Source organism: Paenibacillus maysiensis, assembly GCF_000520815.1.
GTDB classification, from domain to species: Bacteria; Bacillota; Bacilli; order Paenibacillales; family Paenibacillaceae; genus Paenibacillus; species Paenibacillus maysiensis.
Window position 1 is genome coordinate 1 of the sequence record NZ_ASRY01000025.1, and the last position, 57671, is coordinate 57671.

Here is a 57671-nt window from a genome sequence, read left to right on the forward strand (position 1 = left end):
GGCCGTTTCGCGGCTTCCGCTTTGGGAATCCGCGGCAACCGAATTCCCGGTGTCCGCCGCAGCAGCCAAGCCGAAATGCCCGCCCGCCGGCGCCTCCCCCGAAGCCGAAGCGCGCGGGGCCTCCAGCCATCTCCCGGCCCGCTCCAATGCGTCCCATAGCAGATCGTGGAGCAAATTGCCCTTATTGCTGTAATAATGGTATACCGTGCCATAGCCGAGTCCCGCCTGCACGGCCACATCGCGGATTTCCAGTAAAGGTCCTTTATTCAAAAACACATCGGCAGCGGCTTTCCGAATTTGCGCCAGACGCCGCAGCCGGATCTCTTCGTTTTGTTCCTTCGTACGTGGAGACATCTCGTCCGTTCACCTCTTTTATTTTTGACCTACTATTATGTCAATATAAAACATCGGCTTGCGAATAACAAGAGTCGGGCAAACAAAAGTCCCGGCAACACCTCATAAACGAATGAAGATCAGTTATATATCAACTCAATTTTAATGGTTTGATTGTACTGATATCATTTAGCTGGTCCCAGGTGAGCAGAAGTTATGCTATACTTGCGAAGTAAAAGGGGGTGCCTACTGATGGAGAATCTATTGGGATTGTCTGTGACTTCTTACACTCATGCAAAGCCAATTATTAGGAAAGCGTTACTTTGTATGGGGCGAAACAATTTTTAACGCTGAACAAGCTTTTTTAATATTTTTGGCTTTGCACCTTATTTTAAAGAATCAAAATAAGGGGCGAGCAAAATTGAGATATACGAATGCTACAGAAGTTTTACCTCAAAAACTAATTACGGAAATTCAAAAATATGTTCAAGGAGAGACTCTGTATATTCCTAAGCCAAAAACGGAATATATGAATTGGGGCAGTTTGAGTGGCGGGAGAAGGTTGCTTGAACAGCGAAATGCCGCAATCAGAAATGCTTTTCAAAATAGCAGCAGTATCGAGCAATTAGCTAAGGAGTTTTTCCTCTCTACCGAAACCATTAAGAAAATTGTGTATTCACATAAAAAGTAGATGGACATAACGTGATGAGCTTAGGGCGTGACCGGATGAACGCGGTGAAAAACCAATCCGGTCACGTCTTTTTGTTTAGCAAAAGATTTGATCCCACCGCCGATAGATACAGCCAACGTTCACCCAATCGGTAGTTTATCGTTTCCAGTTCTTCGTATTACCTCCCACATCCAGATTCCCAAATATTTTTATAGCATTTCATTTTCTATTCCAAAGGTTGTACTTCATTTTTTACATTATTGTTTTTATGTCAAAAATGATTCTAAATCGTTGTTTTCATTTATAAAGTTTATTTTAATCTTTAATATATGGATATTAACGACAGCAACAACGGATTTGGATCGGGGCCGTATCTGAATAAATGAAGGAAATATGTATTGATTCATTGTCATTAAAACAAGAAAGTGAGGAAACGATTACTATGGGAGAGCAAAAAAGTAGAAGTAGACATCTAATTGATCCAGAAATTATAAGTGCAGTTGATTTAATACCAACAACCGATCTTACCGAATCTACACTAATGGAAGCACGTAAAAATCAATCTCAAATGATGCAACAAATAGATGTAACGCAGATGTTCCCTATTACATTAGAAAAAAAGGTTGTGCCAAGTTATTTTAGTGGTCCAGATATTCAAATAGAAATCATTAAGCCCAAACAATCCAAGCATCATAAGATGCCTCTATATTATTCGATACACGGAGGCGGAATGGTCTTAGGAAGTCCAGTCGTGGATCGTCCTGCTAATGCATCTCTTGCTGCACAACATGGTTTTTGTTGTGTATCTGTGTACTATCGCCTAGCACCAGAGCATGTACAGCCAAGTCAGTTACAGGATTGTTATTCGGGCCTAAAATGGTGTATTGAACATGCAGAAGAGTTAGGAATAGATACTCAGAAAGTTGCCGTTGGGGGCAGCAGCGCTGGCGGCGGTTTGGCGGCTGGCCTAGCCTTGTACATTCGTGATCAGAAGGAATTCGAAATCCATCATCTAAGATTAATGAGGCCAATGCTAGATGATCGCACAAGTACCGCACCAGAGCATCCATACGCAGGAGAGTTTATTTGGACAAAACAAAGTAATTATTTTAGCTGGAAATCTGTATTGGGGGATGAACCGGGTCAGGAGGAGGTAAGTGAGTATTATGTGCCGGCCCGTGCTAAGTCATTGGCCGGGTTACCACCGACTTATATAAATATAGGTACCGTTGATTTATTCATTGATGAAGCCTTATTTTTTGCAAAACAACTGGCCTTTGATGGTGTCTTAGTGGAATTACATGTCTATCCCGGGTACCATCATATGTCTCCCGCGTTTCCGGATGCGCATTTTTCAAAAGAAGGGGCCAGAACAAGTGAATACGCCTTACTGAAAGCTCTGGATATGTTTAATATAAATTCTAATTATTGATAAATTAGGTTGAGAGTCCTCAGTTTAGCGGCAGCCAGCCTCAACGGTCAATGTCACCAAGGCGATTGCGTTAAAACCCAAGTTGATCGTGCTGGATGAGTCGGTGAGGGGGATGGATAATGGTGTACTACCTGATGTACTTGATACTTTTTAACAATGTATTAATTCTAATCTGATATTATCTTTTTTCATCCCTTCCGACTTTTACCACCCATTTAGGGTAAAATAGTACCAAGCATAAAATCTAACTACGGAAGTGGTGATGTCCCATGACAACGAGCAGCAAACCGAATAGACTTGCCCAGGAAAAATCACCGTATTTGCTACAGCATGCTCACAATCCAGTAAACTGGTTCCCTTGGTCAGATGAGGCTTTTGAAATTGCTAAGCGTGATAACAAGCCTATTTTCCTATCTGTCGGCTATTCCACTTGCCATTGGTGCCATGTAATGGGGAGAGAATCTTTCGAGGATGAAGAAGTAGCTGAGGTATTAAACCGGGATTACGTATCCATTAAGGTGGATCGTGAAGAACGGCCGGATGTGGATCATATCTATATGTCCATCTGTCAGACGATGACCGGGCATGGGGGCTGGCCGCTGACGATATTGATGACCCCGGATCAGAAGCCTTTTTTTGCGGGTACGTATTTGCCCAAGGAGCAGAAGTTTGGACGTGTCGGACTGTTGGAGCTGCTGGACAAAGTGGGTACCCGGTGGAAAGAACAGCCCGAAGAGCTGGTGGAGCTGAGTGAGCAGGTGCTTACTGAGCATGAGCGGCAGGACTTGCTTGCAGGTTATCGCGGTGAACTGGATGAAGAGAGCCTGAATAAAGCTTTCCATGAATACAGCCACACCTTCGATAAGGAATATGGCGGCTTCGGGGAAGCTCCTAAGTTTCCTTCTCCGCATAACCTGTCTTTTTTGCTGCGATATGCACAGCATACGGGGAATCAACAGGCACTGGAAATGGCAGAGAAGACGCTGGATGCGATGTCCCGGGGCGGAATCTACGACCATGTAGGCATGGGATTCTCACGGTACTCTGTGGACGAGAAGTGGTTGGTGCCGCATTTTGAAAAAATGCTGTATGACAATGCTCTGTTGGCCATTGCGTATACAGAGGCTTGGCAGGTGACAGGCAAGGAACTGTACCGACGGATTACAGAACAAATCTTTACATATATAACAAGGGACATGACGGATGCAGGTGGTGCCTTTTATTCGGCGGAGGATGCGGATTCCGAAGGAGAAGAGGGGAGATTCTACGTCTGGGACGACTCCGAGATAAGGGCTGTACTAGGCGATGAGGATGCCGCATTTTTCAACGATTTGTATGGGATTACATCTTACGGAAATTTTGAAGGCCACAACATTCCAAACCTGATTGATATCAACCTGGAAGCCTTCGGGATCAAGCATGACTTGACTGAGCAGGAACTGGAGCAGCGGGTTAGCGAGCTACGCGCCAAGCTGTTTGCTGCCAGAGAGCAGCGGGTTCATCCTCACAAGGATGACAAGATTTTGACCTCGTGGAACGGGTTGATGATTGCTGCTCTGGCGAAGGCGGGACAAGCTTTTGGAGACACAAGATATACAGAGCAAGCTCAGAAGGCTGAGACGTTTTTGTGGAACCATTTGAGACAGGAGAACGGACGGCTGTTGGCACGTTATCGGGACGGCGAGGCAGCTTATCCCGGCTATGTAGATGATTATGCATTTTATGTCTGGGGCTTGATCGAGCTATATCAGGCGACCTTCGATGTACAATATCTGCAGCGGGCACTGACGCTCAATCAGAATATGATCGACTTATTCTGGGATGAGGAACGGGACGGATTATTCTTTTACGGGTCAGATAGTGAGCAGCTAATTGCCAAGCCTAAAGAAATCTATGACGGAGCCATTCCGTCGGGTAACAGCATCGCGGCCTATAATTTTGTGCGGCTTGCACGACTAACGGGTGAATCTCGATTGGAGAGCTATGCAGCCAAGCAGTTTAAGGCTTTTGGCGGTATGGTTGCTCATTACCCGTCAGGCTATTCGGCGTTGCTCAGCTCGCTGCTGTATGCAACAGGAACGACAAAAGAGATTGTGATTGTAGGACATAGGGATGATCCGCAGACCGTACAGTTCATTCAGGCGGTTCGAGCTGGATTTCGGCCGAATACGGTCGTTATTTTGAAGGAAGAAGGACAGTCGGAGATGGCAGATACGGTTCCTTATATCCGTGATTACGAACTTGTGGATGGCAAACCAGCCGTATATGTGTGTGAGCATTTTGCCTGTCAGGCACCTGTTACCAGGCTTGACGATCTGAAGGCGTTGTTGGATTAAATTGAATAAAGCAAGCAACCCTAATCCCCTTGGGAGTAGCAAGCATATGGTGATTTTCGAAAAAGACCCTATGTTTGCTACCTTCAAGGGGATTATTTTCATGTTAATAGGTAGGTATAGTGAGATGAAACTAATATTTTCTTAACATGTGCTACGCATTTTTCTTAATATTTTTTAGGTATATTATATCAAAGAATCGGTTCCTATCAGCCTTTCTGTATTCAAAAATAAGTACATATACCTATTTAATTAGCGTGTTTATATCTTTTTATGTACAAGCGTTTTAGCGGCAGATGTGAAAAACGTGAAAGAGAGTCTGTCGGGTGATTGTCATCATAGGCAAGACAAAGAGGTTCACCATAGGTTAGGAATTCCAAGTGATGAAATGGAGATGTTCATGAATGAAGAAGTTTTCGGAAAAAAAGTGGCTAGTCGCAAGGATTTTCAGCAAGAATTTTAAAACGAAGCTCATAGTCGCCTTTATTGCATTTCTGATTTTACCGTCCATGATCGTGGGGGCTTTGTCGTTTGAGAGCGCCAGTCAGCAGATTCGAAACCAGATTGAAGAAAGCGCCGAGCAGGCGATCATCCGCACTAATTTTATTATTGATAGTACTATTGAACCCAAAGTACATGACGCAGAATATTTTGCGGAAACACTAAAAGGAAATCGGGTAGAGACGGAGGAACAAGCGGCCAAACTGGAAGAGTTTTTCAAGCAATATGTTACACTCCATCCTGATGCAGAATCCATCTATTATGGTACGAAGGACGGTAAATTTACAACCTATCCACAGAAGCAATTACCGGATAATTATGATCCACGAGTCAGACCTTGGTACGATGAAGCGATAAAGGAACAAGCAAAGACAGTGATTAGTTCTCCCTATCTTTCGGCAAGCTCGAAGCAAATGACGGTTACGGTGTCCAGGACAACGTCAGATGGGTCGGGTGTTATTGGCATTGACCTGAAAATTAGTGGTATTAAAAAGACGTTGCACAATATTAAAGTAGGTCATGGGGGTTATGCCATATTGCTGGACAGCAACCATACTTACATTGTTCATCCGACGAAGGAACCAGGCACCAAAATTGCAGATATTGAATCACGCATGTTTCAGAGCGATACTGGTGCATACGAGTATGAGTATGAAGGCCAGCCTAAATATATGAACTATGCGACTAACAAGCTGACTGGCTGGAAGATAGGTGGAACGCTGTATTTGTCTGAAGTCGATGAAGCAGCACGACCGATTTTGATCAGCACTTTACTAACCATCGTTGGTTGTCTTGTGACTGGTATTATCATCGTTTATTTCCTGATCCGTTCCATCATCAAACCGATTTTAAAGTTAAAAGAACAAGCGGTACATGTGAGCGCCGGGGATCTGACACAGGACATACAAGTAAAGAGCGAGGACGAGATCGGAGAATTAGGAGTGGCTTTTCAAAATATGCAGGATAACTTGCGATCTGTTATTCAGAACGTAGGGAACAGTGCAGAGCATGTCGCGATTTCTTCGAATGAACTGACAATAAGCGCGGAACAAACCAGTGCTGCAAGTGAGCAGGTGTCCCAGGCTGTGCAAGAAATTGCCAGCGGTGCTGAGAAGCAGACTACAGGGCTGGAAAATAATTCTGTGGCACTGGATGAAATTGCACAAGGGATCACCCAAATCGCTGAACGCTCGATTTTGGTAGCCGATTTGGCCAGACGATCTGCCTTGCAAGCCGAGGAAGGACGAAAGTCTGTGGAGCAGACAGGCGAGCAAATGAATTCCATTCATCAATCAGTAGAGCGTTCCAACCAGATGATTCAAACCTTGCAAGCCCGCTCTCATGAAATCGGTGAAATTACGAAGGTCATCGGCGATATCTCCAATCAGACAAACCTGCTGGCCTTGAATGCAGCTATTGAGGCAGCCAGAGCGGGTGATCATGGAAAAGGCTTTGCCGTCGTTGCTGATGAGGTGCGCAAGCTGGCAGAGCAGTCTCAGACATCCGCCACACAGATTGCCACCTTGATTGCCGAAATTCAGCATGAAACGAAAACAACAGTGAAGACGATGGACAGGGTTACGACTGAGGTGCAGGATGGACTGCAGATTTCCAAAGCAACCATTGTCAAGCTGGGTCATGCGATGGAAGGCATTCGAGAGACAACGCCTCAGGTAGAGGAGGTCGCTGCGATTGCACAGCAAATATCAGCCAGTGTACAAGAGATTGCGGCGACAGCCAACGAGCTGGCGACGATTGCAACCGGTAATGCCGCCACATCTGAGGAAGTTGCCGCCTCCTCACAAGAGCAGCTGGCTTCCATGGAGGAAATATCAGCTTCTGCACAGTTACTTTCAACGATGGCTGCTGATTTAAAGGTGATGATCAGTCGTTTCAAATATTAAAACGAGCTTGAACCCTATGGGATCTATAGTACAATGAATGCTCGGGACAGTTCTTTAAGCCTTAAGGCATAAGGAATCTGTCCTGAGTTTTTTTATATTTTGGATATATCTCACAAAACATAGAAGATTATAAGGGGGGGCGGACACTTGGTTCGAGAATTAGTGCAATATGTTATCTTGATATTATTGTTAGTTTTGATTTTTCAGCGGCAGCTTGTTCGTCAGGCGATTACAGGTGTTTTTTATGGAGTGGCAGGAATTCTGTTCTTATATTTTGGCATAAGTGATAAAACACTGCTGACCTGCATGCTGGAGCTGGGGATGGGTCTAATGTTCATGACTCTGTTTGTGCACGCTTTAACCACCGCTAAGTATTTATATGGACAACGTTTGTTAGACAAAGATCGTGATCTGCTGAATTTACTTCGGGTTCAACCTGGTTTTACCTTTAGGCTGGAGAAAAGTGGCGATGAATTTTATTATATGCTGCTTGAAGGTGAATTGCTGGAGCGCGTGGGTCTGAATCTGCAAGTCAACCACAATAAAAGGGAGCATGTGAAGCGTCTCGGGGACATTTTGGAGCTTTCCTCTGAAACGATGGAGCAGCTTAGTCAATACTACAAACAGGCCTGGTTCGGTGATCGGACCGTATTTGAATTGGAGTTTTGGGAATATTCGGCTCTCATTACCTTACATCCGGTTAGGGAGGACGGGAATACCAGGCATGTTATCGGTCACGTGTTGGATATTACGGAGTATAAAGCCTCTGAGCAGAAGAGAAAGGAAATGGACGAGGCTAACCATGCGAAAAGCGTTTTTTTGGCTCATATGAGTCACGAAATTCGCACCCCGCTGAATGGAATCATCGGTCTGTCAAAGCTGTTGAATAAGACTGAACTGACTGCCGTTCAAAGAGATTACCTCCACAAGCTTCTCTCCTCCTCGCGTACCCTTTCATCCATGCTCAGTAACGTATTGGATTTTTCCAAAATGGAAGCCGGCAGTCTGGAACTGGAAAAGGTAGAATTCGAGTCGGAAAAAATGCTTCGGCATCTCGCAGATACCGTTGGAACTTTGCTGGAACATAAGGAAATAGAGGTCGTATTTATAACGGATCCGGCATTACCAAAAAGGTTCAAGGGAGACCCGCTTCGCATGGAGCAGGTGCTTTTAAATCTTCTGACCAACGCCATCAAGTTCACGGATCAGGGACATGTATTGTTACAGGTAAAAATGCTAAGCCGGCAGGACGGACGGGTAGGCGTTTCTTTTATGGTAGAAGATACGGGCATAGGAATTTCCGAGACGTGTATGGACAAGCTATTCATTCCTTTTACCCAGGCGAGTACATCAACCAGCCGCAGATATGGGGGCTCTGGGCTGGGGTTGGCCATTAGCAAGCATTTGGCTGAAGCTATGGGCGGGAATGTAGAGGTGAAAAGCCGATTAGGAGAGTACAGTCAATTTTACTTTAATGTCGAGCTGGATACTAGGGAATTGAATGCGGGAAGCACACGAATAGAAAAACAAATAGCTGGCAAAGCCTTGATTGTTGCGCAGCATGAACTGGTGAGATACAGTTTGAACGAACTACTGCAAGATTTGGGGCTAAAAACATTCACTATTTCATCCTTTCAAGAAAGTGTGGATGCTCTTCAAAAGGGTGAGCATTTTGATTTTATTATGATTGATATGGGGATGGAAGGCTTTAGAGAACTGGCCCCCCGGAGGAAATGGCTTCAAATGCTGGATAGGCAGATAACTCAGGTCATTGGACTTACAACCGTATTTCAGATGGAAGCAATAGCTACTGGGGACATGGATCATGGGGTGGATGCCTTTTTGTCCAAGCCCGTTACCCGGAACGCTCTGCTGGAGGTTCTCCGCTGGAAGAAGGAACAGTCAGTGTCAGCAGATGATATTATTCTGGAGGCTCATGTGACGATGATTTCTCGTAATGAGGTGTCGGACATAACACAGAAGTATCAAATCCTCATAGCAGAGGACAACGAGATTAACCAGGTGGTGATTACCGAGTTTTTGACAGAGCGGAACTTTGAGGTGACGATGGTCACGAACGGAAAAGAACTAATAGAGTTACTGGAGCTGCGTCACTGGGATATGGTGCTGCTTGATCTGCATATGCCGGAGATGGATGGTTTTGAAACGGCCAGACATATTCGAAGAAACAAAGCTTTTAACAGGCTTCCCATTATCGCTTTTACCGCTGATGCTGTGCAGCATGAACAGGATTTTTTTCTTCGTGCCGGTATTAATGCCGTGCTGCTCAAGCCTGTCCATGAACTGACCGCTGCTAGAGTGTTAGCTAGCTGGATCAATTTAGCGTGGCTGCAAGAATTACATGGTATTCACGCTGAGCAGTCGATAGCCGCTATGGATGGCAAGGTGTATATCTTTCAATTTGCCCTTTACAAATGGATACAGGAATACCAGCATCTCGATAAAAGAGTTGTGAGAAAAATGGACAATGGGCAGTTATCTTCTGCTCTTCGATTAATCCACTCGCTTAAGGGAGGAACGGGGAACCTGTGCGCGCCTGAGTTGCTGACAAAGGTGATAGAGCTGGAAAAGGCATTGAAGCGCAGCAATGAAACCTCAACAGGAGAACTATATCCAGACTGGAAAAAGCATCTGAGCACGGTTCAGAAGGATATTAACCAAATCAAGTCATCACTTCCCTGGAGCTGACCGTGTTATTGCAGAAATTTGTAGCCGATTCCCCAAATGGTCTTGATCAATTGCGGTTTCTTAGGGTCTTTTTCGATTTTTCTGCGTAAATGGTTAATATGTACGTCCACAGCCCTCTCATTAATAAAGGAGTCTGTGCCACGGAGAGCCTGAATCAAGGCATATCTGCTGAATACAATTCCCCGATTCAAATAAAAAAGCTTCATGAGCTCAAATTCTGAATATGTTGTCTCCACATTCTGTCCGTTAACGGTAATCATTCTTCTCGCTAGATCCAAAGTAATGCCCGTTTCAGGTTCAGGTGCTGTGCCTCTTCCTTGCAAGCGCGTGATTTCAATACGACGGAAAAGAGCCTCCATCCGTGCTTTTAGCTCTTGCATACTAAAAGGCTTGCAAATATAATCATCTGCTCCCAACGTAAGTGTACGAATGCGCTCTGATATGTTGTTTTCTGTAGAAATCACGATGATGGGCACATCCGTATGCTTGCGTATCAGTGGGCAGGGATTCACGCCATCCAAATCCGGAAGCAACAGGTCCAGCAAAATAATATCAGGCTGTACGATCTCAAGCTGGGTAATGCCCTCAGACGCTTGTTCCACTCGAGTAACGTTGTAGTCTTCTCCTGTTAAATACAAGGAAAGGGTATCTCCCAGCATATTGTCATCTTCAATAATTAAAACATTAGACATATTGATGTTTCCTTATCTATTTTTAAATTTTCAACGTTCTTTCTGATAGAGTAACCCCCTTTGGACAGTCTGTCAAAAGATCAGGGGGACCGGGTCAAACCCATAGCCTAACAGAACGAATTCATATCTTTTTGATATGGAAATATACTATTTTTGATATTTTTAGCTCTATTCCGACATTTTTCGTGGAAAATTAACAAAATCCCTTAAGCCTTAGACCCTCGATTACAAAAATTTAACAAAACACATCAGAAGCATGCATTGACTTCAAAAATAATTATGGTATTTTATTACATAGGAGTGACATCTACTGATAGAGACCCCTTAGAAAACCCCACCACTTAATCTTATGGAGTTTAATTTACTCTCAATAGGCTACTCTGCATTTATTTATCTGTACTCTATTCGTTCCCGTGATCGTACTCATGATTCTTTGGTGTGGCTACCCCTTTGCGATTCAGTCTGTCTTCTCATTTTAGATTACATATTTACACTTTTTTTGCTTTCCATGCTTGTATTTTTTCAAATCAGGTCAGCGGGAGGACGAGAGATTATGAACACATTTGAAGCACTGGAGTCCAATGTAAGATCCTATTGCAGAAGTTTTCCGGTTATTTTCAACAAAGCGAAGAACGATGTGCTGTACACAGAGGCAGGAGAGGGATATATCGACTTTTTTGCCGGAGCAGGGGCTTTGAACTACGGGCACAATAATGATTTCATGAAAAACCGGCTTTTGGATTATTTAACCTCAGACCGGATTATGCATGGTTTGGATATGTTTACGACGGCCAAACAGGAGTTTATTGAATCTTTCTCCGAGCATATTCTCCAGCCCAAGGGCTTGAATTATAAGCTGCAATTTTGCGGTCCGACTGGTACTAATGCGGTGGAGGCGGCATTGAAGCTTGCGCGCAAGGTGAAGAAAAGAAATGGAATTTTTGCTTTTATGGGCGCGTTTCACGGCATGTCGCTAGGTGGTTTGTCTGTTACCAGTAACAACTCCATGCGAGAGAGCGCCGGTGTACCCTTGAATAACGTCACCTTCATCCCTTATAACAGTACGTTTAACGGCTTGGATACCATTTTATATATGGAGCAGCTTTTAACGGATACCCATTCCGGGGTGGAAAAGCCAGCGGCCATCATTCTGGAAACGGTACAGGCTGAGGGCGGTATTAACATCGCGGATACCGAATGGCTGCGTGATTTGCGGCAGCTGTGCGATGATCATGATATTTTGCTGATTATTGACGATATACAGGTTGGCTGCGGTCGGGTTGGTTCGTTCTTCTCGTTTGAGCGGGCGGGTATCGTTCCTGATATGGTTGTTTTGTCCAAGTCAATCAGTGGCTATGGTTTGCCGATGTCCCTGTTGCTGATCAAGCCGGAATTGGATATTTGGAGTCCTGGTGAGCACAATGGCACCTTCCGTGGAAATCAGCTTGCTTTTGTCGCTGCAAAGGCAGCGCTGGAGTTCAGGGATACGGTAGGGCTGGAAGCACAGGTGAAGGAAAAAGAGGCGTTTGTCCAGCAATTTTTGCGTGAACATATTCAAACCATCGATCCTCTCATTGAAATTCGCGGCTTGGGTCTGATCTGGGGAATTGATGTATCCCACCTGGGAGAAGCGTTCGCCAAGGAGGTTGCTACTCTCTGCTTTAGTAAGGGCCTCATCATTGAGCGGGCTGGACGTAACGATACGGTGATTAAAATTATGCCTGCGCTAACGATCAGCTTGGAAAACCTGCGTGAAGGCTGCAACATCATTAAAGAAAGCATGGTTCAGGTGTCCAGCACACTGGTTACTTTGTAAATCTTCATATTTTAACAGATCGACGGGAACCTCCATCGCTGCTATTTTCTAGCGGTAGGAGGTTCTTTGTCAAACCACCAACAATCCGGTATGATGAGAATAATTATCAATGAACAATACTGGAGTGAAACGCTATGCAGGAAGCTACTTTTCATCATAATTTTAATCTGTTTCTTGAAAAACTGGAGCTGAACGCTGACGTTACAGGTTATAAAGCTCCGATGGAACTTATACAAACCGTGGGGAAGGGCACTATTCGCCGTTGCTCCCCGCGCCTGGATATGGAGCTTGTGGTTTCAGACTATACCTTTCATCAAAGCCGAACGATTGATTTTGTGGCTACTGTGCCTATGGTGGAGCTTACTTGCTGTTTTCGCGGCGGACGGGAGGTTCAGGCGTCGGGAGTACGACATGAAATTGTGCCGGGGCATTTTTCGTTACAGCTCCTGAAGCCGGGTGAAGCTCGCTTTGAATTTACGGCGAATGAGCAATTTACGATGCTGGGCATCGGGATTCCGGTATCGACGTTTCATTATTTTATGGAAGAGGCGGACGGAAGAAGGAGTGTAGATTTTGCGGATTTACTCGGACCTCATTCGTTTCGCGCTTTTCAGGCTCGCATGAATCCAGTTGCCGTCTTCAAGTTGACTCAGTTGATGCAGGGCATCCAATCCGGTTCGATACGCAATATTGAAATGGAATGTGCCGTATTGGATTTGTGGATGCTCGCTTTACGCACCTTTTTCGAGGATGGGCATGATCCATCTGTCTCCTTGAACCGGGACGAAATCGCCAAAATTAAGAGGGCGCGTCAAATTATGCTGGAGCACATGGCGGAGCCGCCGTCTCTCTTGCAGCTTTCACGTATGATCGGCATGAATGACTACAAATTGAAAATGGGCTACAAGGAAATGTACGGAACAACCGTCTTTGGAGATCTGCGTGAACAACGGCTGGATCAGGCACTTCATTTGCTGCAAGTCGGAGGAAATAGTGTGACGGAAGTTTCTTGTGCGGTGGGTTATTCCAATCCAAGCTACTTTGCAGAGGCATTCCGAAAAAAATACGGCTGCAACCCGGGTACGCTCGTCCGAAATCGCTTATTCAGCTAAATAACCCATTCCCGCAAACCAGCAACGAATTCCGTTAGCTGGTAGATCAGAACCGAACCCCCGTGTAGGATGAATGACAAGGTTACTGTACCTGTTATTCATTCATAAGAAGGGGGAACTAGGGTATGAATTCCGTACCACATGTACAAAAAGCACCTAACCCAAAACATTTCTGGACACTCGTCCTGTGCGGAACTTTACTGGTCATTACAACCACAGGCTTGGCCCGTATGGGTTATGGTGCTGTGCTTCCGTATATGCAGAAGGGGCTGCATCTGACGATATCACAGACAGGGTTACTGGGAACGATCATGTTTCTGGGTTATTTGCTCACGGTAGGCTTGTCAGGTGTGCTGGCTGTACGCTGGGGAGCTAAATTGGTGCTTATAACGGGCAGTGCGGCTGTAGTGGTCAGTATGCTCGGATTGGCATGGTCGCCTTCATTTTGGGCTATCGAATTGTTCATGTTCGTTATTGGGGCTGGCAGCTCACTTGTATTTACTCCACTGATGTCCCTGATGATCGGCTGGTTTCCGCAGCAGCGGGGGAAGGTGTTAGGTATACTGTTGAGTGGCGCCGGTATCGGCATGTTATTAAGTGGTTTTCTGATCCCTGTGATCATACGGGTATTTCCCCATGACGGCTGGCGCGCTGTATGGTTGTGCTTCGGGATTATTTCGTTGGTGGTGCTTGTGTTGTCACTATTTGTTCTGAAAAATCCGGCATCTGCCCGTCAAACGGTAAGCGAGGAGGATAAGCCCCAGTGGCTGAAAAATAAGGAGCTTACCCGCATTGCTGTTTTATATTTTCTGATTGGCATGGCCTATCTAATACCTAATCTGTATCAAAGCAGCTATATGCTGGAGGCAGGTATTTCAAGCAGCACGACAGGGCTGATTTATGCGTTTGCAGGGGTATTCAGCATTATAGGCGGCCCTGTATGGGGAAGTATCTCGGACAAGGCAGGGGTGCAACGAACATTTATGCTGGCGTGGATTTTTGCTGTGCTTGGGGATCTCGTTCCCATTGTTATGGACAACGTGTGGGGCTTTGCGATTTCATCCATCATTTGGGGTTCGAGCATCGGAGGGCTAGTCACCTTGATCCAGGTTAAAGCTTCACAGCAGGTTCCGTCCAAATATGTTCCCTCTGCCATCGGGTTTATCTCTGTATTTTATGCAGTAGGGCAGATGCTGGGTCCGGCGCTGTCAGGCTGGATGATCGAGCATATGGGGGGCTTTGCCGCCGCTTACGGCTTGGGGGCTGTCGTCTATGCATTAGGCTTCGTGCTGAATAGCAGGGGGAAAGTCGTTTCCGTGCAATCAGAACGCAGTTCGTTATAATTCCTGATTTGAAAATTAAACTCAAAAAAAAGCCCCCTGGTCGATAGACTGCCACGTTCTGCGTCACAGCAGGTGGTAGCTCCAACCAAGGGGCATTTTCCAATAGAATTAAGAAGTAACGGTTTGCACGTATCTTTGCGCGGATTGCTCAAGCTCCTCATCGGTCAGAACCCCAGTGCCATATTGCACGAAATAAGGGAGCAATTTGACACCAACCAAGTGGCTTGTAGCTTCGAGGGGTCTCAGCAGTTCTTCGATTGTGTATCTGTTCCGTCCGTCATGTTGATAATTTTCCTCTACACTAGCGGCAGACAGAGCAATCAGTAACTCTTTGCCCTCCAATTTGCCACCTTCGCTTCCATAAGCCCAACCGTAAGTCAGAACCGCATCTTGCCATTTTTTCAGCAGGGAAGGGGTGCTATACCAGTAAAAAGGAAATTGCAGTACGATACGGTCATGCTGCTCCAGCAGTTCCTGCTCTTGAGCTACATTGATTTTCTCATCCGGGTATACTTCATACAGGTTATGAACGGTTACACCCGATTGCTTTTTGAGCTCCTGGACCCATCTTTTGTTAACGCGGGACTCCGCAAGATTAGGGTGGGCTACAATAACAAGTGTTGACATAAGAAAACATCTCCTTCAACTTATTTTATGTAAGTAAATTACGTTATTACTTGTAAGTATTATAGTTTCAGCTTATATTCTTGTCAAATGGCTTGTTTTTTTGAAAAAATCCCCGGCAAGTGAGTGCCGGAGAAGTCATCCTGTGAGTATTCTCTGTCGAATTAGGCAATATGATTGAGCGAAACTATCTTATTCTTACCAGAACGCTTGGCTTGATATAGATAGTCGTCCGCTTCCTGAAAGAACGCATCTTTGTTCATTTCTTCTGTATAGCTTTTCAGACCAATGCTTACGGTTACGGAAATGTTTTGCTTTTTTTCGTAAAAAGTCATCTTTTCCACTTCGTGCCGGATGTTTTCGGCGATTTGATAAGCTTCTTCAAAGGTATGCTCGAACATCAGGATGGCAAATTCCTCACCACCATAGCGGGCCGCAATATCATTTGCTGTAATCTGCTCTGTGATGATTTGCGAAATGCCCTCCAAAATTTTATCTCCGAACTGGTGCCCATAATTATCATTAATTTTCTTGAAATTGTCAATATCCACTAACGCGAGATGAATAATGGCGCCTTGTTCGGCATATTCGAGTGCTTTTTCATAGAAGTTCTGAAAAGACAAATGATTGTACAGCTTGGTTAACCCGTCGGTCATCGACATTTTGCTTATAATCGCGTTGCTGATCATCAACTCCTGTTGGGCGCGCTGTGTTTTGTACAAATCCACTAACAAATCGCGGCCGCTTGCCTGAATAATAAGAGCGATAAAGGTAGACATAATCAAAAATGTCGGAATGGCCACGATATCAAAGCTCGACAAATAGGTGCGGAATGATCTATCTACTGCCAGCAACAAAAAAAACACAACCACTTGTAATACAAAGGAAAGCCATATCAAGCGACGATTGAAAAACAGGATGGATGAGAAAATAGGCAACAAACACAACGCCGTAATAATTCGGATATCGTAGTTTAGTCGAATGATCGTCCAGCAAATGACCGTGCTCGCTATAAACAGAATCGCGAAAGAATACCTATTACATTTAAAATGAGCTATTTCTGCAAGCAAGTTGGAGCCGCTCATGATCAGCGTCGGAACAATAAGGGTTTCAATGTAAAATTCATAAGGAGAAGCGTGGTAATCAAGAAACAAATAGCAGCCCAACTGGGTGATAAAATGTACGGCAATAATCATCCAGTACAGTAATAACATTTTGCGTACCCAGCGGGCTTGCTTCATTTTGTAATCCATGGTTTGTGTAAGCCGTTTTGTCTTGGTCATGATGTCACCACACTTAATATATCTTTAGCCATTCTCGTATTATAAGATACTATGTGATGAAGTTGAAGCTAATTTTTTAGGGGTCGATTTAGGGGTCAATGTACTTGTCAGCCCAGTAGCACTTTAACCTGATGGATAGCACCATCTCCTGCAACCGGCAGAACATTGTCCGTGAGGACAGTTCCATCTATCGTGACTGTAGCTATACCTTTGGATATATGCTGTGGATTCGTGATTTGGATCACGTAGGTATCGCCACGGAAGACGCGAGTGATTGTAAATTCGTCCCAGGCGGCAGGAATGCACGGATCAATACGCAGACCATCCCATTCCGGCTGAATGCCAAGAATAGACTGGGTAATGGCTACAAAGTTCCACGCCGCTGTGCCGGTCAGCCAGGAATTTTTCGCTTCGCCTTCACGAACGGCATCCTTGCCCGCAATCATTTGCGCATATACATACGGCTCAGTGCGGTGGATCTCGCTGATGTCCTCCAGGTAGGCAGGAGCAATTTTGCTATACAGCTCAAAAGCGCGATCTCCACGGCCAATCACGGCCTCTGCCATCATAATCCACGGGTTATTGTGACAGAAGATGCCCGCATTTTCCTTGTACCCTGGAGGATAGGAGGATATTTCACCCAGATTGATGTAATAGCGCGAATAAGGCGGATTTTGCAGCACAATGCCATAGGGAGTCTCCAGTCGATCCCGTGTAGAGTCGAGCGCTTTTTGAGCCTGACCTTCCTCAACGCCGATTCCGGCCATCACGCAAAAACCCTGAGGCTCAATGAAAATTTGGCCTTCCTCACAATCCTTGCTACCGACTTTATTCCCATAGTGGTCGTAGGCTCGCAGAAACCAATCCCCATCAAAGCCATGCTCCAACGTGGCGGTCCGCATCCGATCCACATGGGCCTGGGCCGTGGCTGCTTCGTCATCTAATCCTCTACGCTTGCACAGCTCAATAAAATCTGGCCCTGTATACACGAATAGTCCGGCGATGAATACCGATTCCGCTATGCGACCCTCCAAATTTTGCGTGGTCTGATAGGACTCATCCGGTGTAGTAGAAAAACAATTCAGGTTCAAGCAGTCGTTCCAGTCTGCCCGGCCAATCAGTGGGAGACCATGCGGGCCGAGATTATTAACTACATGATAAAAGGATCGCTTCAAATGCTCAAACAGGGTAGCGGTATGCTCTTCATTCCCATCGAATGGCACCTGTTCGTCCAATATGGAAAAGTCTCCCGTTTCTTTGATATACGCAGCGGTGCCAACAATTAGCCACAGCGGATCATCGTTGAAGCCGCTACCGACCTCGTGGTTTCCTTTTTTGGTTAAAGGCTGGTACTGATGATAAGCCCCGCCGTTATCAAATTGAGTGGAGGCGATATCGATAATCCGTTCCCGCGCCCGCTCCGGTATCTGGTGGACGAAGCCGAGCAAATCCTGATTCGAATCCCGGAAGCCCATACCACGCCCGATGCCGGATTCGAAATACGAAGCGGAACGCGACATATTGAACGTAACCATACATTGATACGGGTTCCATATATTCACCATCCGGTTCAGCTTGTCGTCGTGGCTCTGAATGGTGTATTTAGAGAGCAGGTTGTTCCAATAGGCCCGCAGCTCACTCAAGGCTCGTTCAACATCGGCTTCATCCGCGAATTGAGCAATCATGGCATGAGCCTGCTTTTTGTTAATCACGCCAGGAGATTCCCATTTTTCATCCTCCGGATTTTCCACATAACCAAGTATAAAGTTAAGACTCGTTTCTTCACCTGGCTCCAGCGTGATTTCGATGCAATGCGATCCTACAGGCGACCACCCGCTGGCAATAGAGTTAGAGGCTTGCCCGGCGGTGACGGTTTGCGGCTGGTCCAGCCCGTTGTATAGTCCCAGAAAAGCTTCACGGTCTGTATCGAATCCTGCCATTGGACGATTGACAGAGAAGAAAGCATAGTGGTTGCGGCGCTCACGATATTCCGTTTTGTGATAGATGACGGAGTCCTGTATTTCGACCTCGCCCGTGTTCAGGTTGCGTTGAAAATTGGTCATATCGTCATAGGCGTTCCACAGACAAAATTCCACGAAAGAAAAGAGCTTGATCTTTTTAGTCTGTGCAGAGGTGTTCTGAAGCTTGACCTGATGTACTTCTCCATCAAAGGACAGCGGTACAAAAGCCAACTGCGTCGCCCGGATACCGTTACGTTCACCCATAATTGAAGTATAGCCAAGCCCATGTCGGCACTCATACAGATCCAGCTCCCGTTTGACCGGCATCCAGCCTGGTGTCCAGTAATCCCCGTCATCATGAATATAAAAATAGCGACCACCGTTATCGACAGGAATATTGTTGTATCGGTATCGTGTTAAGCGACGTAAGCGCGCATCCCGGTAAAATGCATAGCCGCCAGCTGTATTGGAGATCAGTCCAAAAAATCGTTCGTTGCCTAAATAATTGATCCAGGGATATGGGGTTTGAGGGGTGTGGATGACATATTCTTGGTTAGCATCATCGAAGAAACCGTACTTCATGGCGCAGAACTCCTCTCGAATTTTAAGAAATAAGGCCAAACACATTATTATATTCAAATATGAAGCTGTTCTTCCCAAAAGAATCGGTTTCCTGCCTAATGCAAAAGATGCTAGATTTCCCCGACCTTGTTTCTTGAATTTGCAAAATATTTGAAATGGGTAAATATACCTTTTTATGCTAAAATGAAAGAGTAAGGACTCAGCATGGCAGGAGGTTGCAAGGATGGCACCCATCACATTGTTTTTCATTCCATATGCGGGCGGATCGGCATCGGTCAGCTTCAAATGGAAAAAGCTGCTGCTTCCGCAGATTAAGCTTGTTCCGCTGGAGCTGGCGGGAAGAGGTATTCGTTCCGGAGAACCATTAAAGGACAGCATTGAGGAAATGAGCGAGGATTTATTGCTCAAGATCAGTCAAGAAATAGCCCCCGGCGATCCTTATGCCATTTATGGTCACAGTATGGGAACGATGATCGCATTCGAGCTGTATTACAAGCTGGTGGCTGGCGGTTATGGGAAACCTACTCATCTGTTCGTATCTGGTGGACGGGCACCGCATGTCCCGAGAGATTTCCCGTGGGCCCATGATCTTCCCGCAGAGCAGTTCAGAACGCATTTGCAGCGGTATGGTCAGCTTTCGGAGGCCATTTTTGACAATCGCGAATTGTACGACTATTTTATCCCGGTGCTAAGAGCGGACTTCAAAGCCGTTGAGACGTATGAGTACACGGCCCCAGCCGTACCTTTGAATTGTTCGGTCACAGCCTTGACAGGGCTGACCGATAACACAATGACCTTGCAGGATGCGGAGGCGTGGAGGCAGCATACGGATCAGAATTTTCGAATTTTCACCTTTGATGGAGGGCACTTTTTTATTCATGACGAGGTGGATAGGATTACGCAAATCATTAATGAGACCTTGGAACGAAGTGCTGTGACAAGCAGAAAGCAACATTAAAAAGAAGAGGTGATTTGAAGTGACTGTAGGCGTATTGGCGCATTTATTTGGCAAGTTGCCTTATCGCGAGTTGGCTGCAAAGGTAGGCGCAGCGGGCTTTACTCATGTTCAACTGGCTCCGTGGAGAGCGATCAGTGATGTAGACTTTAACAAACCGGGAAAGTTCAGTCCGGGATTGGCACTGTCTATCGCGGAGGCATTCCGTCAGCATGGAGTATCCATATCGGTGCTTGGCTGCTATTTGCATTTTTTTGAAAAGGATGAGGAACTTCTACGTGAAAATGTAGAGCGCTTTAAAGAGCTGATCCGATACGCAAGCCTGTTAGGGGCACCGATGGTGGCTGCCGAAGTCGGACGTAATGAGGATGGAAGCCCATATACAGAACGAGACTGGAAGGTTGTAAAAGAAGTTGTGCGCGAATTAGCGGACGAGGCGGGAAAATGGGGCGTGTTCGTCGGTTTGGAGGCCGCTAACGATCATTTGGTCGGAACGGCGGTAGAGCTGGCTACCTTGCTGGAGGAAGTACCGTCATCCCAGATCGGCGTAGTGATAGATCCGGGCAATCTGCTGAAAACGGAAAATCTGGCAAGACAGGATGAAGTCATCCGCGAAGCGTTTCAACTGCTGGGACCCCGGATTATCGCGGCGCATGCCAAAGACCGGCGTTTGTCATCGATAGGTGAGATCGAGACCGTACCGCCGGGCTTTGGTGACATGAACTATGGTCTATACATGGAGCTACTGGAGCAGTACAAGCCTGGGGTTCACATCATTATGGAAGCCGCGCAGGAGCACCAGATGGCTGAATCCAAACGTTACATCGAGGGCCATCGCTTAGCGGCTCAGAAGGAGCAAGAAGTACACACAAAGTAATATAATTCTTTCGTATTCGGGAATTGCTCAGGAGATTTGGAAGCGTCTACTTTTCCAAGTCTCTTTTCTTTAGCTTTGTTTAACCCTGCACTACCGCCACAATCACAAGTACCCAGCTTGCTAAAAAAGCCACCCCGCCAATCGGGGTAATCGCTCCGAGCTTCTTCACGCCGGATAAGCTAAGGGCATACAAACTGCCGGAGAACAGGAGAATGCCTGCTAGCATTACCCAGCCTGCGGTAACAATCAGAGACGAATGGACCAGATTTCCTGCAACGGCTCCGAGCAGAACCAAGCCCAAGCCGTGAGCAATATGATATTGGATACCTGTCTGGAATATGCTCATCATATCTGCGGAAAGTCTTTTTTTCAAAGCATGTGCTCCGAAAGCTCCCAGAGCTACGGCTAAAACCATCATTATACAACCAAGCACCAGTAAAATTTTCATATTATAACGCCTCCCTGTAAAATCGTACCGATTTCCTGTAATTTCGTCAATTTTCATTACTAAACCATAAACATATTGATTTTTTCGACTCTCATTTGGCGGTGGGTATGGTATATTTTTTCCAGGGCCAATGTGAAGCGTTTGGAGCTAATGGACAGCGTGTCCTCCACCTTTTTGACGGGAAAGTGAGGTGATGGTGCTGTCTTTTTGTGCTGTCTTTTTTCGGAACAAAAGCTTGTGTAAAGCCAAAATTGATATTGGAGAGGATGGATGGAAAAGTGATCAGCAAAAAATCCGTGTTCAGGAAATCTGTCTCTATGGTCATGTCAGCCATTTTGGTGCTTCCGCTAACTTTGGGCATATTTCAGGCTGAACCTGATCGTGCATCGGCTGCAACACCGGAATCGACACGCTTCCTACAAATGTATAAACAACTGAAGGACCCGGCCAGTGGATATTTTTCCAAGGAAGGTATACCTTACCATTCGGTTGAAACCCTGATGAGCGAGGCCCCGGACTACGGACACTTAACGACCTCGGAAGCGTATAGCTACTGGATGTGGCTGGAAGTGCTGTATGGCCATTATACCGGGGATTGGGGACATTTGGAATCGGCATGGGATAACATGGAGAAATACATCATTCCTGTTAATGAGGGTGACGGCAAGGAAGAGCAGCCTACCATGAGTAACTACAACCCGAACAGCCCCGCCACCTATGCAGCAGAATATCCGCAGCCAGATCAATATCCAAGCCGTCTGAGTGGTCAGTATAGTGGTGGCAAGGACCCACTGGATGCAGAGTTGAAGGCAACCTATGGCAATAATCAGACCTATCTGATGCACTGGCTGCTGGACGTGGATAATTGGTACGGTTTTGGCAATCTGCTGAATCCGTCTCATACAGCGACCTATGTGAACACCTTCCAACGCGGGGAGCAGGAATCGGTTTGGGAAGCCGTCCCGCATCCATCGCAGGATAATCAAAAATTTGGTAAAGCAAATGAAGGCTTTATGAGCCTGTTCACCAAGGAGAATAATGCTCCTGCACAGCAATGGCGCTACACGAATGCCACCGATGCGGACGCACGGGCGGTTCAAGCCATGTATTGGGCTAAAGAGCTGGGGTATGACAACTCCGTTTATTTGGATAAAGCAAAAAAGATGGGGGACTTCTTGCGGTACGGCATGTACGATAAATACTTTCAGAAAACCGGAAGCGCTTCCAATGGAACCCCGGTAGCTGGCACTGGCAAGGATGCAAGCCATTATCTGATGGCATGGTATACGGCGTGGGGCGGCGGACTGGGCCAAAGCGGTAACTGGGCTTGGCGGATAGGCGCCAGTCATGCGCATCAAGGCTACCAAAATGTAGTCGCAGCCTACGCCTTGTCCGATAAAGATGGCGGATTGATTCCGGCTTCGCCAACAGCAGGACAGGACTGGGCGACCTCGCTGAAGCGCCAACTGGAATTTTACACTTGGCTGCAATCCGATGAGGGAGCGATTGCAGGGGGAGCAACGAATAGCTGGGATGGTGCCTATAAGGCGTATCCGGCAGGCACGAGTACCTTTTATGGCTTGGCTTACACGGGGGCTCCGGTATATAACGATCCACCGTCCAACAACTGGTTTGGGATGCAGGCATGGCCAGTCGAACGGATTGCTGAGCTGTACTATATTTTAGCCAAGAAGGGGGATACTTCTTCCGAGCAGTTTAAGATGGCTAAACAAGTGACGGAAAACTGGATTGCATGGTCCAAGAGCTATGTATTTGCGAACGAACGTCCTGTGACGGATGCACAGGGCTATTATTTGGACGCACAAGGCAAACGTATTCTGGGTGGAAAAAATCCGAAAGTGGCCACAACTACAGCTAAAGGTGAGTTCTGGGTACCGAGCAAACTGGAATGGAGTGGAAAACCGGAAACGTGGAGCGGATTTGCCAATTACAAAGGGAATACCAATCTGCATGTGGTAACGAAGACTCCGGGGCAGGATGCGGGAGTGCTGGGCAGTTATGTTAAAGCGCTTACTTTTTTTGCTGCTGGAACGAAAGCCGAAAAAGGTGATTACACCGCACTGGGCAAGGAGGCCAAGGATCTGTCCAAAGCTTTGCTGGATGCTGCTTGGGGCTACAATGACGGTGTAGGCATTACAACGAAGGAAGACCGCGAGGATTATTATCGTTATTTTACGAAAGAAGTGTATATCCCGAACGGCTGGAGTGGTAAAACAGGACAAGGTAACACCATTCCTGGCGCAGATGCTACCGCTTCTGATCCGTCCAAGGGTGGTAATGGTACGTATTCCAGCTATACCGATATTCGACCTAACATCACCAAAGATCCGCAATGGTCTTATCTCAAGGACAAATACACGACCTCATGGAATAATCAGACGAAAAAATGGGACAAAGGCGCTCCAGAATTTACGTATCACCGTTTCTGGTCCCAAGTCGATATGGCGACAGCTTATGCTGAATATGATCGCCTCATCAACGGTGGTGGAACAACCGAACCGACGGCTCCCAAAGCTCCAGCCAATGTGAAGGCAAACGCCGGGGATGCTCAGGTAACACTGACCTGGAGCAAAGCGACGGGAGCAGACAGTTATACCGTCAAGCGCTCTACAACCAGTGGAGGACCTTATGCCACGGTAGCCACAGTAACTGACAGCACTTACAAGGACACAGGAGTGGTGAATGAAACCACCTATTATTATGTAGCAAGTGCGACCAATTCCCTGGGAACCAGCCCGGATTCTGCCGAGGTCAGCGCCAAGCCGACAGCAGCACCCGTTTCGGCTACGGGAGATGTGATTGCCCAATACCGCGTGGGCGACACGAACCCGGGAGATAATCAGATCCGCCCGCTTTTCCGTGTTGTAAACAAGGGGAAAGAGGCTGTTGATTTGAAGAATGTCAAGCTGCGGTATTATTATACAGTGGATGGCGACAAGCCGCAGGAATTTCATTGTGACCATGCACAGCTCGGTAGCGGCAACGTTCAGGGACGTATTGTGAAGCTGGATAAGGCCGTGACGGGGGCAGATTACTATCTGGAAATCTCCTTTGGAGCTAGTGCGGGAAGTCTGGCAGCAGGAGCCAACACAGGGGATATTCAGGTTCGCTTGAACAAAACGGACTGGAGCAATTATAACGAAAGTGATGATTTTTCCTATGATGCGACCAAAACGTCTTATACAGATTGGGACAAAACGCCTCTGTATGTGAACGACCAACTTGTATGGGGGCTGGAGCCTTGATTGTAAAATAAACTTAGTGTGAGGCGGGCGCAATGCGAGGATGTTAAAACTCATATTGCGCTCGTTTTTTTGTGCTCGTTTTTGTGATTGGTTTCGTGGTACACTAAGAGTGCTACATCAATACATACATGACTGAGGTGACCTGAGACATGAACGACAATTTGGCACAGGCTCTAAATGAGCAAATGAACTTTGAATTTTACTCCGCTCACGTATATCTGGCAATGGCTGCTTATTGCTCCAGCGAAAGTCTGGATGGGTTCGCAAACTTTTTTCTGGTACAAGCTGAAGAGGAACGGTTTCATGCCATGAAGCTGTACAAATATATTAATGATCGCAGAGGACGCGCCACACTGGCAGCATTACCTGAGCCTAAAAACAGCTATGATTCCATGCTGGATGTGTTTGAGCACGGCTATAAGCATGAGCAGCAAAATACGCAGAAATTTTATCGTTTGGCTGACTTGGCTCTGGACGGACGCGAGCATGCAACGATCCATTTCCTAAAATGGTTTATTGATGAGCAAGTCGAAGAGGAAGCTCTGTTCGACAGTGTGATCCAGAAGCTCAAACGGATTGAAAGAGACAGCAACGCTTTTTACATGCTGGACAGTGAGTTTGCCAAACGCAGCTTTACAGCTCCTGCCGAATAACAAAGCATACATGTTGCGTTTGAATGCCATGGATATGGGCAGCATTTTATTAGTCTAGAAAGTAAAGGAGCCCGGTTTTCGGGCTTTTTTGCGTTGACTTTGATCCCTGGATTTTCACTTTTCGAGGGGTTATTGTTATTTTAAATATACTTATAGAAAAAATTAATTTGTCGCTGGATGGTGAGCGAGCTACAGTTATGTTAACTTTTATATCTGATTAAGTTGATAGGATTAATCATTTAGTGATTCACGCGCATTATAATAGCACTATAGGGAGGCGAGTTAACATGAGCGAAATCTATCGTCTGGCACAACAGGAAGATGCAGAGAGATTGCAGTACGTAACTTATGAGGCGTACGAAACAATTCGGCAGTTGGAGCTTAAATGGCCTGCCGCTCAGGCAGACATTCCTCTCATTCAGGAGAATATTAAAAATAATGACTGCTGGTGTTGGAGCTCCGTTTATGGTTATCATAGACGAAGGTATGAATCTATCGTTTACATTCGGATACAAAAGGAGATACAAGATGGCTGAACCTTTAAAAAATATATACACAGAGGATTTTCTTCGCCTGTTCGGTGAAAGAGTACAAACGGCGTATAGCTCGTTTGATACCCAGGGATTTATCCATCAGGTCATGGACGAATCGTGGAATGAGTTGGAGCTAAAAGCCCGGATGCGGCGGATTTCACTAACATTGGGGACGTTCTTGCCCAGTCGTTATGAAGAAGCCTTGGCTGTCCTTTTTGCCATAGACGAGCATTGCAGCGGTTTCCCGTACTTATTCTTTCCGGATTTTGTGGAGGTGTATGGGCAGGGGGAGGAGCATTGGACGCTTTCCATGGAAGCGCTGGAGCGTTTCACACAGAAGTCATCTGCGGAGTTTGCCGTCAGACCCTTCCTGCTGCGCGAACCGGAACGGATGATGCGCCAGATGACGGTCTGGGCGGGGCATCCAAGCGAGCACGTTCGCCGTCTTGCCAGCGAAGGCTGTCGTCCGCGACTGCCGTGGGGGCAGGCGTTGCCCATATTTAAGCGCGATCCCGCTCCGGTATTAGCCGTGTTGGAACAGTTGAAAGCCGATCCCTCACTGTATGTACGTAAAAGTGTAGCCAACAACCTGAACGACATCGCCAAGGACCATCCCGAAGCAGTCATTGCAACAGCTAGGCGATGGAAAGGCACGCATCCCGACACCGACTGGATTGTACGCCACGGCTGCCGGACCCTGATTCGCAAATCCATCCCCGAAGTGATGGCAATGTTCGGCTATGCCGAAGAAACGAATGGGTCCCCGTTAGTCACGGAAGCGTCTTTTACTGCCGATCCGGCTGTGTTAAAGCTCGGTGATAGCTGTGAGCTAAGCTATACGCTTCAACTTCGGGAAGGTGACCCGGTGCGAGTACGCATCGAATACGGCATCGACTTTGTGAAGGCAAGAGGACAAGTCTCGCGTAAATTATTTTTGCTTTCCGACAAAAACGTACCCGGAGGAACCCTTCTTACAGGTACGCGAACATACCGTTTCGCAGACCTGACGACCCGCCGCCATTATCCAGGTGCACACCGTATTACACTGCTTGTGAACGGACAGGAAGCTGCATCTACGGAAGTGGAACTCCAGTTTTAAAAGCTTTATAGCAGCAGAGAAAAAGAGTCTGAACCCTGGCTCTTTCTTTTTGTCGTTCGCTTCTACGGACTTTATTTTTTTCAAAAAAATGAGTCTGGGTTTAGAACCTGGTACTAAGTCGTGTTATAATAAGATTAGATCGTGGCTCTCATCTTATGTATAAAGGGGAATGTACAATTTGACAGATCAACAGCAATGGCTTGCGCCTGAATATTACAATATGACTTCGGAAATGGAACACCATGACGCTAGCAAAACAGCACTCAAGTGGTTAAGCGAAACAGGAGACTACGAGGAAATCACCTACGGGGAGCTGCTGAAAAAAGCTAATCGACTGGCTGGAGGACTCGCAGGACTGGGATTTAACAAAGGAGACAGGGTTCTGGTCGTAGTACCACGTCGCATTATTGCGTATGTGATTTACCTAGCATGCTTAAAGCTGGGACTTGCCGTTATTCCTTCTTCCGAAATGCTTCGGGCCAAGGATATTGCCTATCGACTTCGCCATTCGGAAGCGCGCGGGGTGATTGCCTGGACCGGAGTAACAGGTGAAGTGGAAAAAGTAGACAGGGATTTGCCTTCCCTGGATTACCGTATCTCGGTTTCCAGCGACGACACCGTAGCTGAACCCGGCTGGCTGGAGCTGAATGAGCTGATGGTTGGACAGGAAGATACCTTTGAAGCTGTGAAAACGCACCGGGATGACATGGCAATTCTGGCCTATACCTCCGGTACCACGGGAAATCCTAAAGGTGTCGTACATAGCCACGGCTGGGGATTTGCCCATCTTCGGATTACATCCCCTTGGCTGGATATCCAGGCCTCGGATACGGTATGGGCTACAGCTGCGCCAGGATGGCAAAAATGGATTTGGAGTCCGTTTCTATCCGTATTGGGAAATGGAGCGACCGGATTCGTATATAATGGTTCTTTTCGTCCGGGTCGCTATCTGCAGTTCCTACAGCAATACCAGATTCAAGTGTTATGCTGTACCCCAACGGAATACCGGATTATGGCGAAGACGGATGGGTTGGATCAATATGATCTGTCCCAACTGCGCAGCGCAGTTTCTGCGGGAGAACCTCTTAATCAGGAGGTCATTAACAAGTTTCAGGAGCAGTTCAACATTACGATTCGTGACGGTTATGGCCAGACGGAAAGCACTTTGATTATCGGTAATTTGAAGGACGTGCCTTTGCGCACAGGTTCAATGGGGAAATCCATTGCGCCAGGACTGGTTGAGATCGTAGACGAGGACGGTGTTCCACTGGCTCCGGGCCAAGTTGGCGATATTGCAGTGCGTGCTGATCTGCCGGCATTATTCCATACATATTACCTTGATCCAGAGCGCAAAGCAGTCAGTGTCCATGGAGACTATTTTGTTACAGGAGACCGAGCGCGCAAGGACGAGGATGGATACTTCTGGTTTGAAGGACGCGGTGACGATATCATTATCAGCTCCGGTTATACCATCGGTCCCTTCGAAGTGGAGGAAGCGCTCATGAAGCATGACTCTGTACAGGAGTGTGCTGCCGTAGCCAGTCCTGACGAAATCCGGGGACATATTGTAAAAGCCTACGTTGTACTCAAAGCCGGAGTAAAAGGATCACCGGAGTTGGTGAAGGAACTGCAACATCATGTGAAAGCATCGACAGCACCTTACAAGTATCCAAGAAAAATAGAGTTTATTCAGGAGCTTCCCAAAACCAGCTCGGGTAAAATACGAAGAGTGGAGCTGCGTGAATTGGAGAAGCAGTCTGTACTGTAATTGTAGATTGTAAATATCATGAAATTCGGAACAGGAGCGTGGAAAAATGAGTTCCTTTGAAGCATTGCTGGAGCAATATGCAGAACTGGTCGTAAGAGTAGGTGTCAACATCCAGCCCGGACAGGCGTTGTTGGTAACTGCACCACTGGAAACCGTTGAGTTTACACGCCTGATTGTCAGCAAAGCCTATGAAGCAGGCGCTAAATATGTACAGGTAGAGTTTGAGGATGATTCCATTACACGTAGTCGTTTTGAACATGGTGACGAAGCCAGCTTTGATTACTACCCTGCTTGGAAGGCAGAAATGATGGAGAAATTCGCCGAAGAGGGTGGAGCCACGCTAACAATCAAGGTTCCGAACCCGGATCTGTATCAAGGCATTGATCCGCAAAAAGTATCGCGTGCAACGAAGGCGGCGGTAACGGCGAGAGAGGGCTTCTCCCACTACACCCGAAATCATAAAATCAGCTGGTGTCTGATCAAAGCACCGACGAAGGCTTGGGCCGATAAAGTGTTTGCCGATGTGGCGGAAGAGGACCGAATTCGTGTCATGTGGGAAACTATTTTCCAGATGAATCGTGTAGATGGCTCCGATCCCGTCCTGAATTGGCAGAAGCATCTGAAAAACCTCGAACAGCTGCAAAACAAGCTGAATCATAAAAAGTATAAAAGCCTGCACTACCGCGCACCCGGAACAGATTTGAAAATCGAACTGGCCGACGGACATATTTGGCGCAGCGGTGGTGGTGAAAACGAGCGTGGAGACTACTTTGTGGCAAATATGCCGACAGAAGAAGTTTTCACAATGCCTAAACGTACAGGTGTAAATGGTTATGTCACCAGCACGATGCCGTTAAATTTGAATGGACAACTGGTCGATCGCATTACATTTACCTTTAAGGATGGAAAAGTTACCAAATATACAGCGGAATCCGGCGAGCAACATCTGACTCATTTGCTGGCTACGGATGAAGGGGCCAGCTATTTGGGTGAAGTCGCGCTGGTGCCGCACGATTCGCCGATTTCCAATCTCAATCGCATCTTTTACAATACAGGGATTGATGAAAATGCCTCCTGTCACTTGGCGCTCGGCAGTGCGTATCCGTTTAACCTCGAAAAAGGAACACAAATGAACCGGGAAGAGCTGCTCCAGAACGGTGCCAATATCAGCCTGACCCATGTTGACTTTATGATCGGCTCCGCTGAGCTGGATATTGACGGCGAGCTGCAGGACGGAAGTACAGAGGCCGTATTCCGCAAAGGAAATTGGGCGATTTAATCCTTTTCTCAATCTCAATTTATAGCAACCCGCAAGCGATCTCATTCGTTTGCGGGTTTTTGTATATGCTAAATATCAAACTGCGCTTGTATTGCGAAATATAAAGTGCTAAACTAAGTTCAAACATAAATTTAAACAGTGTTTTAAATTATGTTTAACTTATAGGATTCTGGTCTATTCAATCCACTCTGATTGGACCAGGTAAGAGGAGGAGAAGTATGAATCACGTAGACAAAAAACAGCAAACCAAAGAAAAAATATTACACGCTGCGCTTGAATTCATTAAAAAGGAAGGTTTTGAGGCGGTTACAATCAGGAAAATTGCCGACCTGTCGACCACCAATATTTCTCTAGTTAATTATTATTTTGGCTCTAAGGAAAATCTGCTCAGTGAAGCCATTGAAGTGATATTAAGTGGCTTTCAGCACACTTTTTCTATTTTGGACAATACAGCGATCCCGCCCCAAGATCGACTGAAACAATTTTTGTTTGATTATTTACAAGTCATTCGGCAATACCCGGAGCTTCTCTCACGAGTCATTGTCATGGGTAGCACGCCCTTCACATCCCAACAGGAATACGGAAGGTTTTTAAACATGATGGGATTCCCCAAAGTGCAAAGTACGATCAAGGACTTGACAGGTGAGCAACGGCCAGAGCGATTGTTAGCGATGATGCTGCAAATATTTGGGGCTATTTTTCTTCCCGCATTGATGAGCCCGATTCTTGAATCCGGAGCGGCTGTGGAAATGCCATCAATCGAGGAACAATTAAACCTGTTGTTTGAAAGATATTTTGATAAATGAGGATTTTGCAAAAATCCTGAAATAATAAATGACTGGAGTGAATACTATGAATTTTTTGAGAAAATACTGGCAGGACGCAGGAGCTATCATCGGTGTGATCGTATGTATTGGTTTACTTATGAACAGAGCCATTTTTTCGGATATAACAGGAATTTTATGGTTGAGCTTTGTAACCATACTTTTTCATCAATTTGAGGAGTACCGCTGGCCTGGATATTTTGCCGGTCTATTTAACAACGTCATGTTTAAAAGTGAAACCCCGGATCGGTACCCCTTAAATACCCAATCAGCCATGATTATTAATGTGGTAATTGCCTATGTGTTTTATTTACTCCCGATATTATTTCCGCACGTGATATGGCTTGGACTCGCGCCTATTTTTATGGGCTTCTTCCAGGTAGTCTGGCATGGAATTGTTGTGAATTTAAAAGCAAAAACCTTATATAATCCCGGTTTGTTTACGGCAGTCTCCCTCCATGTTCCGGTCGGAATCTGGTACATTCACGATATTGTCAAGTACAATGCACCCACCGCAGCAGACTGGATCTGGGGGACAATCTACTTTGCTTTTGCTGTATATATCTTCATCATAAAAGGGAATATGTGGTTGAAAAACAGCAATTCTCCCTATCCTTTTTCTCAACAACAGTTAGGATCGTACTATCGTAAATAGTGTATGTTGGATGATCTTCAATGTCCTTGTTTACAAGTTGGAAACAAGTAGAGGTATTCTGGAAATGTGGTTCGGTTACACTTGGTTTGTATCTCATTGAAACAAATAAAAGAGTCGCTTCCGTAACCATCCCGGAGGCGACTTATTTTTTTCTGAGCGATTACTATTGCATTTTCGTGCAGTGTCGTATATATTGGATTTAGTAATTGATCAATCACTAATCTGAATCTGTGTTGAACAAAAGGATGGAGATTTTATGACCAAAGCTACGTCAACATCAATAAATCGTCAAAAGGAAATCATCTCCGCCGCCATTGAAGTGTTTGCAGAGATGGGTTACTATCGTGCGACAACAGCCAAAGTTGCTGAACGAGCCAACATTTCTCAGCCATATGTTTTCCGTTTTTTCGCTACCAAGGAAGCTTTGCTTGTTGAAGCGTTGAAGGTTTCATTTGCACGCATCATAGACTCTTTTCACCGAGTTATTCATTCGGTCTCGTCTGAACGGCTAGAGCAGGAGCTTATTGCAGCTTATTCGCAAATTATGGTGGAATACCGCAATGAGATCCTTTTGCAAATGCAGGCGCAGACGATTCACGAGGACGTGGTTATGAACGTGATGCAGCAGGAATTACGTAAAATTCATGCGACGGTATATGATGCTTTTCGCCAGGCAGGTACTGATCAGGCATTGGAAAGAACGATGCTTTTTCTGGCCAGAGGTATGCTGTGTAATATCTCAATGTCGCTGGATCTGCCCGAGCTGATGAAAATAAACGATTAGCCTCGTTTATTTTAATAGTTAGTAATTGATCAATCACTAACTATTATTTTATCGCATTCTGTTATTGATTAGTCACTAAATAATTCTATTTAAGGAGTGTTCACAATGAAAAAAGCAATCGTATTAGGTGCAACCGGAGGAACTGGGTCGGCAATTCTACATGAGCTTCTCAACAGAGGCATTGAAACCATCGCCTTCGGCCGTTCTTCCGATAAGCTCCAGCAATTACAAGCGTCATTGGGTCAGCCAAAGCATCTGTCTATTTATAAAGGCGATGTATTCGATGCGAATCAGGTTAGTGACGCGGTTAAGGATGCAGATGTCATTTTCCAATGTGCGGCTGTTCCATACCACGAAATGGAGACACGCCAGCTTCCTTTGGGGGAATCCGTCATGGAGGCAGCCAACCGTTTAGGTAAGAAAATAGTCATCATAGACGGAATTTATCCGTACGGAAAGGCATTGACCCCATTGGTGAATGAGGAACATCCCAAAAATCCTCATACCCGTAAGGGAAAAGTCAAGCTGGAATTTGAAAAGCTTATATTCAGTTCCCGCTGGGATCATGCACGGCCTATGATTGCAAGATTGCCTGATTATTACGGACCTACCGCCAACAAATCCTCTTATTTAGGATTAACTATGGAGGCTGTGGCTGCTGGAAAACCGACTATTTTCATAGGAGGCTTGAATGTCCCCCGCGAATATGTGTATCTACCCGATGTGGCAGTGATGATCGTGGAATTAGCTAGCCGGGAAGAAGCTTACGGTCAAAATTGGAACATACCGGGGGCGGGTGTGATTTCCGGCAAAAAGCTTGTGCATATTGCACAAAAAGCAAGTGGTAAAACTAAACCTGTCTTTCCACTGCGAAAAACCGCACTTCGTCTAATCGGATTATTTGATCCCGTGATTCGTGAAATCGTAGAGATGCTATATTTGACCCAAACACCTGTTGTACTGGATGGTAGCAAATACGAGCGTGTTGTAGGCCCTATACCCAAGACCCCTTTTGAAAAAGGCATAACGGATACAATACTCGCATTAAAAAAACGTCAATAAAAAAATCTATAATGGGGCTTTATCAGAAAATATACTTCCAAGCTATGAAAGCCGCGATCTATGCGGTTTTTTCTTTTTTCACTTTGACTATATCAGGTATACTCGTTTGTGCGCCTGTGAACACAAACAACCAAATAGGTTGACAAGGAGAGCATGCTTCGTTCAGATTGAATTCCCCCCAAAAATAAGCGGAGGTATGTACAATATCATCAACTAATGTCCAAGCAGATCAAATTCTGGATTGCAAAGGACTTGCTTGTCCCATGCCCATTGTCAAAACGAAAAATGAACTCAATGCCGGGCAGGTTATCGAAATTCAAGCCACGGACAATGGTTCATTAGCCGATTTACAGAGCTGGGCTCAAAATACGGACATCAATATTTAGGTACTCTTCAATCAGGAGATGTGATGCAGCATTATTTACGTAAATCTAATCCCGATGAAGTGAAGGAAGAACAAAGCTTTCCATGGACGATAAGCCATGAAGAATTACAGACAACACTGTTCGCAAACGGGAAAATAACGTTACTGGACTCGGCCCGCAGATGATCAAGCATGTTATGAAAAAGCATAATGTGCTTTCACTTCCGCAGCTTATCGAGCTGGCGCAAGAGCAGGGGATCAAGCTGGTGTGGTGGCCTGCACCATGACCATGGACCTGCTAGGACTGCAGCAGGAAGAGCTGATGGACGGTTTGGAATATGCCGGAGTAGCTGCCTACCTGGGGGATGCTTCGCAGGGTAAGGTAAATCTATTCATTTAGGATGTCCTTATTATTTTTTTTGTTTATAATATACCTATACATGTATATGATTAAATCAAAAAGGAGTGTATACCTGATGGATTACAATTATAGTGATGAACTGAAAACACGCCTGAGAAGAATTGAGGGTCAGGTGCGTGGGGTGCTTCGTTTAATGGATGAAGGACAATCCTGTAAGGACGTAGTAAGTCAGCTATCTGCCGTACGCAACGCATCCGATAAAGCGATTGCCCAGATCGTGGCAGAGAATCTGCAACGTTGTATATTGGAAGAACAAGAGGCTGGTGGTGCTACAGATAAACTTGTTAAGGAAGCGATCCAGCTTCTCGTAAAAAGTCGTTAAGGAGGTCATCTTATAAGGAGCTGTAGTCAGACCTGAATCTCCAGAATGGGTAGGGCAATATTATTTCCCAAAATTATTGCCCTCCATCCATAAGGGATGCTGAACATAAGTCCCTAAAACTCGATAAGAGCTGCTTGAGCAGAGTGAGTTAACGTATCCAGGGTTAAGCGGGTAATCGAAACATCATCGGCGTTTATTTTGATTAAACCCTTAGAAGGATCGGCTTGGCGAAGTATCGTTTGTTCAATGGATTCACCCTGTATTTTTGTAGTGTGGTTTTGGATCAATATAGTAGAAGAAACATTGTAAATACCGTTTTTTACTAAAATATTTGTTTCATTGGATGCTAAAGCTTCAATTAGAGAAAGATAGTCACCCGAGCCATCAGCGGCTACAACAGCAGACGGGGAAGAAGCAATAGATGGATTGATGGGTCCAAAAGCAAACCTCCAAACGTTTTTTACATGATCAAAATATCTGTTGATTTTTGTATGACGAACCCGTAACATTAGAAAAAAATATATCGGGAGCCTGTGGAAGCAAGCTGAGAGTACGACTAAGCCGTCGTAGACCGTGTGAACCTGTTGGATAATGCCAGCGTAGGGATATAAGTGTATACATATGTATAGGCCAACAGTCTTTCACAGGTTCCTGAAGAAAGAGGGTTGGTTTTTTATGTTAGATCAAATGGCTTTATTGCTACAAAATATGCGGGATATGAATCCGCTCGTTCACAATATAACCAATGTGGTCGTCACCAATTTTACGGCAAACGGACTGCTCGCGCTCGGCGCTTCACCAGTTATGGCATACGCCAAAGAGGAAGTCGCAGATATGGCCCGAATTGCAGGGGCGCTTGTACTTAACATTGGTACGTTAAATGAAGAACTTGTAGAGTCCATGATAGTGGCTGGTTTATCGGCTAATGAACATGGGGTACCTGTGCTGTTAGATCCCGTGGGTGCGGGAGCGACCCCATTCCGCACAGCCTCCGCTCTCCGGATTCTGGATCGGGTCAAGGTGGATATTGTTCGCGGTAACGCTGCTGAAATTGCACAAATCATTGGCGAAGACATACAAATTAAAGGTGTCGATGCTGGAGAAACAGGCAATTTGAATATTTCACAACTTGCAGTCAAAGCAGCCCATCAACTGAATACGATTGTTGCAATCACTGGCAAAGAAGACGTCATTACCGACGGCCGTATAGGGTGGATCATTGAGAACGGCCATAGCATGCTTACCAAAGTTACGGGAGCTGGTTGCCTATTAACTTCGGTGCTGGGCGCTTTCGCTGCTGTCGAAAACGACAGACTTACTGCTGGCATGGCAGCACTTGCCGTATATGGCGTTGCTGCTGAAATGGCAGCAGAACGAAAAGGTGGGGAAGGACCAGGAAGCTTTCAGATCGAGCTACTTAATATGCTGTTCGCGGTAACGCCGGACGATGTGCGCCAGTACGGTAGGGTGCGCGCATTAGATCGGATATTCTGAACACAAGAGTATAGAAGGTGAAATGAACCACTGTTTATGTAGAAATGGACAGGTGTAATAACCCGTAAGAAGAAATAACTTCTTGCCGGGAGGTTGTATGTATGGAGGTATTCGTCACGATTGGTGTCAAATTGATCATCAGCTTTTTTGGTTTGTGGATTATTGCTTTTATTACAGGGCGGAAAACCCTCAGTCAGTTAACACCGCTCGATTTTTTAACATCATTAGTTTTAAGCGAAATTGTGGGGAATACACTATACGACGATAAGGTGAGCATTGGGCAGCTTTTGTTTGCTTTGGCACTGTGGTGCACGCTGTCCTACTTTTTTGAAAAGGCAACGACCCATTTTGTAAGATTTGGATATATGGCGGAGGGCCGGACTGTGCTGCTCATCGATAAAGGCAAGGTTAATCAAGAAATGCTAGAAAAATACGATATGGAGTATACACAGTTACTTTCCATGCTTCGGCAGCAAAATATTTTTTCTCTTCGTGAGGTCAGGTACGCCACGTTGGAAACGAACGGCTCACTATCAGTCATGCGCAAACCCGAATACGAGCCGCCAACCGCTCAGGATATGGGGATAGGTGTGCAGCCTGATTTCTTTTCCGTTACGGTCATCGATAAAGGAAAGCTGCTGAACGAATCCATGAGGGGCAAGAAAATCGATATGGAGCAGATTAAAGCAAAGATCCGGGAGCAAGGATATGATGATATCGACGAGATCGCCTATGCGGAGTATAGCGAGGATGGAACACTGTACATTGTTCCGATGGGAGAGAAAACCTAATTAGACCAGGTTGGACCAGGCATAAATTATCTTTTAGTATCCGCGCTCAGCGCGGCTTTTTTTATGTATACAAGTCCAGTTCTTGGCTTGGGGCAATAGCTTGTACTATTAACCTAAACATTTCCTTTAAATATTCCGATAACATTTAAATGAACGTCTATTGCTTATGCTAGGCTGACAAGGCTGGATTACAATAGGAGGATTTTGTAATCTTACCAACTGGTTTGACAAATACATATTGTTATCAAGGAGTGCACAGATCATGAAAAAGAAGGGATTGCGCCAATGGATGGCTCCGTTCGCAACGGTTACTCTGATTTTGAATACGGGATATGGCATCTTGGGGGGAACGGATGTAGCGGCGAGTGCGTTGCCTGCCAAAGAGCATAGCTGGAATTTGAAAAATCCAGGTATAGAGCAGTCACATGCAAATGTATTAGCAGGTCAAGGGCGCTATGCGAAGGTTGGTTCGGGTACAGGCGTGACTACGCTTACAGAGGTAGATGGTCAAAGAACCTATATTAACAGAATTATAAAAACGCTGGCGAACCAAACAACTGCGTTGAGTATTGCATCTGGAGAAGTAAGCCATTTGACAGCGGTTCCGGCAGATACAACAAAGATGAATTTGTCGTGGACAAATCCGACGGACACTAATTTTGACCATGTAAAGGTTAGCGTCAGCAAGGATGTATATGTAGATAACATCAAAAGTAATTCTTATATGATGAGCGGTTTACAGCCTGATACAGCATATAATTTTCGCGTGCAGACGGTGGATAAGAGCGGAAATGAATCTCAGGGGATTACAATACAGGCCAAAACGGCTTCTGTTGTTCCTGTAGATAAGACACCTCCAGGAGAGGTGAGCGGGCTGACAGCGACAAATGTGGGTTACAACGCTTTTACTGTGAATTACATTTTGCCCAAGGATGCTGACCTGAGCCAAGCGATTATTTATCTAAATGATAGGGAAGTGCAGCGAACCTTAGGTACGTCCTACACGTTTAGTGGCTTGATCGCTTCCACTAACTATACCGTAACGGTCAAAACAGTGGATAAATCTGGAAACGTATCTGGGGGGGTTAGTATTCCGGTTACAACCCCAACAGTCTCCGTCGATACTTCGTCCGTGCCAGATGTGACTGGAGCGACAGTGACGTCCGTTGGTAATCAGAGTATATCCATTTCCTGGACGAGACCCAGCGGGATTAGTACAGTTAGTCTATATCTGGACGGGCAACTGATAACAGATTCATCAGGAACGACATATACGTTCACGAACCTGACGGCAGCTCGGTCGTATGGAATTACCATTAGGTCCAAGCGGAGCACAGGTGTGTTGTCCTCTGGCGTGAAGCTGAGTGCGACGACTAATTCGAGCTCCAGTACGTCGGAAGTAACCAATCTTGAGGTAGACAGCAAGGATGAAACCTGGATAAAAATCACCTACGATATTCCGAGTGAAGCGCAGAGGGTGAAAATATATGTTGATAATGACTATCGGGGGGCTACAACCTCTGAGTCCTACAATATTACGAATTTGCGTGCAGGACGCTGGTACGTGATTAAGGTAGTAGCAGTAAAAAGCAATGGAGGGGAATCTTCAGGTGTGAGTTTGTCGGAACGTACGGATACTTCCTATTCGTCTTCGTCGTCTAGTTCATCAGACTATGAGGAAGCAAGAGATTTGATGAGGACTGCGGAGAATAACCTGAGTGCATCCAGTTGGCGTGCTGCCAGAGACGCAATTAGTGATCTGCCAAGCGGGTCGCGTAAAAGTGATCTGCTGGATCGACTGGAAGCTATTCGCAATCGTGTGTTTAATACCAGCAGTTCATCAACCACAACAAGTACAAGTACAGGTACAACAAACTCTGGCTCAGCGTCCGTGTACTCCAACAATGCGGTTGCCCCATACGCAACTTCATTCATCCTGACACCAGGAGCTAAATATGCTTACGTGGATGGTCGCGCTATGTCGATAGATCAGGCCCCGCACATCATAAATGGGGTGACGATGGTTCCGCTACGTTTTATCAGCGAACGGGTGGGGTACCAGGTGAATTATGAAAGAGGGACCAAGCGGATCCTTATGAATCGCCCTACTGAAGGCAAACAGGTGATACTTCAAATTAAGAATCCCAAGATGGTAGTATATGAGCTAAATATATCCCGGAATTCCTCAACTCCCATCACAGCCCCGATTATTGTTAAGGGCTACACGTTAGTTCCACTAAGAACCATTAGTGAGCTTTCGGGCTACCAAGTGAATTATAGCGCTGCATCCAAACAAATTACGATTACAAAATAAATGCTTTTGTAAAAATGGTTCCAAGTAAAGAATCTGGAACTATTAGTCTTATATTGGAATAATTATCTAACAAGGCAGACCGGAGAAACTGTCTGCCTTGTTTTAATTTTTTATCGTCACTGAATGCATTCGTGATCAGCGGATCGCCTTAAGGCGGAAGGTAGAGCTGGCGAAATCCCCTGTTAGATCCGAGACCACAAGCCCAATTCTCATTAGGCGGTCACCTCCAAAGATTTCGCCATCGAACGCTACGCGGAAGGGGGAGGCGCCGTCTTCCACCAAGGTATTAACTGCATGATCTGCAGTGTTGTCCGTCGCCCCGGTTTCGATTTTATACTTTTTCTTCGGGTCAAGTCCTTTTAGTGTTAATCGCCGGATTGGCCCATTCGGTTCAGCCAGTACGCGGAAGTAAGAGACAAACGCTTCCGACTTGTCCTCGCTAACGAACATCCAGGCCGTATCACCTCGGCCTTCAAATGGGCTAAGAAGCCGATACATATCCCCTTGCTGTACAAGGGAACGAATTTCCTTGTACTGGGCGATTTGTTTGGCAGCAAGCTCCTTTTCTTTCTTTGTAAATGCAGTAAGGTCAAGCTCGTAACCAAAGTTTCCACTCATTGCCACGTCGCCGCGTATGGCGAGGGAGGTAATTCGTCCCACCTGGTGGTTCGGCACGCTTGATACGTGTGCCCCCATGGTGCTGGCCGGATACACGATGCTTGTTCCGTACTGGATAGCCAATCTTTCAATCGCATCCGTATCGTCGCTGGTCCATGTTTGCGGCATATAGTAGAGCATTCCTGGATCGAACCGTCCGCCACCTCCGGAACAGCTTTCGAACAAGATGTCCGGGAACCGGGAGGTCAGGCGTTCCAGCAGATCGTAAAGTCCGAGCATATAACGGTGTGCGGTTTCCTTTTGCCGTTCGCTAGGAGCTGTAGCCGAAGCAATCTCCGTCATATTACGGTTCATGTCCCACTTGACATAAGTAATCGGAGCGATTGAAAATACGGAGCTAAGCGTATCGTACAAGTAATCGCATACTTCTTTGCGAGAGAGATCAAGCACCAACTGGGATCGGCCTTCCGTCCGCCGCCGCCCCTCAGCATGCAGGCACCAGTCAGGATGGTCACGGTATAGTTCACTATCAGGAGATACCATTTCCGGCTCTACCCACAAGCCAAACTGTAATCCTTGTTCATTCACCCGTTTGGCTAAGTCGGCAAGACCGCCGGGCAGCTTGCGGCGGTTCTCAAACCAGTCCCCAAGCGAATTGTCGTCATTATCGCGTTTGCCAAACCAGCCATCATCAAGAACAAAGAGCTCAATACCGAGGGGTCCCGCTTCCTTAGCAATCGCCTCGATTTTATCAGCATCGAAGTTGAAATAAGTGGCTTCCCAATTGTTCACAAGAATCGGACGTTCTTTGTCACGATAACCTCCCCGGCACAGACGTGTACGATAGAGTCGATGATACGTGCGAGACATGCCCCCAAGACCTTCTTCGGAAAAGACCAGTACGGCTTCAGGGGTCTGGAATGACTCACCCGCTTCAAGTTGCCAGGAGAAGTCAAAGGGATTGATTCCGATACTTACACGGGTCTGGTCGAACTGCTCTACTTCCGCTTGGACGACGAAGTTGCTGCTGTAGACCAGACTGAACCCGTACACATCTCCGCGATCTTCAGTCGCATCAGGACGAAGCAGTGCCAGAAAGGGATTCATTTGGTGACTACTGGAGCCCCGACGGCTCTCCAACCGAATGGCACCAGGTCCGAGGTCGCGACGCTGGATATGTCTTTCCCGCACCCAGGCTCCCGACAGGTAGAGAGCTTGGTAGTTGGAATCGGCGAAATCGACAGAGGCGCTCATGGCTTGCTCAATATTCATGATAGCGCTTCCAGTATGCTCAAACAGGGTAGACCGGGCAATAACACCGTAATTCGCAAATACAGTATAGAGCAGTGTAGCCTTAAGACCTGAGTTTTTGTCCTCAAGGATCAGAAAGAGGGTTGCTGCTTCATCATCCGATTCGGTATAGACGGCAGGAAGTCCTTCGAGCTTTGGTTTACCCGGTACAATGCGGTAACCAGTATATTTCAGCTCCGTAATTCGGGTTCCGTCCGCAAGTGCAACCTGGTAAGCAGGCTGACGAAAGTCGCTTGTTCCATACTGGGGATATTCCTGGGGAAGCGTGTCCAGGGAAATCGTACGGTTGGAAGGAACGGGAGTGGGAGAGAAAGAGCAGCGCTCCCTAAGTTCCAGTATACTTGCTAGACTTTGGTCATGATGAAGTCGAGCTCCCCAATAGACATGTGCGGGATATCCTTCTACAAGCTGGATAATATAGCTGCAATCCTTGGACTGCAGGTGAAACAAACCAAGCGTCTCGTCTACATGAATGTTCATGGTATTCACTCCTTGGGGGTTCATAATTTGTGTTCACATAAGGATATTTATCAATGACATTAAAACTTTCAAATGCTGTTTTTAGCTGTTTTGGCACGAGCTCTCCCGTATGACAAGCTTAGTCCCGATCACGCTGTGCGCAGGTGGTTCACGTCCCTCAAACCGTTCAGCGAGCAGTTGGACGGCAGCCTTTCCCATCTGTTCGGGATAGGCATGCACAGTAGTTAGCGAAGGCTGTACGAAGGCAGCCATCTCAATGTCGTCGAAGCCGACGACGGCCATATCCTCAGGTACCTTGACTCCATCTCTATGAAGGGCACGGAGGGCACCGATGGCGAGCGGGTCGCTTGCAGCGAAGCAGGCCGTCGGTCTTTCCTGTTCGACAAGTAGCTCGTTCATCATCCGATAGCCATCCGCGGTAGTCCAAGCGCCTATACGGACGAATTCAGGATTGTACAATCCCCGTTCCCGCATGAACCGTTCAAAATAATGCGCCCGTCGCTCTCCGTCGCTTTTACCGCCGATAAACCCGATTTGTCTGTGACCAAGCTCCAGTAAATGTCCGAGTGCCTGATCAACAGCTTGCCGGAAATGGAGGCGTACGGAATCGTACTCCAACTGTTCATGGTACTGGTCGACAAGGACAATGGTGTTCTTGTTGGGATGCAGCTTGATCACCTCTTCAGGATCGACGCCGCCCACGACAATCAGACCGTCCGTCTTCTGCAAGCTGACGATGGAAGAGCGGCCTCGCAAAGTCTGCCCCAACGTCAGGCCAAGCTCTTCACAGCGCAGTTCAATTCCACGGCGGATCGAAGCATAATACGGATCGTCCCGTTCCTCTTCAATGGAACACCACAGCAGGAGGGAGACCGTCTTCCCGGCACGTTCCGTGTTCCGCTTTAATTGCCTCAGCCGGGAAGGCTTATACCCGAGCTGTTCAGCAATCGAAAAAATTCTGTTTTTGGTGTCCGGGCTCACGGCCAGTGACAGATCGTTATTTAAAACCCTTGAAACTGTTGCGGCAGACACACTCGCTTCACGGGCAATGTCTTTAATTGTTGCCAAAGAGCTCACACCTTTTTAGTTAATAATTTTACTAAAAATCGACTTTATTTTAACACATCCCATTGGCACTTTCAAGATGGCGGTTGAATTTTTAAGATTAATATGATGTAACTGATTACTATCAGGTGGACCCGCAGTATGGGAGTCTGCATGAATTTCGCACCTTGATGAAAGAAGCGGACCGAAAGGGCATCAAGGTGATCATGGACCTTGGAAGGTGAACATTTAAATCCGTATGCTATTCGCATGATCCGTGTTTCATAGCAAAAAGCGGCCTATGATGCAATAAATTGAAACAGTCAATAAATCGTTACGCACTCTTATCAGACGATTTTGGGAACGATGCTATCTTTGTTTTTTCGTTTACTAAAGTGGTACCTTAATAAGGTAAACGTTGCGATATTCCATCTGTACGAAAAGGCAACATGATTATGCATAGTTATGTGTGCGTTTTTTTGAAATTTACAGCAAAAGGAGTTTACCAAAATGAATTTGTATTTAGAGATCCCGGAGCTTGATAGACATTTTCCTTTCCGGAGTTTTATTAATAAAGGCGACGTACTTTGCTATCCCCATTGGCATAAAGAAATTGAAATTATCTATGTTACTCAGGGAACCTTGGATCTGGGAATTAACGATAACTCGATACGCATGAAACAAGGTGAAATTCAATTTATAAATGGTGGTGATGTTCATTATTTCTTGGCTTCTCCCGACAGCGAACGGGTGGTTATTCAATTTGATTTGAGCTTTTTTCAAGAGATATCCACATTAAGCGATCAGAAGCGTCCTCTAAGAGATATATTTACGGAGATGGAGCAATCAAGCTGGAACTGGCCAGAAGAAACAGCAGCTAAAATGCTCACGCTGATTCAAAGCATTTATGATGAGAACGCCAATTGCAAAGAAGGTTGTTCCTATATGATCAAAGCCAAACTGTTTGAGATATTGACTCTCATTTTGCGGGAAGTGCCGAGAAGTACGAAGCCTAGACTTCGCGAAATCTCTGAAAGTACCTTAATACAATCCAAGGACATGCTTTGTAAACTGGAACGTATTTTTGAATATGTGGAATGCCATTATCATGAAACCATTTCGCTGAAGAATGTAGCTGAATATATGGGTTTCAGTCCCTATTATTTCGCCAGACTGTTTAAGAAGAATACGGGGATGACCTTTGTAGCCTATTTGCATGAATACAGACTGAATAAGGCCAAATGGATTTTGCTGAATGAAGACAATCCAATCACTGAGGTCGCAGAGGCTGCAGGTTTCAGGAGCGTGAAGACGTTTCATCATTTCTTTAAGGAAGCGACAGGAACATCACCATTGAAATACCGCAGGGCAATATTCGGGAATAAAACGGCAAGATATGAGGAAGAAAGTTTTTCATGAGAAATGTATGATAGAGCTATCCAACTAAAATTTTATCGTGCAGTAACCCATCTGCAATCGATTTTGATCCGTGAGCAACCGCTTTTAATGTGGTGCGCTTAAATCAGGAGTGAAAGGAAAATGAAAATGGATAATCGGATATATAATGTAGTCATTATCGGTTATGGAGGCATGGGAAGCTACCATGTTCAATTGATCGAACCTATTCAGCAGCTTGCCATTGGCGGTGTATATGATATTGTTGATTACCGGATGGAACTCGCTGCAGCTGCTGGCTATAAAACCTACGCCAGTCTGGATGCCGTTCTGGCCGATCAGGCCATCGATATTGTTTTGATAGCAACGCCTAATGATGTTCATAAAGAAATCGCGATTCAGGCACTGCAAGCTGGAAAACATGTCATTTGCGAAAAGCCGGTTACGATAACGAGCGCGGATTTCTTGGATATTGTCGAGGTAGCGAAGAAAGAAAATCGCGTGTTTACGGTACATCAGAACCGTCGATGGGATGAAGACTTTCGGATTATCAAAGATATGATTGGCAAGAAGACCGTGGGCGAGCTTTTCCAGTTGGAATCGCGGGTTCAGGGGGCTAACGGCATTCCAGGTGACTGGCGACAACTGAAGGCGTACGGTGGAGGAATGCTGCTGGATTGGGGAGTCCATCTGTTGGACCAGCTGCTTCAGATTACGGACAGCCAAATCGAAAGCGTAACTGCTACCCTCAGCTATATTTTGGGAACTGAAGTGGATGACGGCTTTACCAGCTTTATTGAGTTCAAGGACGGCCTGACAGCAGTTATTGAAGTGGGTACAACCAATTACGTAAAGCTGCCGCGTTGGTATATAAAAGGAACCGAAGGAACCGCAGTGATCAGGGATTGGGACTTGAGCGGAGAGATCGTTACCCGGAATCCGGATGTTGCTCATGTGGAACCAAAACCAATTCAAGCAGGTCAAGGATTGACAAAAACGATGGCGCCGCCGTCTGAGGAATCCACCCTTAAGTTCCCGATTGAGAAAATACCAGCTGCAGCGGAAAGCTTTTACGAAAATGTTGTTTCCACCATTGAAGGAAAAGCGGAGCTTGCGATCAAGAGTGAAGAAGTGCATCGTGTGCTGGTGCTGATTGAGACGATTTTTGAGGCGGCTGCAACTAAAAGCGTGATTCGAAGAACTATTTAAATCAGCTCTATTTTTCGACCCGCCTAAGACAGATTTTTAATAGGATCTTATATTTTGAGAACCTATGAAAAACATTGAATCTTAAAGTTTCTCATAGGTTCTGGAATCAAATGAAATTACATAATTTCATGTCTTGAACAAGATCTTAGTGTTATAAAGGATAACATTGCACTTTTTAGTTTACTTCTTTGGGCATCTAATGATAAAATACAGAATGAACGTTCAGTATTCATGAAAGCGAAGTGGATGGAATGAACAAAAAGCAGCTTCAAACCGAGCAAACCAAACGCAGGCTTGCCGAGGCTTCCAAAGCGCTGTTTGCCCAGAAGGGATACAAGGCAACCTCGATTGAGGACATCGTGGCGGCGACGGGCAGCAGCAAGGGCAACATCTATTATCATTTCAAAAGCAAAGAGGGGCTCTTCCTCTATCTGATTGATGAATGGAATCGGGAATGGGAAGAGAGTTGGGCATCCAATGAGTATTTGTACAAAACCTGCACCGAAAAAATATACGGGCTGATGGAACAGCTTGTGTTGGACGATATGAATCACCCGCTAACGAAAGCGGCGGATGAGTTTTTTACGGGGGAGAAGAAGGAAAACGATATTGAGGAACGGATCGACCAGATTCTGAAGCATCACATCCAATTTAACCGGCAACTGGTACAGCAAGGAATCGAAAACAGGGAATTCAAGGCGGATCACGCGGATCGGCTCGCCATTATACTGGAAAGCACTATTATCGGTCTGAGCCAGCTATCACGCGAACTGGAGCCTGAGGAGGCGCTTACGCTCTATCGCCAAGCGGCTGACGTGTTCCTGTACGGCATCTCTCGAGGGGGAAAGTAAGCTCAAGCCTGCAGGCCGATGGTTACCGGGAGGCAAGACGTATTTTGAAGAAACATGGAGGAAGTAATCATGGCATTGCTAATACGTAACAGGGGCGCATTGCTGCTGTTGATGTTTAATATTTTTCTAGTATTTACGGGCATCGGCTTGGTAGTGCCTATTATGCCGGCCTACATGGATTTGTTGCACATTACGGGCACGACGGTAGGCCTGCTGGTGGCGGCGTTTTCGTTCACCCAGTTCCTGATCTCGCCGATCGCGGGCCGATGGTCCGATACGTGGGGACGGAAAAAGATAATTGTCATCGGTATGCTATTTTTCGCCGTATCTGAATTTATGTTCGGCGCCGTAAATGCACCTGTCCTGCTGTTTGCGGCTCGAATGCTTGGGGGCATCGGCGCGGCGATGATCTTCCCAGCGGTGATGGCGTATACGGCCGACATTACGTCCGAAGAGGAACGCGGCAAGGGCATGGGACTTATTAATGCCGCCATTACGACCGGATTCATTATCGGACCGGGAATCGGCGGATATATCGCCGAATACGGCATCCGGGTACCATTTTATGCGGCGGGTATTGCCGGATTACTTGCAGCCATCATCACGCTAATCATTTTGCCGGAGTCTACTCGCCTAACCGGACAGCAGGACGTTGTCGCTGCAGCGGGCGCGGCGAGGGCGAAAGGCTCGGGGCTGGTTAACCAATTGCTCCGCTCCTACCGTGAGCCGTATTTCTTCAGCCTGATCATCGTTTTTGTCATGGCCTTCGGACTGGCTAATTATGAAACCGTGTTCTCGTTGTTCGTCGATCACAAATTTGGTTTTACAACCCGGGATATTGCATTTATCATTACGTTTGGCTCCATTGCGGGCGCGGTTGTGCAGGTTTCCTTGATCGGCTGGTTGTTGAACCGCTTTGGTGAGAAGAAGGTTATCTCAGTATGCCTGTTCTTTGTTGCGTTGTTCATCTTGTTGACGTTGTTCGTCCACACGTATTGGCTCATTTTCGTCGTGACTTTCATCGTATTTCTAAGCATGGATATTTTGCGCCCAGCCGTCAGCACGAATATGTCGAAGCTGGCCCAGGAGCAGCAGGGCTTTGTGGCAGGCCTGAACTCAGCATATACCAGCCTTGGAAATATCGCAGGCCCGATCGTAGCCGGAGCGCTGTTTGACGTGAACATCAATTATCCATACGTTTCTGCCGCAGTCGTGCTTGGCCTCTGCTTCCTTCTGTCCCTTCGGGGAACGAGGCCGGTGGGCCAGCTCAAGGAGGAAATGTAATCATGGAAGGAAAAGCGAAGTAAAGACATTGAGCAAATCGAGAAGGGTGGAACCAGCAAAAAAGGCTGAAATCCCTGACAAGCCCATTGCAACTGGCCAAGACGGCCAAGCAATGCATTAACCGTAAATTGTCCTCACTAAAATCCTTATTTGATTACTTACAGAACAAAGCTGAACCAAGTGACCTAAAGCCCTATATCCAGCGTAATGTTATGGCCAAAATGGATTTAAATGTAGTTAAAGAAAGCCAAGAAACCATTGCCAATCGTATAGATGGGAAAATTCTCAGAGAAGAAGATTTTGAGTCGTTTAGGCTATTTGTAGCCCATGATTTCGGAGAAATCAATAAAGAGAATAAACGTATTTTCAATTTCCATCAGTTTAATCGTGAACGGGATACAGCCATTGTTTCTCTCATTTTAGGATCAGGACTTAGACTATCTGAGGTAGCAGGCATTAACATCGAGGATCTGGATATGAATAAAGCTTTAGTGCGTGTTATACGCAAAGGTAATAAAGAACAATATGTATATTTCAGCAAGAAAGCGTTACTAGACTTAGAAAATTATCTTCAGATTAGAACATCAAGATATATCCCAGAAAAAAACGAAAGCTTTTTATTTATTGCAGCTCCCATTGGTCGTAGAGGAAAAAGCAGACGCTTAACACAAAGATCTATTGAGAAACTGATTGAAAAATATGCTTCAGCGTCCCTTTCGAGGAGAATGACACAAAGTTTACCCTGTTCAAGGAGTAATGATACAAAGCTTCTCTATAGCGACCTAGTACCAGCTGTCATTGAGTGAAATAGGGGATAAACTTTGTGTCACTGTACAGTATTGAACTGACTAAATTCACAAACATTTACTTTTCGTTTGCTAGCAGTTAACAAAATGGATGAAAATATCATGCAATAACTTTATCTTCAATTGTTAACTGACGATATCTTAATGAAGATAAAGTTATAGAGGGAAATAGTTTATGCAATAACTTTATCTTCAATTTTTGCTTATGCAGTAACTTTTAGTTCACTAATGCAATAAGGTTTACTTCAACGGACAAATAACATGGACCGATAAAGCCGCACTGCTATGCGGTTTTCTTCAGACATATTCACAAAACCCGTATTTTGACTAAATGTTTTCACAAAAACTTATATCGTTAAAGCCTCCAACGGACATCTGCTATTTCCCCTACAGCTGATTGTTATTGGAAAGCTCTTTCTATAGCTAACGGGTCATTTTAAGAGATCGGCTTTCCATTGATTTGCACGTGTCTTATCATCTTTGGCATTAGTAGCCAGTGCTTAATAGCTCAGTGCTTGTGGGCATAACTCTGCTTTGATTTGCACACTTATATAACCACTTTTCCTTCAGCGTACATCTTACTGAGAAATTCTGCTGTCGTTGCCCTTCATGCGAACATCATTAGTCTCCTATCTCCTTCCGCGATGCCGACGTCGTATAATCCACTGACTTCCCCAGATATGAACGTCATCTATCATTCCACTGATATAGATGCAACATGGCAAACGACTGAAGCAAATATTCAATAGGAAATTGCAAAGATTTCGCAGGCAGCTGCGACCAGCAGCGGTTTAAGTCTACAGCCTTAATTTGTTGAACAATCTATGGACATTCCAAATAAAAGGATGCATTATAGAAATACAAGCTATAGCTCTAATTGAGACCCCGTCTGGGGCAAATCGCTTTAGCATTCGGTTCGTACATATGTCCGTCCGGACAGACATCAGACTCCCGATGATCACGGGGGTCTTTTGTTTTTATTTAATTTTTTTGGAGTATCAATACCTCATCAGTGTATCGATCGAGAAAGCGCAGTTTAAATCCGGTTTCGCCCGTCGTTACGTTCAATTTCGCCTAATAAGTTTGCCAAGAAGCGTTGCCGATCCAAAGAGCATCTTCGAAAACTTCGCAGGAAAGCGAATGGCTTGTAAGCACCTCTAACTGCAGTAACGTATCTTTCCCGGAAATGACCGAGATGCCCTCGACCTGTCCGAGCTGACTCAGACTCACTCCAAGCCCCCCATGAATTTCCGGCGAGTAGCACTCTGTTTCTACCTGACAATCAACCACTACGTCGCCTCTATTCTGGCCGAACATTTTCTGGACATAGTAGGAAGGTGCCCCGTACGTCCGCGTCCCGTCAAAATAGATTAAATTCGGTTTCCATACCGTATGATGAGTATTCGCAAACAAGGGTGCATATGAGGACATTACGACTATATCCTGATTTCGCTCCATCCCACCATGAAAGCCGCTTCGCTTAACGCCCTCGCAATGCTCCTTTTTGATTGTTCACGGTTATCGCATATTCGCCTACGTAAATTTTCGGGCCGCTGCGGTCATAATGATCGTACATGTCATGATACAACTGATAAAACTCATCATCAGCGTAAAAGTGTTCGTCCACGATTTCAACAGACAACCCTTTGGTCTCCGTCCCCACTTCCCAGTGCGTGTTGCAAATCGTAATGATATCCGGGTAAGCTGATTTAAGCGCATCGTAAAATACTTTGTAACGCGTATTATACTCCGGACAGAAATTTTCGTTTCCGATTTCAATATACTTTAGTCCGAACGGCTCCGGGTGACCGTTCTCCGCCCGCATGGCGCCCCACTTGCTCGTTACCGGTCCTTCGCGTATTCAACAGCATCCAGCATGTCCTAGACCCACTCATCGAGTTCATCCATCGACACGAGCTCACCAGGCCTTCCCTGGCAAGTCAATCCGCAATCGACGACGAATATCAGTTCGATCCCCATGTCCTCAGCCATTTGCAAATACTCATGGAACCCAAGTCCATTTGTGGTGCGGTAATGCCAAAGCGTCCAATGAGAAATCCGCTCGGTCGGGTCGCCGATCGTCTTTTTCCATCTGTACGCAGTCTCGATTGCAAACCCCTCAACAAAGCAACCTCCAGGGAAGCGAAGGAAGCTCGGACTCAACCCTTGCAGCATGGTCCGTAAACTATTCTTATGGCCTTTGAACGTAGTTTCTGCTTACGGGGAAACGCTTATGTCCGGTATGGATCGTTATTTCGCAGATAAACTCATTGCTACTCAATCTCCCTCACTTATACTGATCCGACGGCACTTCGAGCGACATGCAAATGAGATCAGTCTGCCAAATGCCCGCCCGCCTAGAATCCGCAGATGATGATTTTATCCGTGTCCACGTCCCATCGTTCTGCATGCAGGCGTACCGTTTGGACAAGCCCTTGCCAGATCCAGCAAGGGTTGCGGATATCAGCTCCGTGCGTTCCCAACCGGAGGATTATCGTGATCGGAGCGGAATGATTCGTAGTAAGTCGTATATCGTAAAATGAAAGCGCGATAACCGCGCTTCGCGAAGCGCAGTGCGACGGACTCGGCTTCCCGGTCAGAGGTACCAAGATAAGCCCCCCCGGGGCAGATAATGACAGCCGGGCGTTTCTGGCCGGTTTGAAATTCCAGCGAATCGTTCAGGATATACGTTTGCAATCTCACATTATCGACATCGTCCCATATCCGTATTTGCTCAGTAATCATATCTACTCCCCCCTATTTTATTGTAGTATCGAAACGGAAGGAGACCCATTCTTTGTTTTCAAAGCGAACTGTCTCCTGTAATCAACCACTCTTGCCCAATCCTATCTAGTCCTTATAGCGTCAAGCCGCCATCCATTGCGATGATCGAACCTGTCATGTAACTGGACTTGTCGGACGCCAGGAACACGACCACCTCAGCGATCTCGGATGGTTCTGCGAAGCGCCCGATCCGCATGTTTGGGAGCTCTTCCGGTGTATAGCCGGATTCCTGCATCATCATAGGAACGGACTGCGTCAGCGCTGTATCGAGGCCACCCGGAGGAATATTCGCCTGAGGAAAAGCCCTAAGCTGCTTCAACGTGAAGCTCTTTCCTATACTTGCCATCGGATTTGTAGTGATTCCCGGCAAATGCTTCTCCAAAACTTCAGCGGCTGTTTTGTTGGAAAGTAATTCGCCCAATGTTGAGTTTTCAGAAAATTCCATTTCATTCACCTCCGTTAGGATATTGATAATTTTAATCCTCTTGTTTCGCATATTATTACTGTTGCCCTCTTTCGATCTCTCCCTTTCCCACATGGCAACATGTGCCAGCGTAACTGACTTGGGAAGCTTTTTGCCTGGGTCCAGCTCAGCAAAGTAAGTCGTTCGCGGGCCAACGGTCCAGTCCGCATTAAAGGAAGCTCTACGCATAAGTATAGCACCTTCACCTTCGCCGGTCCTTCCGCAGCAGCATCGGACCCAGCAGCATCGTAGAGAAGTACCATTCCGGCACCAGCAAGTCGTTTAAGGCAGAAGTTCGAATGACGCTTCTTTCACATCGCGGGAACTCGATCCGATATAAACCTTGAACTCCCCCGGTTCGGCCTCATATTTTCGATCTAAATTCCAAAAAGCCAAATCCGCTTCGGTGATGGTGAAGCTGATTTCTTGTGCTTCGCCTGCGGCTAATGTCACCTTTTTGAACCCCTTAAGCTCTTTCACCGGACGGACCACACTGCCATAAAGGTCCTGAATGTACAACTGCACGATTTCCTCTCCCTGTACCGTACCTGTATTGCTAACCGTCACGTTGGCGGTAATTGTCTCCGAAGCATTTATCCGCAATTGAGATAACCGAATTTCCGAATACTCGAACGTAGTAAAGCTTAGCCCGTAACCGAAAGGATACAGCGGGTCATTGGAACCATCGATATACTTGGAAAAGAACTTTAGATGCTTATTACTTTCCGTTACAGGTCTCCCGGTGCTAAAGTGATTGTAGTATACCGGTACTTGTCCGATATGAGCGGGGAAACTCATCGTCAGTTTGCCGGACGGATTATAATTGCCAAAGAGCACATCTGCTATGGCATGCCCAGCTTGAGATCCCAGGAACCATGTCTCCACGATGGCGTCCACATGATGCTCAAACCAATCCAGCACAAGAGGCCGTCCATTTGTTAGAACCAGTACGGTCGGTTTGCCTACACGAACAATAGCTTCGGCGAGCTCCCGCTGCACCTTCGGCAGCGTAATATCCATGCGGGATGCAGCCTCGCCAGACATTTCACTGTTCTCACCAAGGGCAAGAATGACGATGTCCGCTTGTTCCGCCGCAGAAACTGCCCGCTCCAGTCCTCCTACAATCGCCTCTTCAACCTTGCATCCTTCTTCGAGCAAAAGATTTGCCGCCGGTACTCCCTGTTCTTCAATCCCTTGCCGGAGCGTAACGGTTTCATTCGCATATCGGGACCACTGCCACGGTCCCAGCAGGTCCTTGCTGTCACCGAATGGACCAATCACAGCTATCTTCCGTTCCTTGCTTGTAATCGGGAGCAATCCGTTATTTTTCAACAAAACGATGGATTTCTGCGCCAGACTCCGACTCGCCGCTAAATGACTCGGATGGAAGTGATATTCCTTTTCCATTTCCGGACGTACATAACGGAACGGGTCGTCCATAATGCCGATCTTATACTTAAAGGTCAAAATCCGACGTACCGCTTGGTCCAATTGCTCCTCCTTAACGAGTCCCTGTTCGATCAATTCATGCAAATGATCATAAGAACGAGTCACCATTTCAATATCCAACGTTACATCAAGAGCCTTTTTTGCTGCTTCTTTGCTGTCTCTTGCGTTCCCGTGAGCGACGATTTCGTCAATGGAGCCGTAGTCGGAAATCAATATACCGTCAAAGCCCAGCTCCCCTCTCAGCAAATCGTTAAGGAGGTAGCGGTTTCCTGCCACTGGAACCCCCTGGTAAGTATTAAAGCCATTCATCACCGACCCGGCGCCCACTTGAATCCCCGCATTGAAGGGCGGTAAGTAAACATTCCGTAGGGTGCCTTCCGAAATATCTACCGTATTGTAATCTCTTCCTGCCTCGGCAGCTCCGTATGCGATAAAATGCTTTAAACAAGCAATGAGTGTATCAGGGTCGTGTAAGCTGTTACCCTGGTAGCCTTCTACTTGGGCTTTGGCGATTAGACTTCCCAGATAAGGATCTTCGCCTGCGCCTTCCACGACGCGGCCCCAACGCGGGTCCCTCGTAACATCGACCATCGGGCCGTGGTTATATGTGATACCGCTGGCGGTAGCCTCTTTTGCGGCAATCGCGCAAGCTTCCTTGATAGATTCCAAATCCCAACTGCAGGACCAAGCAAGCGGCACGGGAAATACCGTCTGAAACCCATGTATAACGTCAAAATTAAATAGCAACGGAATACCGTGCGGGGATTGTTCTACCGCTATTTTTTGGAGTTCGAACACTCGGCGACCGGTTACGGCCGACAAAACCGAACCAGCCCGGCCTTCCGCAACCAGTTTCTCTGGTGAGTCAGACGTAATCTCTGATCCAAGCGAGAGGTTTGTAGACATACACTGACTCATTTGACCGATCTTATCAGTAATCGACATCTTGCTGAGAAGAGCTTCGACGGCTAGCTGAATCTCTTTATCGTCGCGTTGCTTTACATCATGCTTCCGGTAAGGAGCTACTTCGGAAATGAGCGTATCTGCGAGCGATGGGCCAGGTCCTTTCGCACCTTTTACAAAGAATGCTTCCTGGAAGGGAAGCTTGATCCTGCCCTGGAACTCTTCATCTTTAAAAGTCAGTTCAAATTCAAGCGTTTCATTTGGCACAAATGATGATGTCCCCTTGGCCTGCAGCGTGTTGCCTTCTACAGTCAACTCAGTGATATCGATCGGGAACGGAAACGGTTCCAGGACGACCGATAATACATAAGTTTCTTTCTTTCCAATGACAAACTGCATTTTAATAGTGGATTGTGGCGTTTGATGCAGAAAACTCCAAGTACCAATCATACGATTCAACTCCTCTACATGTTTTTTAAATCAACCTTTCACCGAGTCGATAGCCAAACCTTTCACGAAATACTTTTGGAAGAAAGGGCGTTTTGCAAGCTGAATAGTTTGGGATTAGTGATGTAAATCAAGCCATTGAACCAGTCATTCCAATACATAAGTCCCTGCAACAAGCCAACCGTGTCCAATCGTTTTTCTTTCCTCTTCTATCTGCGAACTACTGGCTGATAGGATTAAGAACAACTTCTACACGATGGATCCGGTCATCCTGAAAGAGAGGCAGCAGATTTCCATTGACATGATTTCCGTCCACCTGCACCTCCGGTTGTCCTTTGGATAACTTCAATGGATTCCGGATGGTAATTTCATAACGCGTGCCGCGGAATTCTCTGTATACCTGGGCTTGCTCCCAATCCGCAGGGAAACACGGGTCAATTCGGAGCCCGTCATAATCCCGCTTGATCCCCATAATCCCTTCCAAGAGCGACATGAGTCCCCATGCCGAGGTTCCAGTCGTCCAGGATTGATAGGACTTCCCATAATATTTGGGGTGAATGGAATAACAATTAGTGAAGACATACGGTTCCGCCCCGGATTGTGTGGATGGATTCGCTTCGCTGTCCGGAATGATCTTCAGTAATGTACGTATGGCTTCTACTCCCCGGCCTGCCTTGCAATCCGCCATAATCTTGAAACCGGTCGCGTGACAGTAAACTCCACCGTTCTCGAATAGCCCGGGAAGCATACCGGCCATTCTACCTACATGCGGGGAATATTCCATATAAGGAGGCATATTGATCGGGAAGCCAAATTCATGCTCCATGCTGTCCATGGATTCCAGTACCTTGGGTAGCTTCTCTTCATCAGGAATATCTGCAAGTACGGCCCACGATTGTGCGTTAATATAGATTTTGCTCCCCTCGCTGTCTTTGGAGCCGATATTCTCTTCTTTGCTAAGAGCGCGCATATACCAGCTTCCGTCCCAAGCCGATTCGTTAATCGCATTGCGGAGGATATGGTACTGCTCATCCAAGTATTCAGCATAACCGTTATCACCCACTCGCCGGATCAACGCTGACAGCTCTTTCAGGGCATAACAGAATTGCTCGGACAGCATGACAGATTCCGCATCGGGATCTGTTGTAATATTCAAGGCATCATTCCAATCCGCGAAGAAAATCCGTACCAGGCCATGTTTTCCTTTGTCTTCAATTAACCGGTTAACCGCTGCCTTCACATGCTCCAGCATCGTTGCCGAGCCTTCGTCCTGATATTCGATCTCCATATCCAGAAGAGAGTAATCCCCAGTCTCCTTAATCAACTCACATACCGACCAGATAATCCAGAACGGCTGGTCTGAATAACGGGTAGCGTCATAAGGATACCACGTTAGTACGGCATGCCCCGCCTTAAACTGATGCCGCAAACATTCGATGATTTCCTCCTTGGCTCTCTCTTGTCTGTAATTAAGAAGGGCAACGGCAATTTGAAGATTGTCACGCACCCCTTTTTTGCCGACGATGCAGAAGTCTACCTGTTTTTTCACCCATTCGTTCATAAGTACGTTCAGCTTCTCATGAGGCGTGTCAATTTGAAGGCTTGCGTATTTGCTTGTCTGGTGCTCCTTAGTTTCCTGTAATGCTTGTTCGACATGCTCTCGGCTGCTATAACGCTCCGCCGTTTGAACCGCTTCATCCAACGATTCGCTGACGCCCAGCACATAATACAGCTCCTTCTCTTCACCAGCTGCCAGTACCAGCTTGTTCTGCAAAACACCGCCAAGATTGACCAGCGTAGTGAGAGAATTCGTACAATCTCTACCCTTAACTACAACGTCAGGCCGCTGGAACAACGGTGCCGGCATGGAATCCAATCGGGTATATGTCCCCAGTTCCCCCAGAAACTCTCCAAGATTGCCATCAAAAGCGTGGACGGTTTCCGAGCAGGCGATATAACCGTTATATCTATTGTGTGGCGCGAAGGGATGTTTGGACTCGCAGTAAACGCCGTTCAGCTTCTCGTCAAAGAAGGTTTCACAGCTTCTGTACATTTCGTAATACCGCGGGTATTTAAACCCTTCCAGTTCAAAGCTCACAGTAGAAAAGAGGCTGATTCGCTTCACTGTATCCGTATTATTCTTTACTTTGACCACCCATACCTCGTTGTAGCCTTCATGGGGCACAAAAAGCTTCCAGGAAGCATGGACACCGTTCTTTTGGGACTCTAGGATGGAATACCCTACATTGTGTTCACAAGAAAAATCCTCGACTTCTTCGTTTAAAGGGCCTTCTCCTATATTCCAGTACACGTTGGCATCATCATCACGTAGGTACAAGTATTTGGCATCCTGGTTGTTGATCATACACATGTCTGCTTTTGAATTGATATAGTAGCTTCGGCCATGCCCGATTTGGGAAACCTGCGTGCAATACCCTTGTTCGCTCCACAAGTAATTGTACCAATGCCTAGGGGTCCGTGGCGTATCAATGATACAGGAATTCCCGTCCTCGGTAAAACGGTGAATTTTATCTACTTTCATTATCTCACTCCCAATTAATAATCATGTTTATGATAGGTATAAAGTAGACTGCATAATAAGTCTCTTCGTTTTAACGTACCGGGATCTCAATTGATACGGAAATCAGCCCGTCAATATCAACCGTCAGTGTTGACACACCAGCTTCATAGCTTGCACGAACAATGGCAAGCAGTCTTCCTTTATACGAGGTAAATTCGCCTTTCGTATAGTTCTCTGTGGATTGCGGTCTTCCCGTGCCAAATGCTGCCAGCGTTACCGCACCTTCCGCCTTTGCCGTTGCTTTAAGCTCAGCTGTTGGAACCAATCTGCCTTCCGAGTCGACGATTTCGACAACCGTGTGAATTAACGATTGACCGTCTGCCGCAAGCTCATTCTTGTCAGGAACAATCCGTATTCCTTCGGGTTTACCTGCGGTGATCAGTTTATCGGATGAAATGCACTTGCCTTCGGTATAACTTACTGCTTCCAAGGTACCCGGTTCATATAAAAGATCAAAACTAGCTGTATATCTGTTCGTCTTCCCGGTCAGCCTTCTGCCGAGACTCTTTCCATTCAGAATCAGCTCCACTTCTTCAGCTGCAGAATAGATATCTACCTGTATCGGCAAATTCTCTGACCCCGTCCAACTCCAATGATGCTCGCATTCCGGCCATCCCCATCTGCTCAGAATCTCCAGCTTTCCGTAGTTTTCCGGATTCCTCACAGCTATGAAAGTCTCCTCTGAACCCCAAACGATTTTGCGGTAGAATAACTGAGGACGTGCCAAACCGCAGAGATCGAAGTCTGAGCAATTGGCCAGGCGCCAAGGAAATGGAGAGCTGCCAATGCTGTTATAAGTATTGAGAGTTTCTTCCGGGTGGACATATTTCACTTTTCCAAGT

At 46.3% G+C, this 57671-nt stretch carries 45 protein-coding genes, 6 pseudogenes and 1 riboswitch (1 of these 52 running past the window's edge); of the genes and pseudogenes, 33 read left to right on the top strand and 18 right to left on the bottom strand.

Annotated elements, in window-relative coordinates:
* The coding region (locus tag L696_RS0101555; protein WP_025682157.1) for a TetR/AcrR family transcriptional regulator at positions 1 to 354 on the bottom strand (354 nt) is incomplete at its 3' end.
* A gap of 400 nt (positions 355 to 754) precedes the next feature.
* On the opposite strand from L696_RS0101555, the gene L696_RS0101560 reads away from it, so the two are divergent.
* The 6 genes and pseudogenes from L696_RS0101560 (at position 755) to L696_RS0101585 (ending at position 9882) form a co-directional block, all read left to right on the top strand.
* The gene (locus L696_RS0101560; protein WP_025682082.1) at positions 755 to 1024 is read left to right on the top strand and encodes a CD3324 family protein; all 270 of its coding nucleotides are present in this window, start codon (positions 755 to 757) and stop codon (positions 1022 to 1024) included.
* Positions 1025 to 1445: 421 nt separating this feature from the next.
* A complete protein-coding gene (locus L696_RS0101565; protein ID WP_025682083.1) occupies positions 1446 to 2435 on the top strand; it encodes an alpha/beta hydrolase fold domain-containing protein in 990 nt (329 codons plus the stop codon).
* A 20-nt stretch (positions 2436 to 2455) separates the two neighbouring features.
* Positions 2456 to 2553 (top strand): annotated as a pseudogene (locus L696_RS32580) (nickel import ATP-binding protein NikE); the annotation flags it as partial.
* 151 nt (positions 2554 to 2704) lie between these two features.
* Positions 2705 to 4771: a thioredoxin domain-containing protein gene (locus L696_RS0101570; RefSeq protein WP_025682084.1), complete on the top strand. Its 2067-nt coding sequence runs from the start codon at positions 2705 to 2707 to the stop codon at positions 4769 to 4771.
* 401 nt (positions 4772 to 5172) lie between these two features.
* On the top strand, positions 5173 to 7173 hold the full coding sequence (locus L696_RS0101580) for a methyl-accepting chemotaxis protein (RefSeq protein ID WP_025682085.1): 2001 nt from the start codon (positions 5173 to 5175) through the stop codon (positions 7171 to 7173).
* 147 nt (positions 7174 to 7320) lie between these two features.
* Positions 7321 to 9882, top strand: coding sequence for a hybrid sensor histidine kinase/response regulator (locus tag L696_RS0101585; RefSeq protein ID WP_025682086.1), 2562 nt, complete (start codon positions 7321 to 7323; stop codon positions 9880 to 9882).
* A 5-nt stretch (positions 9883 to 9887) separates the two neighbouring features.
* Here the strand turns inward: L696_RS0101585 and L696_RS0101590 are convergent, their stop codons facing one another.
* Positions 9888 to 10574 (bottom strand): response regulator transcription factor, encoded by a 687-nt coding sequence (locus L696_RS0101590; protein ID WP_025682087.1) that lies wholly within the window; start codon positions 10572 to 10574, stop codon positions 9888 to 9890.
* Between the two features lie 553 nt (positions 10575 to 11127).
* On the opposite strand from L696_RS0101590, the gene ectB reads away from it, so the two are divergent.
* The 3 genes from ectB (at position 11128) to L696_RS0101605 (ending at position 14845) form a co-directional block, all read left to right on the top strand.
* Complete coding sequence (gene ectB, locus L696_RS0101595) at positions 11128 to 12390, top strand: diaminobutyrate--2-oxoglutarate transaminase (protein ID WP_025682088.1); 1263 nt, start codon at positions 11128 to 11130, stop codon at positions 12388 to 12390.
* A gap of 134 nt (positions 12391 to 12524) precedes the next feature.
* Positions 12525 to 13502, top strand: a complete 978-nt coding sequence (locus tag L696_RS0101600; RefSeq protein ID WP_025682089.1) for a helix-turn-helix transcriptional regulator — start codon at positions 12525 to 12527, stop codon at positions 13500 to 13502.
* Positions 13503 to 13627: 125 nt separating this feature from the next.
* Positions 13628 to 14845 (top strand): MFS transporter, encoded by a 1218-nt coding sequence (locus tag L696_RS0101605; RefSeq protein WP_025682090.1) that lies wholly within the window; start codon positions 13628 to 13630, stop codon positions 14843 to 14845.
* 108 nt (positions 14846 to 14953) lie between these two features.
* On the opposite strand, the gene L696_RS0101610 is transcribed toward L696_RS0101605, so the two are convergent.
* The 3 genes from L696_RS0101610 to L696_RS0101620 all read right to left on the bottom strand — a co-directional run bounded on the left by L696_RS0101610 (position 14954) and on the right by L696_RS0101620 (position 19295).
* Complete coding sequence (locus L696_RS0101610; RefSeq protein ID WP_025682091.1) at positions 14954 to 15472, bottom strand: NAD(P)H-dependent oxidoreductase; 519 nt, start codon at positions 15470 to 15472, stop codon at positions 14954 to 14956.
* A 161-nt stretch (positions 15473 to 15633) separates the two neighbouring features.
* On the bottom strand, positions 15634 to 16752 hold the full coding sequence (locus L696_RS0101615; protein ID WP_025682092.1) for a GGDEF domain-containing protein: 1119 nt from the start codon (positions 16750 to 16752) through the stop codon (positions 15634 to 15636).
* Between the two features lie 107 nt (positions 16753 to 16859).
* A complete protein-coding gene (locus tag L696_RS0101620; RefSeq protein ID WP_025682093.1) occupies positions 16860 to 19295 on the bottom strand; it encodes a glycoside hydrolase family 94 protein in 2436 nt (811 codons plus the stop codon).
* Positions 19296 to 19518: 223 nt separating this feature from the next.
* Between L696_RS0101620 and L696_RS0101625 the strand changes: the two genes are divergently transcribed.
* Together L696_RS0101625 and L696_RS0101630 are read left to right on the top strand one after the other, a co-directional pair.
* Positions 19519 to 20253, top strand: coding sequence for a thioesterase II family protein (locus tag L696_RS0101625; RefSeq protein WP_025682094.1), 735 nt, complete (start codon positions 19519 to 19521; stop codon positions 20251 to 20253).
* Positions 20254 to 20272: 19 nt separating this feature from the next.
* Complete coding sequence (locus L696_RS0101630; protein WP_025682095.1) at positions 20273 to 21127, top strand: sugar phosphate isomerase/epimerase family protein; 855 nt, start codon at positions 20273 to 20275, stop codon at positions 21125 to 21127.
* 79 nt (positions 21128 to 21206) lie between these two features.
* Here the strand turns inward: L696_RS0101630 and L696_RS0101635 are convergent, their stop codons facing one another.
* On the bottom strand, positions 21207 to 21575 hold the full coding sequence (locus tag L696_RS0101635; RefSeq protein WP_025682096.1) for a DUF423 domain-containing protein: 369 nt from the start codon (positions 21573 to 21575) through the stop codon (positions 21207 to 21209).
* Between the two features lie 317 nt (positions 21576 to 21892).
* Between L696_RS0101635 and L696_RS0101640 the strand changes: the two genes are divergently transcribed.
* The 13 genes and pseudogenes from L696_RS0101640 (at position 21893) to L696_RS0101710 (ending at position 34605) form a co-directional block, all read left to right on the top strand.
* Positions 21893 to 24841 carry a glycoside hydrolase family 48 protein gene (locus tag L696_RS0101640; protein ID WP_209440926.1) on the top strand — a complete coding sequence of 983 codons (2949 nt, stop codon included), beginning with the start codon at positions 21893 to 21895 and terminating at the stop codon, positions 24839 to 24841.
* A gap of 149 nt (positions 24842 to 24990) precedes the next feature.
* A complete protein-coding gene (locus L696_RS0101645; RefSeq protein WP_025682098.1) occupies positions 24991 to 25494 on the top strand; it encodes a ferritin in 504 nt (167 codons plus the stop codon).
* 287 nt (positions 25495 to 25781) lie between these two features.
* The gene (locus tag L696_RS0101650; RefSeq protein ID WP_025682099.1) at positions 25782 to 26030 is read left to right on the top strand and encodes a hypothetical protein; all 249 of its coding nucleotides are present in this window, start codon (positions 25782 to 25784) and stop codon (positions 26028 to 26030) included.
* Positions 26023 to 27126, top strand: coding sequence for a DNA alkylation repair protein (locus L696_RS0101655; RefSeq protein ID WP_025682100.1), 1104 nt, complete (start codon positions 26023 to 26025; stop codon positions 27124 to 27126). Before L696_RS0101650 ends, L696_RS0101655 begins: the two co-directional genes overlap by 8 nt.
* A gap of 178 nt (positions 27127 to 27304) precedes the next feature.
* Positions 27305 to 28894, top strand: a complete 1590-nt coding sequence (locus L696_RS0101660; protein ID WP_025682101.1) for an acetate--CoA ligase — start codon at positions 27305 to 27307, stop codon at positions 28892 to 28894.
* 46 nt (positions 28895 to 28940) lie between these two features.
* Positions 28941 to 30173, top strand: a complete 1233-nt coding sequence (locus L696_RS0101665; RefSeq protein ID WP_025682102.1) for an aminopeptidase — start codon at positions 28941 to 28943, stop codon at positions 30171 to 30173.
* Between the two features lie 218 nt (positions 30174 to 30391).
* Positions 30392 to 30979, top strand: a complete 588-nt coding sequence (locus L696_RS0101670) for a TetR/AcrR family transcriptional regulator (RefSeq protein WP_025682103.1) — start codon at positions 30392 to 30394, stop codon at positions 30977 to 30979.
* Positions 30980 to 31025: 46 nt separating this feature from the next.
* Positions 31026 to 31652 carry an HXXEE domain-containing protein gene (locus L696_RS0101675; protein ID WP_025682104.1) on the top strand — a complete coding sequence of 209 codons (627 nt, stop codon included), beginning with the start codon at positions 31026 to 31028 and terminating at the stop codon, positions 31650 to 31652.
* Between the two features lie 256 nt (positions 31653 to 31908).
* Positions 31909 to 32436, top strand: coding sequence for a TetR/AcrR family transcriptional regulator (locus tag L696_RS0101680; RefSeq protein ID WP_025682105.1), 528 nt, complete (start codon positions 31909 to 31911; stop codon positions 32434 to 32436).
* A gap of 105 nt (positions 32437 to 32541) precedes the next feature.
* Complete coding sequence (locus L696_RS0101685) at positions 32542 to 33498, top strand: SDR family NAD(P)-dependent oxidoreductase (protein WP_025682106.1); 957 nt, start codon at positions 32542 to 32544, stop codon at positions 33496 to 33498.
* Positions 33499 to 33701: 203 nt separating this feature from the next.
* Positions 33702 to 34033 (top strand): annotated as a pseudogene (locus tag L696_RS28075) (sulfurtransferase TusA family protein); the annotation flags it as partial.
* Positions 34021 to 34262, top strand: a pseudogene (locus L696_RS28080) (DsrE/DsrF/DrsH-like family protein); the annotation flags it as partial. The pseudogenes L696_RS28075 and L696_RS28080, both read left to right, overlap by 13 nt.
* A gap of 76 nt (positions 34263 to 34338) precedes the next feature.
* Complete coding sequence (locus tag L696_RS0101710) at positions 34339 to 34605, top strand: metal-sensitive transcriptional regulator (protein ID WP_025682107.1); 267 nt, start codon at positions 34339 to 34341, stop codon at positions 34603 to 34605.
* Positions 34606 to 34718: 113 nt separating this feature from the next.
* On the opposite strand, the gene L696_RS30135 is transcribed toward L696_RS0101710, so the two are convergent.
* Entirely contained in the window at positions 34719 to 35114 is a 396-nt protein-coding gene (locus L696_RS30135) for a pectinesterase (protein ID WP_155985285.1), read from the bottom strand.
* Positions 35115 to 35118: 4 nt separating this feature from the next.
* Positions 35119 to 35228: riboswitch (TPP riboswitch) on the top strand.
* Between the two features lie 52 nt (positions 35229 to 35280).
* Here L696_RS30135 and thiM point away from each other — a divergent pair.
* The 3 genes from thiM (at position 35281) to L696_RS0101725 (ending at position 39204) form a co-directional block, all read left to right on the top strand.
* Complete coding sequence (gene thiM / locus L696_RS0101715) at positions 35281 to 36099, top strand: hydroxyethylthiazole kinase (protein ID WP_025682108.1); 819 nt, start codon at positions 35281 to 35283, stop codon at positions 36097 to 36099.
* 101 nt (positions 36100 to 36200) lie between these two features.
* Positions 36201 to 36890: a YetF domain-containing protein gene (locus L696_RS0101720; RefSeq protein ID WP_025682109.1), complete on the top strand. Its 690-nt coding sequence runs from the start codon at positions 36201 to 36203 to the stop codon at positions 36888 to 36890.
* A gap of 262 nt (positions 36891 to 37152) precedes the next feature.
* On the top strand, positions 37153 to 39204 hold the full coding sequence (locus tag L696_RS0101725) for a fibronectin type III domain-containing protein (protein ID WP_025682110.1): 2052 nt from the start codon (positions 37153 to 37155) through the stop codon (positions 39202 to 39204).
* Positions 39205 to 39339: 135 nt separating this feature from the next.
* Here the strand turns inward: L696_RS0101725 and L696_RS0101730 are convergent, their stop codons facing one another.
* A complete protein-coding gene (locus L696_RS0101730) occupies positions 39340 to 41613 on the bottom strand; it encodes an alpha-galactosidase (protein ID WP_025682111.1) in 2274 nt (757 codons plus the stop codon).
* 81 nt (positions 41614 to 41694) lie between these two features.
* The gene (locus L696_RS0101735; RefSeq protein WP_025682112.1) at positions 41695 to 42681 is read right to left on the bottom strand and encodes a LacI family DNA-binding transcriptional regulator; all 987 of its coding nucleotides are present in this window, start codon (positions 42679 to 42681) and stop codon (positions 41695 to 41697) included.
* Between the two features lie 101 nt (positions 42682 to 42782).
* On the opposite strand from L696_RS0101735, the pseudogene L696_RS29100 reads away from it, so the two are divergent.
* The 6 genes and pseudogenes from L696_RS29100 to L696_RS0101760 all read left to right on the top strand — a co-directional run.
* Positions 42783 to 42893, top strand: a pseudogene (locus L696_RS29100) (alpha-amylase family glycosyl hydrolase); the annotation flags it as partial.
* 274 nt (positions 42894 to 43167) lie between these two features.
* The gene (locus L696_RS0101740) at positions 43168 to 44076 is read left to right on the top strand and encodes an AraC family transcriptional regulator (RefSeq protein ID WP_025682113.1); all 909 of its coding nucleotides are present in this window, start codon (positions 43168 to 43170) and stop codon (positions 44074 to 44076) included.
* Between the two features lie 120 nt (positions 44077 to 44196).
* Positions 44197 to 45261: a Gfo/Idh/MocA family protein gene (locus tag L696_RS0101745; RefSeq protein ID WP_025682114.1), complete on the top strand. Its 1065-nt coding sequence runs from the start codon at positions 44197 to 44199 to the stop codon at positions 45259 to 45261.
* Between the two features lie 251 nt (positions 45262 to 45512).
* Positions 45513 to 46112 (top strand): TetR/AcrR family transcriptional regulator, encoded by a 600-nt coding sequence (locus L696_RS0101750; protein ID WP_025682115.1) that lies wholly within the window; start codon positions 45513 to 45515, stop codon positions 46110 to 46112.
* A gap of 69 nt (positions 46113 to 46181) precedes the next feature.
* Positions 46182 to 47396: an MFS transporter gene (locus L696_RS0101755; protein WP_025682116.1), complete on the top strand. Its 1215-nt coding sequence runs from the start codon at positions 46182 to 46184 to the stop codon at positions 47394 to 47396.
* Positions 47397 to 47503: 107 nt separating this feature from the next.
* Positions 47504 to 48106: pseudogene (locus tag L696_RS0101760) on the top strand (tyrosine-type recombinase/integrase); the annotation flags it as partial.
* A gap of 1170 nt (positions 48107 to 49276) precedes the next feature.
* On the opposite strand, the gene L696_RS0101765 reads toward L696_RS0101760, so the two are convergent.
* The 9 genes and pseudogenes from L696_RS0101765 to L696_RS0101800 all read right to left on the bottom strand — a co-directional run.
* The gene (locus L696_RS0101765) at positions 49277 to 49660 is read right to left on the bottom strand and encodes an alpha-L-arabinofuranosidase C-terminal domain-containing protein (protein WP_081750668.1); all 384 of its coding nucleotides are present in this window, start codon (positions 49658 to 49660) and stop codon (positions 49277 to 49279) included.
* Positions 49661 to 49682: 22 nt separating this feature from the next.
* Positions 49683 to 50063: a hypothetical protein gene (locus L696_RS0101770; protein ID WP_425339296.1), complete on the bottom strand. Its 381-nt coding sequence runs from the start codon at positions 50061 to 50063 to the stop codon at positions 49683 to 49685.
* Between the two features lie 20 nt (positions 50064 to 50083).
* Positions 50084 to 50377 (bottom strand): hypothetical protein, encoded by a 294-nt coding sequence (locus tag L696_RS32585; protein ID WP_025682120.1) that lies wholly within the window; start codon positions 50375 to 50377, stop codon positions 50084 to 50086.
* Between the two features lie 182 nt (positions 50378 to 50559).
* Entirely contained in the window at positions 50560 to 50811 is a 252-nt protein-coding gene (locus L696_RS31355; RefSeq protein WP_209440923.1) for a hypothetical protein, read from the bottom strand.
* Between the two features lie 248 nt (positions 50812 to 51059).
* Positions 51060 to 51638 (bottom strand): SDR family oxidoreductase, encoded by a 579-nt coding sequence (locus L696_RS30145; RefSeq protein WP_025682122.1) that lies wholly within the window; start codon positions 51636 to 51638, stop codon positions 51060 to 51062.
* A gap of 93 nt (positions 51639 to 51731) precedes the next feature.
* Positions 51732 to 54251 (bottom strand): beta-glucosidase BglX, encoded by a 2520-nt coding sequence (gene bglX / locus L696_RS0101790; protein WP_025682123.1) that lies wholly within the window; start codon positions 54249 to 54251, stop codon positions 51732 to 51734.
* 80 nt (positions 54252 to 54331) lie between these two features.
* Positions 54332 to 54433: pseudogene (locus L696_RS32590) on the bottom strand (carbohydrate ABC transporter permease); the annotation flags it as partial.
* Positions 54434 to 54468: 35 nt separating this feature from the next.
* The gene (locus L696_RS0101795) at positions 54469 to 56790 is read right to left on the bottom strand and encodes a GH36-type glycosyl hydrolase domain-containing protein (RefSeq protein ID WP_209440924.1); all 2322 of its coding nucleotides are present in this window, start codon (positions 56788 to 56790) and stop codon (positions 54469 to 54471) included.
* A 70-nt stretch (positions 56791 to 56860) separates the two neighbouring features.
* On the bottom strand, positions 56861 to 57671 hold the 3' end of the coding sequence (locus L696_RS0101800) for a glycoside hydrolase family 2 TIM barrel-domain containing protein (protein ID WP_245233263.1). It continues 1262 nt past the right edge of the window; 811 of the gene's 2073 nt are visible here — the last part of the coding sequence; its start codon lies beyond the right edge, outside the window; the stop codon is at positions 56861 to 56863.

Coding starts and splice junctions, on each gene's coding strand:
- L696_RS0101565 (WP_025682083.1), top strand. CDS start 1,446: ATGGGAGAGCAAAAAAGTAGAAGTAGACATCTAATTGATCCAGAAATT.
- L696_RS0101570 (WP_025682084.1), top strand. CDS start 2,705: ATGACAACGAGCAGCAAACCGAATAGACTTGCCCAGGAAAAATCACCG.
- L696_RS0101580 (WP_025682085.1), top strand. CDS start 5,173: ATGAAGAAGTTTTCGGAAAAAAAGTGGCTAGTCGCAAGGATTTTCAGC.
- L696_RS0101590 (WP_025682087.1), bottom strand. CDS start 10,574: ATGTCTAATGTTTTAATTATTGAAGATGACAATATGCTGGGAGATACC.
- ectB (WP_025682088.1), top strand. CDS start 11,128: ATGAACACATTTGAAGCACTGGAGTCCAATGTAAGATCCTATTGCAGA.
- L696_RS0101600 (WP_025682089.1), top strand. CDS start 12,525: ATGCAGGAAGCTACTTTTCATCATAATTTTAATCTGTTTCTTGAAAAA.
- L696_RS0101605 (WP_025682090.1), top strand. CDS start 13,628: ATGAATTCCGTACCACATGTACAAAAAGCACCTAACCCAAAACATTTC.
- L696_RS0101610 (WP_025682091.1), bottom strand. CDS start 15,472: ATGTCAACACTTGTTATTGTAGCCCACCCTAATCTTGCGGAGTCCCGC.
- L696_RS0101615 (WP_025682092.1), bottom strand. CDS start 16,752: ATGACCAAGACAAAACGGCTTACACAAACCATGGATTACAAAATGAAG.
- L696_RS0101620 (WP_025682093.1), bottom strand. CDS start 19,295: ATGAAGTACGGTTTCTTCGATGATGCTAACCAAGAATATGTCATCCAC.
- L696_RS0101625 (WP_025682094.1), top strand. CDS start 19,519: ATGGCACCCATCACATTGTTTTTCATTCCATATGCGGGCGGATCGGCA.
- L696_RS0101635 (WP_025682096.1), bottom strand. CDS start 21,575: ATGAAAATTTTACTGGTGCTTGGTTGTATAATGATGGTTTTAGCCGTA.
- L696_RS0101640 (WP_209440926.1), top strand. CDS start 21,893: ATGGTCATGTCAGCCATTTTGGTGCTTCCGCTAACTTTGGGCATATTT.
- L696_RS0101645 (WP_025682098.1), top strand. CDS start 24,991: ATGAACGACAATTTGGCACAGGCTCTAAATGAGCAAATGAACTTTGAA.
- L696_RS0101650 (WP_025682099.1), top strand. CDS start 25,782: ATGAGCGAAATCTATCGTCTGGCACAACAGGAAGATGCAGAGAGATTG.
- L696_RS0101655 (WP_025682100.1), top strand. CDS start 26,023: ATGGCTGAACCTTTAAAAAATATATACACAGAGGATTTTCTTCGCCTG.
- L696_RS0101665 (WP_025682102.1), top strand. CDS start 28,941: ATGAGTTCCTTTGAAGCATTGCTGGAGCAATATGCAGAACTGGTCGTA.
- L696_RS0101670 (WP_025682103.1), top strand. CDS start 30,392: ATGAATCACGTAGACAAAAAACAGCAAACCAAAGAAAAAATATTACAC.
- L696_RS0101675 (WP_025682104.1), top strand. CDS start 31,026: ATGAATTTTTTGAGAAAATACTGGCAGGACGCAGGAGCTATCATCGGT.
- L696_RS0101680 (WP_025682105.1), top strand. CDS start 31,909: ATGACCAAAGCTACGTCAACATCAATAAATCGTCAAAAGGAAATCATC.
- L696_RS0101685 (WP_025682106.1), top strand. CDS start 32,542: ATGAAAAAAGCAATCGTATTAGGTGCAACCGGAGGAACTGGGTCGGCA.
- L696_RS0101710 (WP_025682107.1), top strand. CDS start 34,339: ATGGATTACAATTATAGTGATGAACTGAAAACACGCCTGAGAAGAATT.
- L696_RS30135 (WP_155985285.1), bottom strand. CDS start 35,114: ATGTTACGGGTTCGTCATACAAAAATCAACAGATATTTTGATCATGTA.
- thiM (WP_025682108.1), top strand. CDS start 35,281: ATGTTAGATCAAATGGCTTTATTGCTACAAAATATGCGGGATATGAAT.
- L696_RS0101720 (WP_025682109.1), top strand. CDS start 36,201: ATGGAGGTATTCGTCACGATTGGTGTCAAATTGATCATCAGCTTTTTT.
- L696_RS0101725 (WP_025682110.1), top strand. CDS start 37,153: ATGAAAAAGAAGGGATTGCGCCAATGGATGGCTCCGTTCGCAACGGTT.
- L696_RS0101730 (WP_025682111.1), bottom strand. CDS start 41,613: ATGAACATTCATGTAGACGAGACGCTTGGTTTGTTTCACCTGCAGTCC.
- L696_RS0101740 (WP_025682113.1), top strand. CDS start 43,168: ATGAATTTGTATTTAGAGATCCCGGAGCTTGATAGACATTTTCCTTTC.
- L696_RS0101745 (WP_025682114.1), top strand. CDS start 44,197: ATGAAAATGGATAATCGGATATATAATGTAGTCATTATCGGTTATGGA.
- L696_RS0101750 (WP_025682115.1), top strand. CDS start 45,513: ATGAACAAAAAGCAGCTTCAAACCGAGCAAACCAAACGCAGGCTTGCC.
- L696_RS0101755 (WP_025682116.1), top strand. CDS start 46,182: ATGGCATTGCTAATACGTAACAGGGGCGCATTGCTGCTGTTGATGTTT.
- L696_RS0101765 (WP_081750668.1), bottom strand. CDS start 49,660: ATGGAGCGAAATCAGGATATAGTCGTAATGTCCTCATATGCACCCTTG.
- L696_RS32585 (WP_025682120.1), bottom strand. CDS start 50,377: ATGCTGCAAGGGTTGAGTCCGAGCTTCCTTCGCTTCCCTGGAGGTTGC.
- L696_RS30145 (WP_025682122.1), bottom strand. CDS start 51,638: ATGCGTAGAGCTTCCTTTAATGCGGACTGGACCGTTGGCCCGCGAACG.
- bglX (WP_025682123.1), bottom strand. CDS start 54,251: ATGATTGGTACTTGGAGTTTTCTGCATCAAACGCCACAATCCACTATT.
- L696_RS0101795 (WP_209440924.1), bottom strand. CDS start 56,790: ATGAAAGTAGATAAAATTCACCGTTTTACCGAGGACGGGAATTCCTGT.